Annotated in this window: 54 protein-coding genes (1 of these 54 running past the window's edge); 16 read left to right on the forward strand and 38 right to left on the reverse strand. The window is 46.3% G+C overall.

Translation table 11 applies throughout. The features are described from left to right. Positions 1–137 precede the first annotated feature (137 nt). The gene (locus tag KIV40_RS14025; RefSeq protein WP_285349779.1) at positions 138–527 is read left to right on the forward strand and encodes a RidA family protein; all 390 of its coding nucleotides are present in this window, start codon (positions 138–140) and stop codon (positions 525–527) included. An 86-nt stretch (positions 528–613) separates the two neighbouring features. Here KIV40_RS14025 and KIV40_RS14030 read toward each other — a convergent pair whose 3' ends face one another. From KIV40_RS14030 to mlaF, 8 genes are all read right to left on the reverse strand, one after another. Continuing rightward, positions 614–1,339 carry a 1-acylglycerol-3-phosphate O-acyltransferase gene (locus KIV40_RS14030; RefSeq protein WP_255957130.1) on the reverse strand — a complete coding sequence of 242 codons (726 nt, stop codon included), beginning with the start codon at positions 1,337–1,339 and terminating at the stop codon, positions 614–616. Positions 1,340–1,486: 147 nt separating this feature from the next. Beyond that, complete coding sequence (gene murA, locus KIV40_RS14035) at positions 1,487–2,752, reverse strand: UDP-N-acetylglucosamine 1-carboxyvinyltransferase (RefSeq protein WP_285349783.1); 1,266 nt, start codon at positions 2,750–2,752, stop codon at positions 1,487–1,489. A gap of 9 nt (positions 2,753–2,761) precedes the next feature. Further along, positions 2,762–3,016, reverse strand: a complete 255-nt coding sequence (gene ibaG / locus KIV40_RS14040; RefSeq protein WP_005432865.1) for a BolA family iron metabolism protein IbaG — start codon at positions 3,014–3,016, stop codon at positions 2,762–2,764. Positions 3,017–3,019: 3 nt separating this feature from the next. Continuing rightward, on the reverse strand, positions 3,020–3,340 hold the full coding sequence (locus KIV40_RS14045) for a lipid asymmetry maintenance protein MlaB (protein WP_005535405.1): 321 nt from the start codon (positions 3,338–3,340) through the stop codon (positions 3,020–3,022). Next, a complete protein-coding gene (mlaC, locus tag KIV40_RS14050; RefSeq protein WP_005535407.1) occupies positions 3,340–3,978 on the reverse strand; it encodes a phospholipid-binding protein MlaC in 639 nt (212 codons plus the stop codon). Before mlaC ends, KIV40_RS14045 begins: the two co-directional genes overlap by 1 nt. A gap of 3 nt (positions 3,979–3,981) precedes the next feature. Further along, entirely contained in the window at positions 3,982–4,479 is a 498-nt protein-coding gene (mlaD, locus tag KIV40_RS14055; protein WP_134977869.1) for an outer membrane lipid asymmetry maintenance protein MlaD, read from the reverse strand. Positions 4,480–4,481: 2 nt separating this feature from the next. Beyond that, complete coding sequence (gene mlaE, locus KIV40_RS14060) at positions 4,482–5,273, reverse strand: lipid asymmetry maintenance ABC transporter permease subunit MlaE (RefSeq protein WP_005535409.1); 792 nt, start codon at positions 5,271–5,273, stop codon at positions 4,482–4,484. Further along, positions 5,263–6,066, reverse strand: coding sequence for a phospholipid ABC transporter ATP-binding protein MlaF (mlaF, locus tag KIV40_RS14065; RefSeq protein ID WP_285349788.1), 804 nt, complete (start codon positions 6,064–6,066; stop codon positions 5,263–5,265). Before mlaF ends, mlaE begins: the two co-directional genes overlap by 11 nt. Before the next feature lie 399 nt (positions 6,067–6,465). On the opposite strand from mlaF, the gene KIV40_RS14070 reads away from it, so the two are divergent. From KIV40_RS14070 to mgtE, 11 genes are all read left to right on the forward strand, one after another. Then, positions 6,466–7,431 (forward strand): calcium/sodium antiporter, encoded by a 966-nt coding sequence (locus tag KIV40_RS14070; RefSeq protein ID WP_285349790.1) that lies wholly within the window; start codon positions 6,466–6,468, stop codon positions 7,429–7,431. 35 nt (positions 7,432–7,466) lie between these two features. Further along, a complete protein-coding gene (gene kdsD / locus KIV40_RS14075; protein WP_134977871.1) occupies positions 7,467–8,438 on the forward strand; it encodes an arabinose-5-phosphate isomerase KdsD in 972 nt (323 codons plus the stop codon). Positions 8,439–8,528: 90 nt separating this feature from the next. Further along, positions 8,529–9,092: an LPS export ABC transporter periplasmic protein LptC gene (lptC, locus tag KIV40_RS14080; RefSeq protein ID WP_134977872.1), complete on the forward strand. Its 564-nt coding sequence runs from the start codon at positions 8,529–8,531 to the stop codon at positions 9,090–9,092. Next, positions 9,073–9,567, forward strand: coding sequence for a lipopolysaccharide transport periplasmic protein LptA (gene lptA, locus KIV40_RS14085; protein ID WP_005535418.1), 495 nt, complete (start codon positions 9,073–9,075; stop codon positions 9,565–9,567). Before lptC ends, lptA begins: the two co-directional genes overlap by 20 nt. Before the next feature lies 1 nt (position 9,568). After that, a complete protein-coding gene (gene lptB / locus KIV40_RS14090) occupies positions 9,569–10,294 on the forward strand; it encodes an LPS export ABC transporter ATP-binding protein (RefSeq protein WP_005432855.1) in 726 nt (241 codons plus the stop codon). Between the two features lie 50 nt (positions 10,295–10,344). After that, a complete protein-coding gene (locus KIV40_RS14095; RefSeq protein WP_005432834.1) occupies positions 10,345–11,820 on the forward strand; it encodes an RNA polymerase factor sigma-54 in 1,476 nt (491 codons plus the stop codon). A 23-nt stretch (positions 11,821–11,843) separates the two neighbouring features. Beyond that, a complete protein-coding gene (hpf, locus tag KIV40_RS14100) occupies positions 11,844–12,131 on the forward strand; it encodes a ribosome hibernation promoting factor (RefSeq protein ID WP_005432838.1) in 288 nt (95 codons plus the stop codon). Positions 12,132–12,133: 2 nt separating this feature from the next. Continuing rightward, the gene (ptsN, locus tag KIV40_RS14105) at positions 12,134–12,580 is read left to right on the forward strand and encodes a PTS IIA-like nitrogen regulatory protein PtsN (RefSeq protein ID WP_005432846.1); all 447 of its coding nucleotides are present in this window, start codon (positions 12,134–12,136) and stop codon (positions 12,578–12,580) included. Positions 12,581–12,594: 14 nt separating this feature from the next. Beyond that, positions 12,595–13,458 carry an RNase adapter RapZ gene (gene rapZ / locus KIV40_RS14110; RefSeq protein ID WP_105067009.1) on the forward strand — a complete coding sequence of 288 codons (864 nt, stop codon included), beginning with the start codon at positions 12,595–12,597 and terminating at the stop codon, positions 13,456–13,458. 2 nt (positions 13,459–13,460) lie between these two features. Further along, positions 13,461–13,736, forward strand: a complete 276-nt coding sequence (locus KIV40_RS14115) for an HPr family phosphocarrier protein (RefSeq protein WP_005432843.1) — start codon at positions 13,461–13,463, stop codon at positions 13,734–13,736. Between the two features lie 166 nt (positions 13,737–13,902). Beyond that, the gene (mgtE, locus tag KIV40_RS14120) at positions 13,903–15,258 is read left to right on the forward strand and encodes a magnesium transporter (protein WP_005432861.1); all 1,356 of its coding nucleotides are present in this window, start codon (positions 13,903–13,905) and stop codon (positions 15,256–15,258) included. Positions 15,259–15,341: 83 nt separating this feature from the next. On the opposite strand, the gene pmbA is transcribed toward mgtE, so the two are convergent. After that, positions 15,342–16,685, reverse strand: a complete 1,344-nt coding sequence (gene pmbA / locus KIV40_RS14125; protein WP_285349796.1) for a metalloprotease PmbA — start codon at positions 16,683–16,685, stop codon at positions 15,342–15,344. A 110-nt stretch (positions 16,686–16,795) separates the two neighbouring features. Between pmbA and yjgA the strand changes: the two genes are divergently transcribed. Continuing rightward, complete coding sequence (gene yjgA / locus KIV40_RS14130) at positions 16,796–17,320, forward strand: ribosome biogenesis factor YjgA (protein ID WP_010450448.1); 525 nt, start codon at positions 16,796–16,798, stop codon at positions 17,318–17,320. A gap of 64 nt (positions 17,321–17,384) precedes the next feature. Here the strand turns inward: yjgA and KIV40_RS14135 are convergent, their stop codons facing one another. After that, a complete protein-coding gene (locus KIV40_RS14135; RefSeq protein ID WP_285349797.1) occupies positions 17,385–18,347 on the reverse strand; it encodes a D-2-hydroxyacid dehydrogenase in 963 nt (320 codons plus the stop codon). A gap of 32 nt (positions 18,348–18,379) precedes the next feature. Then, the gene (gene rluA, locus KIV40_RS14140) at positions 18,380–19,132 is read right to left on the reverse strand and encodes a bifunctional tRNA pseudouridine(32) synthase/23S rRNA pseudouridine(746) synthase RluA (protein WP_045403521.1); all 753 of its coding nucleotides are present in this window, start codon (positions 19,130–19,132) and stop codon (positions 18,380–18,382) included. Positions 19,133–19,370: 238 nt separating this feature from the next. On the opposite strand from rluA, the gene KIV40_RS14145 reads away from it, so the two are divergent. Continuing rightward, positions 19,371–20,636 carry an NRAMP family divalent metal transporter gene (locus KIV40_RS14145; RefSeq protein WP_005432869.1) on the forward strand — a complete coding sequence of 422 codons (1,266 nt, stop codon included), beginning with the start codon at positions 19,371–19,373 and terminating at the stop codon, positions 20,634–20,636. 99 nt (positions 20,637–20,735) lie between these two features. Here the strand turns inward: KIV40_RS14145 and rapA are convergent, their stop codons facing one another. Continuing rightward, positions 20,736–23,645: an RNA polymerase-associated protein RapA gene (rapA, locus tag KIV40_RS14150; protein WP_285349800.1), complete on the reverse strand. Its 2,910-nt coding sequence runs from the start codon at positions 23,643–23,645 to the stop codon at positions 20,736–20,738. A 537-nt stretch (positions 23,646–24,182) separates the two neighbouring features. On the opposite strand from rapA, the gene KIV40_RS14155 reads away from it, so the two are divergent. Then, on the forward strand, positions 24,183–25,559 hold the full coding sequence (locus tag KIV40_RS14155; protein WP_005536807.1) for a PhoH family protein: 1,377 nt from the start codon (positions 24,183–24,185) through the stop codon (positions 25,557–25,559). A gap of 172 nt (positions 25,560–25,731) precedes the next feature. On the opposite strand, the gene tldD is transcribed toward KIV40_RS14155, so the two are convergent. The 26 genes from tldD to KIV40_RS14285 all read right to left on the reverse strand — a co-directional run bounded on the left by tldD (position 25,732) and on the right by KIV40_RS14285 (position 56,993). After that, complete coding sequence (tldD, locus tag KIV40_RS14160; RefSeq protein ID WP_012128987.1) at positions 25,732–27,177, reverse strand: metalloprotease TldD; 1,446 nt, start codon at positions 27,175–27,177, stop codon at positions 25,732–25,734. A gap of 11 nt (positions 27,178–27,188) precedes the next feature. Then, positions 27,189–28,010, reverse strand: coding sequence for a carbon-nitrogen hydrolase family protein (locus tag KIV40_RS14165; RefSeq protein WP_012128988.1), 822 nt, complete (start codon positions 28,008–28,010; stop codon positions 27,189–27,191). Positions 28,011–28,049: 39 nt separating this feature from the next. Beyond that, on the reverse strand, positions 28,050–31,928 hold the full coding sequence (locus KIV40_RS14170; protein WP_285349802.1) for a YhdP family protein: 3,879 nt from the start codon (positions 31,926–31,928) through the stop codon (positions 28,050–28,052). An 11-nt stretch (positions 31,929–31,939) separates the two neighbouring features. Beyond that, positions 31,940–33,409: a ribonuclease G gene (gene rng, locus KIV40_RS14175; RefSeq protein WP_285349804.1), complete on the reverse strand. Its 1,470-nt coding sequence runs from the start codon at positions 33,407–33,409 to the stop codon at positions 31,940–31,942. Between the two features lie 18 nt (positions 33,410–33,427). After that, positions 33,428–33,997 (reverse strand): nucleoside triphosphate pyrophosphatase, encoded by a 570-nt coding sequence (locus tag KIV40_RS14180; protein WP_029388804.1) that lies wholly within the window; start codon positions 33,995–33,997, stop codon positions 33,428–33,430. A 4-nt stretch (positions 33,998–34,001) separates the two neighbouring features. Next, the gene (mreD, locus tag KIV40_RS14185) at positions 34,002–34,490 is read right to left on the reverse strand and encodes a rod shape-determining protein MreD (RefSeq protein ID WP_005432825.1); all 489 of its coding nucleotides are present in this window, start codon (positions 34,488–34,490) and stop codon (positions 34,002–34,004) included. Next, complete coding sequence (gene mreC / locus KIV40_RS14190) at positions 34,480–35,370, reverse strand: rod shape-determining protein MreC (protein ID WP_005432808.1); 891 nt, start codon at positions 35,368–35,370, stop codon at positions 34,480–34,482. The genes mreD and mreC overlap by 11 nt, the downstream gene beginning before the upstream one ends. A gap of 147 nt (positions 35,371–35,517) precedes the next feature. Further along, complete coding sequence (locus KIV40_RS14195; RefSeq protein WP_005381144.1) at positions 35,518–36,561, reverse strand: rod shape-determining protein; 1,044 nt, start codon at positions 36,559–36,561, stop codon at positions 35,518–35,520. A 152-nt stretch (positions 36,562–36,713) separates the two neighbouring features. After that, positions 36,714–41,348, reverse strand: coding sequence for a DUF6701 domain-containing protein (locus tag KIV40_RS14200; RefSeq protein ID WP_012128991.1), 4,635 nt, complete (start codon positions 41,346–41,348; stop codon positions 36,714–36,716). Positions 41,349–41,350: 2 nt separating this feature from the next. Beyond that, positions 41,351–41,785 carry an MSHA biogenesis protein MshP gene (locus tag KIV40_RS14205; RefSeq protein ID WP_285349808.1) on the reverse strand — a complete coding sequence of 145 codons (435 nt, stop codon included), beginning with the start codon at positions 41,783–41,785 and terminating at the stop codon, positions 41,351–41,353. Next, on the reverse strand, positions 41,775–42,488 hold the full coding sequence (locus KIV40_RS14210; protein ID WP_285349810.1) for a prepilin-type N-terminal cleavage/methylation domain-containing protein: 714 nt from the start codon (positions 42,486–42,488) through the stop codon (positions 41,775–41,777). Before KIV40_RS14210 ends, KIV40_RS14205 begins: the two co-directional genes overlap by 11 nt. Next, positions 42,488–43,057: a type II secretion system protein gene (locus tag KIV40_RS14215; RefSeq protein WP_285349812.1), complete on the reverse strand. Its 570-nt coding sequence runs from the start codon at positions 43,055–43,057 to the stop codon at positions 42,488–42,490. Before KIV40_RS14215 ends, KIV40_RS14210 begins: the two co-directional genes overlap by 1 nt. Then, a complete protein-coding gene (locus KIV40_RS14220) occupies positions 43,054–43,539 on the reverse strand; it encodes a type II secretion system protein (RefSeq protein WP_285349814.1) in 486 nt (161 codons plus the stop codon). The genes KIV40_RS14215 and KIV40_RS14220 overlap by 4 nt, the downstream gene beginning before the upstream one ends. 119 nt (positions 43,540–43,658) lie before the next feature. Further along, complete coding sequence (locus KIV40_RS14225; RefSeq protein WP_285349816.1) at positions 43,659–43,889, reverse strand: type II secretion system protein; 231 nt, start codon at positions 43,887–43,889, stop codon at positions 43,659–43,661. Positions 43,890–43,955: 66 nt separating this feature from the next. Beyond that, on the reverse strand, positions 43,956–44,426 hold the full coding sequence (locus KIV40_RS14230; protein WP_285349817.1) for a type II secretion system protein: 471 nt from the start codon (positions 44,424–44,426) through the stop codon (positions 43,956–43,958). Between the two features lie 290 nt (positions 44,427–44,716). Then, positions 44,717–45,178: an MSHA biogenesis protein MshF gene (locus KIV40_RS14235; protein ID WP_285349819.1), complete on the reverse strand. Its 462-nt coding sequence runs from the start codon at positions 45,176–45,178 to the stop codon at positions 44,717–44,719. Between the two features lie 4 nt (positions 45,179–45,182). Then, positions 45,183–46,406, reverse strand: a complete 1,224-nt coding sequence (locus KIV40_RS14240; RefSeq protein WP_045403559.1) for a type II secretion system F family protein — start codon at positions 46,404–46,406, stop codon at positions 45,183–45,185. Between the two features lie 8 nt (positions 46,407–46,414). Then, positions 46,415–48,139, reverse strand: coding sequence for a GspE/PulE family protein (locus KIV40_RS14245; protein ID WP_285349822.1), 1,725 nt, complete (start codon positions 48,137–48,139; stop codon positions 46,415–46,417). Beyond that, entirely contained in the window at positions 48,136–49,233 is a 1,098-nt protein-coding gene (locus KIV40_RS14250) for a lipopolysaccharide assembly protein LapB (protein ID WP_012129001.1), read from the reverse strand. Before KIV40_RS14250 ends, KIV40_RS14245 begins: the two co-directional genes overlap by 4 nt. Next, positions 49,218–50,063 (reverse strand): AAA family ATPase, encoded by an 846-nt coding sequence (locus KIV40_RS14255; protein WP_285349823.1) that lies wholly within the window; start codon positions 50,061–50,063, stop codon positions 49,218–49,220. The genes KIV40_RS14250 and KIV40_RS14255 overlap by 16 nt, the downstream gene beginning before the upstream one ends. A 42-nt stretch (positions 50,064–50,105) precedes the next feature. Beyond that, positions 50,106–51,740, reverse strand: a complete 1,635-nt coding sequence (gene mshL / locus KIV40_RS14260; protein WP_012129003.1) for a pilus (MSHA type) biogenesis protein MshL — start codon at positions 51,738–51,740, stop codon at positions 50,106–50,108. Positions 51,741–51,760: 20 nt separating this feature from the next. Next, positions 51,761–52,090: a hypothetical protein gene (locus tag KIV40_RS14265; RefSeq protein ID WP_012129004.1), complete on the reverse strand. Its 330-nt coding sequence runs from the start codon at positions 52,088–52,090 to the stop codon at positions 51,761–51,763. Beyond that, positions 52,083–52,733: a type II secretion system protein GspM gene (gspM, locus tag KIV40_RS14270; RefSeq protein ID WP_012129005.1), complete on the reverse strand. Its 651-nt coding sequence runs from the start codon at positions 52,731–52,733 to the stop codon at positions 52,083–52,085. The genes KIV40_RS14265 and gspM overlap by 8 nt, the downstream gene beginning before the upstream one ends. After that, positions 52,730–54,178, reverse strand: coding sequence for an MSHA biogenesis protein MshI (locus tag KIV40_RS14275; protein WP_285349827.1), 1,449 nt, complete (start codon positions 54,176–54,178; stop codon positions 52,730–52,732). Before KIV40_RS14275 ends, gspM begins: the two co-directional genes overlap by 4 nt. Then, on the reverse strand, positions 54,168–56,198 hold the full coding sequence (gene csrD, locus KIV40_RS14280; protein ID WP_285349829.1) for an RNase E specificity factor CsrD: 2,031 nt from the start codon (positions 56,196–56,198) through the stop codon (positions 54,168–54,170). The genes KIV40_RS14275 and csrD overlap by 11 nt, the downstream gene beginning before the upstream one ends. Before the next feature lie 255 nt (positions 56,199–56,453). Beyond that, positions 56,454–56,993 (reverse strand): single-stranded DNA-binding protein, encoded by a 540-nt coding sequence (locus KIV40_RS14285; protein WP_285349831.1) that lies wholly within the window; start codon positions 56,991–56,993, stop codon positions 56,454–56,456. Positions 56,994–57,286: 293 nt separating this feature from the next. Between KIV40_RS14285 and KIV40_RS14290 the strand changes: the two genes are divergently transcribed. Continuing rightward, positions 57,287–57,671 carry the 5' portion of a LuxR C-terminal-related transcriptional regulator gene (locus tag KIV40_RS14290; protein ID WP_012129010.1) on the forward strand. It continues 260 nt past the right edge of the window, so 385 of the gene's 645 nt are visible here — the first part of the coding sequence; the start codon lies at positions 57,287–57,289; its stop codon lies beyond the right edge, outside the window.

Raw genomic sequence — 57,671 nt, forward strand, 5'->3', positions numbered from 1 at the left:
TGTGTATAAGAGACAGGCTAATGCGGGGTATTTTGCTCTTTACGTGCTTCATGTTTAAAGGCAAACTGATTCTTCTTAAGAACGCTCAAGATGCTTGAGTAAACTCTTTATTCCCCTAAACAGATGGAACAATTCAAATGACGAAAGTACTTCACACTGAGTCTGCACCAGCAGCAATCGGTCCTTACGTTCAAGGCGTAGATCTAGGCAACATGGTTCTAACTTCTGGCCAAATCCCAGTAAACCCAGCGACAGGTGAAGTGTCTGCAGACATCGCAGAGCAAGCTCGTCAATCTCTAGAGAACGTAAAAGCTGTTGTTGAAGCATCAGGCCTTAAAGTGACTGACATCGTTAAAATGACAGTATTCGTGAAAGACCTAAACGACTTCGGCACAGTGAACGAAGTTTACGGTAAGTTCTTCGATGAGCACGAAGTAGCAAACTACCCTTCACGTTCTTGTGTAGAAGTCGCTCGTCTGCCTAAAGATGTTGGCATCGAGATTGAAGCAATCGCAGTTCGCAAATAATTGCGCAGGCTGACAAACATAAAAAAACGGGTAGCTCAGGCTACCCGTTTTTTTATTGTCTTTTGGCGATGATGTCGCTGTAAAACTTAAGCTGCGTTGCGCTGTTTTACTTCTTCATCCAACTCAGTCAACTTCTCTTTCATTTGCTCGCGGCAAATATTCGCTAGCTCACGTACGCCCTCTTTGCCGTAACCTTCAGTGCTAACTGGTGGCAGCATCTCAATGATCACATGACCGTTGTTCCAACGGTTGAATTTGATGTGATCGGTAGAGCTACACACGATTGGAATGATTGGCACTTGTGCACCGATAGCGGCATGGAATGCACCAGTCTTGAATGGCAGTAAGCCACGGCCACGTGAGCGCGTACCTTCTGGGAACATCCACACTGAAACATCGCTATTTTTGATGCTGTCCACAACTTGGTCGATAGTGCCTTTTGCTTTAGAGCGGTTTGCACGGTCAATCAAAATGTTACCTGTTAGCCAGTAAAGCTGACCAAACAACGGCATCCACGCTAGGCTCTTCTTACCGACTGTTACTACCTTAGGTGTAACAGCTGAAGAGACAGTGAAAAGATCCCAGTTGTTCTGGTGGTTAGCAATGTAAACATGCTGACCACGAGAGTACGCATCTTCCGGAATACGCAGCTCTAGCTTGATACCAAACACACGCGACATTTTGCCGAATAGACGACCGAAGGTGAAAACGTGCTTAGGGTTTCGAGGGCTTAGTAGGCAGTAACCGCAACCACCAATAAACATCACAATTGCGAAAATTGCGACAGCCAATACACGTAACAGTGCAATCATTGTTGTTCTCCAGGAACCGGCTTTGCGCCAGCTACAGCTATTATTGTCTCTTTGAACATAGTCATGGACTATGACAGAAAGCGCGATATAAAAAAGCCGAAACCTGAGTTTCGGCTCTCTTCATATCTAGGTCAACTGCGGTGCAGTTTAACCTGCCTCACTCACGCGCTCAATATTTGCGCCAAGTGCAGACAGTTTATTTTCGATTTTGTCGTAACCGCGGTCGATATGGTAGATACGGTCAACGATGGTTTCGCCTTTTGCGATACAACCTGCAATCACCAAACTTGCCGAAGCTCGTAGGTCGGTTGCCATCACTTGTGCGCCACTTAGAGAATCTACGTCACCACAGATAACCGTGTTACCTTCGATTTCCGCTTTCGCGCCCATGCGCATCAATTCTGGTACGTGCATGAAACGGTTTTCGAAGATCGTTTCCGTGATCACGCCGCCGCCTTTTGCTATCATGTTCAAGAGCGTGAATTGCGCCTGCATATCAGTAGGGAAGCCTGGGTGCGGAGCAGTGCGGATGCTTACCGCTTTCAGCTCACGGTCAGTCATATCAACAGAAATCCAGTCTTCACCAGTTTCTACTAATGCGCCTGCCTCTTCTAGCTTCGCCAATACCGCTTCTAGAAGGTGTGCATTGGTGTTGCGACATACTACTTTGCCGCCAGAAACCGCTGCAGCAACTAGGAAGGTACCTGTCTCAATACGGTCAGCCACAACGTTGTGCTTACCGCCACCTAGACGCTCAACACCCTCGATGGTGATGGTATCAGTACCTGCACCAGAGATTTTTGCGCCAAGTGTGTTTAGGAAGTCCGCCGTATCAACGATTTCAGGCTCGCGCGCTGCGTTGTCTAGCGTTGTCGTGCCTTCAGCAAGCGCTGCTGCACACATGATAGTGATCGTTGCACCAACACTCACTTTGTCCATCACAATGTGCGCGCCTTTTAGGCGACCATCAACTTCTGCTTTCACGTAACCATCTTCTAGTGTGATGGTTGCGCCAAGCTGTTCTAGACCAGTAATGTGTAGATCAACAGGACGAGCACCGATAGCACAGCCGCCAGGTAGAGAAACCTGACCTTGGCCAAAACGCGCTACAAGAGGACCAAGCGCCCAAATAGATGCACGCATGGTTTTTACTAAATCGTAAGGAGCACAGTATTCTTTGATACTGCTTGGATCGACATGAACGGAACCATTACGGCTTACCTTTGCGCCAAGACGCTTAAGCAGTTCCATGGTGGTGTCGATATCACGAAGGTGTGGCACATTCGCCACCTCTACAGGCTCTTCCGCCAAGATAGACGCAAATAAAATCGGTAGTGCTGCGTTTTTTGCACCTGAAATGGTCACTTCACCAACCAGTGGTTTATCTGACCCAATAACTCGAAACTTTTCCATCAATAAACCTTAAAGCGACATTAGCTTCTTATCACGAGCCCACTCTTCTGGAGTGAACGCTTTGATCGATAACGCGTGAATGTCGTTACGCTGGATGTAATCCATCAGAGGACCGTAAATTAACTGCTGCTTCTTAACGCGGCTCATTCCATCGAAACAAGCATCAACAGCAACCACCTCATAGTGGCTACCTTCACCTTTTACATGCACTTCTTGAAGGTTTAGTGCTTCTTCTAGTAACTGTTGTACTTTTGCGCTATCCACAATTTACCCCTGATAATTCTGTATATGTTTGGCCACTAAAGATTCAACATTGCTCAATTGAAACAAAGTGCGCAATTGCGCCGGCACGAAACTGAGCATTATATGACAGTTTTGTTTTTTTGCATGCTCTAATAAGTGGATTAACATCACCATTCCCGCAGAGTCAATGCGTTCAATCTCTTCTAACGAGCATTCTAGCTCGGTTTGAGAAGGTAGCCATTGCTGTGCCACCGCCCACAATGCTGGCACTGAATCACGATCCAGCGCCCCTGTAAGCTTAAGAATGTCTGCTTGTAATTGCCACTGAGAATGAGACTGCGCCATTACTTTGCCGCCTCGAAACGAATTGGCTGTGCTGCCAGTTTCTCTAAATCTTTCGCGACCGCTAGAATGCCTTCTTGGCGAATCTGAGTATTCCACTCTGATTGCTTGCTTGATAGTAGGCTGATGCCTTCTGCAACCATGTCGAATGCTAACCATTCACCTGTTTTCTTATCTTTACGCAGCTTAAACTCAAGTTTGATGTTTGGACGCGGTGCGTCGATGATATCAACCTTGATGCTGGTAATGCGTTTAGAAGGATCCAGCTTTGGCTCAGGGCCAAATTCAATTTGTTGATCCGAGTATTGCGTTAACACTTGCGCATATGAGGTCACCAAATAAGCACGGAATGCTGTGATGAACTCACCCACATCTTCACGCTTCGCACCTTTTAAGTTTGGACCAAGCAGTTTCAATGCCGCATAGCGATCGTTAACGTAAGGCATCAACTCTTCTTCAACGATGGTCTTAAGCAAATTTGGATCTTGCTTAATTTGTGGCTGTTCAGCTTTCAAACGATCAAATGTCACTTCCGCAACTTGTCTCATCATTTGATAAGGCTGAGTTTTATCCACTTCTGCAGCCACTGCACCAAAAGCAGTAAACGCTGCTACGAATGAAAGTAATAGTCTCGAAAGCATGGGTTATTCCTTACTTGTATCACCAGAATCGCCTGAACCACCAATGCTGTATAGTACTTGGCCGATAAGGTCTTCCAGAACTAATGCAGATTTGGTGTCTTCGATGGTGTCACCATCAGCAAGCATTTCTTCATCGTCAAAAACAAAGCCCGGTACCAAGCCAATGTACTGTTCACCAATCAATCCCGATGTCAAAATTTGCACACTAGAGGTTTCTGGGAACTGGTTGTATTGGCTGTTAATCGACAAGCTAACTACTGGTAACAGGCTATCAGGGTTAAGTGTAATGCTACTTACACGACCGATAACTACGCCGCCAACTTTCACTGGAGAGCGAACTTTCAAACTACCAATATTGTCGAACTCGGCTTTCAAGGTGTAAGTATTGCCAGAGCCAATGCTTTTTACGTCAGCAACCTGAAAAATCATCACAAGAATCGCGCAAATTCCTGCTAATACAAAGCTGCCAACCCATAATTCTGTTTTACGTGTTTGTTGCATGATTAATTCCCAAACATCAATGCGGTCAGTACAAAGTCTAGTCCCAGTACTGCTAAAGAAGAATGCACAACAGTGCGCGTCGTTGCTCGGCTGATCCCTTCCGAAGTAGGGATAGCGTCATAGCCATTAAATAGAGCGATCCAAGTAACGGTAATCGCAAACACGATACATTTGATCATGCTGTTACCGATGTCTTGGCCTAATTCAACCGAAGATTGCATTGCAGCCCAGAAGCTGCCGTGGTCTACGCCTTTCCAATCCACACCAACAAGCTGTGCGCCCCAAATACCCACAGCCATGAAGATCATCGCGAGTAGCGGCATTGAAATAGCACCCGCCCAAAAACGTGGTGCAATAACGCGTTTTAGCGGATCCACAGCCATCATTTCTAAGCTTGAAAGCTGCTCTGTGGCTTTCATCAATCCGATTTCTGCTGTCAGCGCAGAACCAGCACGACCAGCAAACAATAACGCAGTTACTACTGGTCCTAACTCACGTAGTAGTGAAAGAGCGACCATTTGACCAAGGCTGCCTTCTGCCCCGTAATCCACCAGCACAACATAACCTTGCAAGCTAAGCACCATGCCGATGAACAAACCAGAAACAACAATGATCGCTAGCGATTGAACGCCTACGGAATACAGCTGCTTAATCAGTAAAGGAAGGTTTTTGATTGGCTGTGGTCGAGTCACTAACGCACCAACAAGCATCAATGTTGCGCGACCGAACGCCTCACAAATAGCCAATGTGCGTCTGCCTAGTGAAGCGACAAATTGAATAAAGCTATCGACCATCAAATAAATCCTTTTCGATACTTTGAGCTGGGAAACGGAACGGTACTGGCCCATCCGCTTCGCCTTGTAAGAATTGATGAACGCGAGGATCTTGGTTGTCCCTCAGTTCTTGAGGGGTACCAAAGGCAATCACTTTGCCATCAGCCATCAAGTAAACCCAATCCGCAATACTCATCACTTCTGGCACATCATGAGAAACGACGATAGAAGTCACGCCTAATGCTCGGTTAAGGTTACTGATCAACTCAACCAACACACCCATGGTGATTGGGTCCTGCCCCACAAACGGCTCGTCGTACATGATGAGGTCTGGATCAAGCGCAATCGCTCGAGCCAGTGCAGCACGACGCGCCATACCACCTGACAATTCACTTGGCATCAGCTCTGCCGCACCACGAAGGCCTACCGCTTCAAGCTTTAGCAGCACCATGGTGCGGATCAGTTCTTCGGAAAGCTCGGTGTGTTCACGTAAAGGAAACGCCACATTATCGAACACATTCAGGTCGGTAAATAGCGCCCCTGACTGGAACAACATGCTCATTTTTTTACGTGCGTGATACAGTTTTTTGCGTGACAACGCAGGAATGTTGTCACCATCAAACCAAATCTCACCCTGTTCAGGGTATATCTGACCGCCAATCAGGCGCAGCAGTGTCGTTTTACCGATACCCGACGGTCCCATAATGGCCGTCACCTTCCCTTTTGGTACGTGCAAGTCAATACCATCAAAGATCTTGCGCTCGCCGCGTGAAAAGGTGAGATTGTTAACGGTAACTAAATCGTTGTTCGACATACTATCTCTTCTACTATTTGTGAGCGGTTCTCACAGAGTTGTAATCCAACTCAACCCCGACTGTTTTCAAGATATTACGTCGAGAATATCCTAAAGTGACTTCGGTACACTTATTAGGCTGCAATCATAAGCACATTGAACGTTAATTAAAAGCACTGTTCAATTAAATAGAGCCGACGAAATTCAAGCAAATCTTCATAAAATATGACGAAATGAAAGGAAGGTGTTTACATCTCACTCCAGATTAACCGCATTAAGAACGATGATTGAATGAGCAATAATTAAACACAATTTCGTTACTAACCTTTAATTTATTTGTTGTTTATCTTCCATTTTTGGCCGCAAAAGGTCAAAATTAGCGGTTACTCATTTCACTTATTTTATTACTTAGGAATCATCATGCTCGAAGCCGTAGCATTGCTTATCGTCGGTCTTGTCTTACTTGTTTGGAGTGCAGATAAACTTGTTTTTGGCTCTGCTGCTCTGGCCCGCAACGTCGGTATTTCGCCTCTAGTGATCGGTATGACCATTCTTGCAATGGGCTCATCTGCACCAGAGATGATGGTTTCAGCAACCGCTGCATGGGATGGCAAAACCGATACCGCGGTTGGCAACGTGCTCGGTTCCAACATTGCTAATATTGCTTTGATCCTAGGTATTACTGCGATCATCAAACCACTTTCTATCAGCTCTGCCGTGATTCGCCGCGAACTGCCTTTGATGGTAGCAGTTACTGTACTTGCTGGTATTTTACTGTGGGATAGCTACTTAGGCTTCTATGAAGGTATCTTGCTGTTTATTTTGTTCGGTGGATTCCTATTTGCCATGCTGCAAATTAGCCGTAAAGAACAGAAAACTGGTGATACGTTTGTTGATGAGCAAGAATCTGAAGTCCCAGAAGGCGTAACTAACCCGAAAGCAATCATGTGGGTTGTGATTGGCTTGATACTGCTTCCTTTGGCAGCAAGCATGCTGGTAGATAATGCCGTCATTATTGCGAAACACTTTGGCATGAGTGACCTAGTAATTGGCCTTACTATTATTGCTATCGGCACTAGCCTTCCAGAACTCGCTGCATCTCTTGCTGGCGTTCTAAAAGGCGAAGACGATATGGCCGTAGGTAACATCATCGGCTCAAACGTATTCAACATTCTCGCGGTTATGGGTCTACCTGGCATCATCAATCCATCGATGCTGAGCGAATACGCTATGGGTCGTGATTTCTGGGTGATGCTAGGGGTTTCTCTCCTTCTTGTGGCAATGTGTCTTGGTAAGTCACGCAGTATCAACCGCCTTGAAGGTGGTATCCTGTTTGTGTGTTTCTTAGGTTACCAAGTGTACCTATTCGCAAACATGGCCGCTTAATAACATAATAAGTAAAGACAAATTGGAGCACTGATATGTCCACTCAGTTTGATTTTCGCGCTGCAGCTAAACAAGTTCTTGATATTGAGGTCTCAGCTTTACAACAGCTAGGCCAATACTTTGATGATCAGTTTGAGCAAGCGTGCGAATTGATTCTTTCCAACAACGGCAAAGTTGTCGTGATGGGCATGGGCAAATCAGGCCATATTGGCAACAAGATTGCCGCAACGCTTGCCAGCACAGGTACCTCTGCGTTTTTTGTTCACCCAGGTGAAGCAGCACATGGTGACCTTGGCATGATCAGTGCGGGTGACATCGTTATCGCGATTTCAAACTCGGGTGAGTCTCATGAGATTCTGTCTCTATTCCCAGTTTTGAAACGCCTTAGCATCAAAATCATCAGCATGACTGGCAAGCCAGAGTCGAACATGGCGAAGTTGTCTGATCTGCATTTGCAAATCACTGTGCCAAAAGAAGCTTGCCCACTTGGTCTCGCGCCAACCAGCAGTACAACGGCGACTTTGGTTATGGGTGATGCTCTGGCTGTTGCGCTTCTGCAAGCTCGTGGCTTCTCAGCGGAAGACTTTGCGTTATCACACCCTGGTGGTGCGCTGGGAAGAAAATTGCTGCTTAAGCTGTCTGATATAATGCACTTCGGTAATGCACTACCAAAAGTATCACCTGATGCGCTTATTCGTGACGCCTTGCTCGAGATTTCTGAAAAAGGCTTGGGCATGACAGCCATCGTCGATGAGCACGATGCTATGCTTGGTATATTCACCGATGGCGATTTACGTCGTAATTTGGATAAGCGCATTGATATCCACACCACAGCAATTGGTGAAGTGATGACGCAAAGCCCAACTACAGCACATCCGGAGATGTTAGCGGTAGAGGGGTTGAATCTAATGCAAGACAAGAACATCAATGCTCTGATCTTGTGCGATAACAATAAGATTGTTGGCGCACTGAATATGCATGATTTATTGAAAGCTGGCGTGATGTAGTATTGCATCACCCAAAAGACTTAACGATTGATTTAACAGATTAAGGCAATGGTCAGGGAAGTACTGAGCTAAGATAAAGGCCTTTATTTTATGAGTTTTACTCGCCTTATTTATTTGCTCTTGATCTTTGTTGTCGCGTGGTGCGGTTATTACCTCATGACACCCAAAGGCAATGAAGATATTCAAGTAGCACCAAATTTAGAACTGCCTATGTTCAGTGGTACTGGACTAGAAAACATCACTTATGGTGAAGATGGTGTCCGCAGTTACATCATCCGTTCCACTAACTTGGATCACTATGCCAAGAGTGGAGACACGATTTTTAAGAGCCCAACACTGATGGTTTACCGTGAAGGTAGCGTCGTGGAGTGGAAAGTCACTGCGACAAAAGCAGTACTTGATGAAGACCATATTCTGACCTTGTACGATAAAGTACTGATGCAGAATCTATTGCCCGGCGCGAGTTTCGATACCATGGCGACAGATAAATTGGTCATCAATCTCACTAATCGTGATTTTAAAGCCGATCAACAAGTAATGTTGGTTGGACCGCAATTTGAAACTACCGGAGGCGCAATGCAGGGCAACTTGAAAGCCCACACTGCGACTCTGACAGATGAAGTTCAAGGTCGATATGAAACCGTTACACCTTAGCCTATTGGCATTGGTTTTAGCAGCGCCGCAAGCGTTAGCCCTTAAGTCGGATACTCAGCAGCCGGTTTACATCAATTCAGACACCCAACAGGTTGATATGCAGAGCAACCAGGTCACCTTCAAAGGTAATGTCTCCCTGAAGCAAGGCAGTATCAATATCGATGCTGATAGAGTTGTTGTGACTCGCGATCCTAAAACCGAGTCGATTAAACAGATCCAAGCATTTGGCAAGCCTGCTACGTTTTCTCAGTTGATGGACGATGGTAAAACGCTAAGCGGCCAAGCAAACGAACTAGACTACCGCATCTCTACTGATGAATTGACCATGAAGGGCCAAGCTCAGTTGAAGCAGGATGGCAATACTATCCAAAGCTCTTCTATACGTTACCAAATTGGCCAACAGAAGTTGGTAGCTGACAGCTCAGACAATGAGCGCGTAACCACCATTCTGCAACCGAATCAAATCGAGAACTAATATGGCAGTACTGAGTGCAAAGAACCTTGCGAAAAGCTACAAAAAGCGCAAGGTAGTTACCGATGTAAGTCTCGAAGTAGAATCTGGCCAAATCGTTGGTCTACTGGGCCCAAATGGTGCGGGTAAGACCACTTCGTTTTACATGATCGTAGGCTTGGTTCCGCGTGATGAAGGTACCATCACCATCGACAACCAAGACATCAGTATTTTACCGATGCACAGTCGTTCTCGCTTGGGTATCGGCTACCTGCCGCAAGAAGCGTCGATCTTCCGTAAGCTATCTGTTGAAGACAACATCATGGCCGTTCTCGAGACTCGCCAAGAACTGACTCGCGAAGAACGCCAAGACAAACTGGAAGATTTGTTGGAAGAATTCCACATACAGCACATACGCACCAGTGCGGGTATGGCACTATCAGGTGGTGAACGCCGCCGTGTAGAAATTGCTCGTGCATTGGCAGCAAACCCTCAGTTCATTTTGTTGGATGAACCGTTCGCGGGTGTTGACCCAATTTCGGTTAACGACATCAAAAAAATCATTGAACACTTGCGCGATCGCGGCCTTGGCGTGTTAATCACAGACCATAACGTACGCGAAACCTTGGACGTTTGTGAAAAAGCCTATATCGTAAGTCAAGGACACCTCATCGCATCGGGAACTCCGGATGAAGTTCTCAATAACGAGCAAGTGAAACAAGTTTATCTCGGCGAACAATTCCGTCTATGATTACATTAGGAACGGTAAGATTCTGAGCATTACAAGGTAAGTAACACTGAATGAAACCTTCATTACAACTCAAGCTAGGTCAACAGTTAGCCATGACGCCACAGCTGCAGCAAGCGATTCGTTTGTTGCAATTGTCGACGCTCGATCTTCAACAAGAAATCCAAGAAGCGTTGGACTCCAACCCGCTACTGGAAGTTGAAGAAGGCCACGATGAGCCTCAAGCAAACGGTGAAGACAAATCAGCGTCTGAATCTGCTGATAACAGTGCGAACGAAGCTAACGACGCCTCAGAACCCGACCTTCCAGACAGCTCAGACGTGATTGAAAAATCTGAAATCAGCTCTGAGCTAGAAATCGATACCACTTGGGATGACGTATACAGCGCAAACACGGGCAGCACAGGCCTAGCGCTAGATGATGACATGCCCGTCTACCAAGGTGAGACCACTGAATCGCTGCATGATTACCTTATGTGGCAGTTAGACTTAACGCCTTTCAGTGAAACCGACCGCACCATTGCCCTCGCGATCATCGATGCGATCGACGACTACGGCTACCTAACCCTATCCCCAGAAGAAATTCACGAGAGCTTCGACAACGAAGAAGTGGAATTGGATGAAGTAGAAGCGGTACGTAAGCGTATTCAGCAATTTGACCCGCTCGGTGTAGCCTCCCGCAATCTGCAAGAATGCCTACTGCTACAACTGGCAACTTTCCCTGAAGACACGCCGTGGCTTGCTGAGGCGAAAATGGTGTTAAGCGATCACATCGACCACCTTGGCAATCGTGACTACAAGCTGGTCATCAAAGAGACTAAGCTTAAAGAAGCGGACTTGCGTGAAGTATTGAAGTTGATTCAACAACTTGACCCTCGCCCAGGTAGTCGTATCACACCCGATGACACTGAATACGTCATTCCGGATGTGTCCGTATTTAAAGATCATGGTAAGTGGACCGTCTCCATAAACCCTGACAGCATTCCGAAACTAAAAGTAAATCAACAATATGCGCAACTAGGCAAAGGAAACAGTGCGGATAGCCAGTACATTCGCAGCAATTTGCAAGAGGCAAAATGGCTGATTAAGAGCCTAGAAAGCAGAAACGAGACGCTTCTCAAAGTTGCAAGATGTATTGTTGAACATCAACAAGATTTCTTCGAGTATGGTGAAGAAGCCATGAAACCAATGGTGCTAAACGACGTAGCATTGGATGTGGACATGCATGAATCGACAATTTCTCGTGTAACAACACAGAAGTTTATGCATACCCCACGTGGCATTTTTGAATTGAAGTACTTCTTCTCTAGCCATGTTAGTACAGACAATGGTGGAGAGTGTTCGTCCACAGCAATTCGCGCACTCATCAAAAAGTTGGTCGCAGCGGAGAATACCGCTAAGCCACTGAGTGATAGCAAAATTGCTGCTCTTCTGGCTGACCAGGGGATTCAAGTCGCGAGACGTACGATAGCGAAATATCGTGAATCCTTGGGTATCGCCCCTTCGAGTCAGCGCAAACGCCTACTTTAGGCACCAACTGAAAAGGAAAGTCTATGCAAATCAATATTCAAGGCCATCACGTTGATCTTACCGATTCAATGCAAGACTATGTTCAATCTAAGTTTCAGAAGCTCGAAAGGTTCTTCGACCACATTAACCAAGTCCAAGTCGTACTAAAAGTTGAAAAACTCAACCAAATAGCGGAAGCTACGCTCCACATCAATCAAGGCGAAATCCACGCGTCATCGAACGACGAAAGTATGTATGCAGCAATTGATTCGCTGGTGGATAAATTAGTTCGTCAACTTAATAAGCACAAAGAAAAACTAAACAGTCATTAATCATGCAACTGAGCGAAATACTGTCACTGGACTGCACCAAAAGTGCAGTCCATTGTACAAGTAAGAAACGTGCCCTAGAAATGATCAGCCAAATTGTCGCTGAAAACACGGGCCAAGATTCTACAGAACTGTTTGAGTGTATGCTCAGCAGAGAAAAAATGGGTAGTACTGGTATCGGCAACGGTATTGCTATCCCTCACGCAAGAATGCAATCAAGCGACAAAGCCATCGCGGTGTTACTTCAGTGTGACGAAGCGATTGAATTTGACGCCATCGACAACCGACCTGTCGACCTTCTTTTTGCTCTCCTTGTACCTGAAGAACAGTGCAAAGAGCACCTCAAAACACTATCCTCTATGGCAGAGCGTCTAAGTGACAAGCAAGTGCTTAAAAGCTTACGTAACGCTCAGAGCGATGAAGAGCTCTACGACATTATGATTCATAAGTAATCAGGACGATCACCATGCGATTAATCGTTGTTAGCGGGCACTCTGGTGCCGGGAAAAGTGTTGCCCTACGGGTACTTGAGGACTTAGGTTACTACTGCGTAGACAACCTACCGGTAAACTTACTTGACGCGTTTGTTCAGTCAGTCTCTGAGAGCAAACAAAACGTCGCAGTAAGCATCGATATTCGAAATATCCCTAAGAAGCTCAAAGAACTGAATACCACGCTAGAGAAGCTAAAGGCTGAACTGGATGTGACAGTACTGTTCTTAGACGCGAATAAAGAAACGCTTCTCACCCGCTACAGCGAAACCCGTCGGATTCATCCGCTATCACTTGGCAGACAGTCGTTATCACTTGATCAGGCGATTGAGCTTGAACAAGAGATCTTGATGCCTCTGAAAGCTCACGCAGATTTAGTTCTGAACAGTAGCGGTCAATCTCTGCATGATCTCAGTGAAACCGTACGTATGCGTGTGGAGGGCCGAGAACGCAAAGACTTAGTCATGGTGTTTGAGTCGTTTGGTTTCAAATACGGATTACCATCTGATGCCGATTACGTGTTTGATGTGCGTTTCTTGCCAAACCCACACTGGGAGCCAGCGCTGCGCCCTCTCACTGGTTTAGATGGCCCGATCGGCGCCTTCTTAGAGCAACACCAGTCGGTACTTGATCTGAAATACCAAATTGAAAGCTTTATAGAGACTTGGTTACCACTATTAGAGAAAAACAACCGTAGTTACCTGACCGTTGCGATCGGTTGTACTGGTGGTAAGCACCGCTCGGTTTACCTCACTCAAAAAATCGGTGAGTACTTTGCTGACAAAGGACACCAAGTACAAATTCGCCACACCTCATTGGAAAAGAACGTTAAGGAATAACGGTGGAATTAAGTCGTAAAGTACTGATCCAAAACCGCTTAGGGTTGCACGCTCGTGCGGCGGTTAAACTGGTAGAACTGGCACAAAGCTTCGACGCGGTAATCACCATCGACAACGAAGAAGACAAAACCGCGACCGCAGACAGCGTGATGGGATTGTTGATGCTGGAATCAGCCCAAGGACAATACGTGACCATTCACGCCACTGGCGATCAATCCGAGCAAGCCCTTGATGCGGTTTGCCATTTGATTGAAGATAAGTTTGACGAAGGCGAGTGATTCACTCGCTTTTTTATTATCTCTAGCCAGATATCCCACATAAGTTTCACCTCCTGCTTAAATTCCGATAAATAATTTTGTCGACTTTCATAAGTTGTTATTAAAAGGTGCCTAGAATTAAGTTATTATTCAAAGCATTGTAAATATCAGGAATTGGGAGGAATGAATGGCAGAGCAAATAGAATTCGACCAAGCTCACCAAGCCCTCCAAGAAGTCACTGAAGCGCTGGAAAACGGCCGCTTCGTCCATGTTCGTCGGCAACTTCAGGACATGGAGCCTGAGGATATTGCCCACCTTTTAGAAGCCTCCCCACGTAAAAGTCGTGAGGTTCTTTGGCAACTCACCGACCCAGAAGATTACGGTGAGATTCTTGACGAGCTAAACGAAGACGTTAAAGACAGTCTTGTGTCCAAAATGGCCCCTGAAGCGCTTGCAGAAGCGACGGAAGGCATGGACACCGATGACGTGGCTTACGTACTGCGTAGCTTGCCCGACGACGTCTCACGTGAAGTTCTGTCCCAGATGGATAGTGCAGATCGTCTGCGCGTGGAAACCGCCCTATCCTACCCTGAGGATACCGCCGGTGGACTGATGAACACCGACGTAATCACCATTCGTGGTGACGTTGATGTGGATGTAGTCCTGCGTTATTTGCGTATGAAAGGCGAACTGCCTGAAGCAACTGACGCACTATACGTGATTGATGATGACAGCAAACTGATCGGTGAACTACCGATCACGACGCTGATCACCACGCAACCTGATGTCAAAGTCAGTGAGGTGATGGAAGATGCGGATGATGCGATTACTGTTGATACTAGCGACTCTGACGTAGCAAGCCTGTTTGAACGTCGTAACTGGGTATCTGCTCCGGTTGTGGATGAAAATCAGCACCTCGTTGGTCGTATCACCATCGATGACGTGGTCGACGTTATCCGTGAAGATGCCGAACACTCAATGATGAGTATGGCGGGTATGGATGACGACGAAGATACCTTCGCGCCTGTGGTAAAGTCTGCTCGTAAACGTAGTATTTGGCTTGGTGCCAACGTACTTGCTGCACTGGCCGCTGCTTCTGTCTCCAACATGTTTGAAGCGACTCTAGACCAAATGGCTGCGATTGCTGTCCTAATGACGATTGTGCCTTCAATGGGTGGTGTAGCAGGTAACCAAACCGTTGCGCTTGTTATCCGTGGCTTAGCACTCGGTCATATCGGTGATTCGAACAAACGCGAGCTGTTGATGAAAGAAGCGGCTATCGGCTTGCTAAACGGCATCATGTGGGCGTTGATCATCGGTGGTATCGTAGTAGCTTGGAAAGGTAACTGGATGCTTGGCGGGATTATCTCGGCAGCCATGCTGACCAACCTACTTGTGGCAGGTGTTGCGGGTGTAACCATCCCAATACTACTGAAGAAGATGAACATCGACCCAGCACTCGCTGGTGGCATGGCGCTAACGACAGTGACCGATGTAATTGGTCTTTCAGTTTTCCTCGGTCTCGCAACCTTGATGATTTAGCCTCTGTCATGACCTGTCGATTACGAACAATAAAAAAGCCTGATGAACACATCAGGCTTTTTCGTATCTAGCGGTTAGTGAGTTTACTCACCAGCAACCTTCATGGTATCCAACAAGATAGAACCCGTTTGGATTTGTGAGCGTGTTTCTACATCGCTACCCACAGCCACAATCTGATTGAACATGTCTTTCAAGTTACCCGCGATAGTAATTTCAGATACTGGGTATTGGATTTCACCGTTTTCTACCCAGAAACCTGCAGCACCACGAGAGTAATCGCCAGTCACAACGTTCACGCCTTGGCCCATGGTCTCTGTTACCAGTAGACCTGTGCCCAGCTCTTTCAACATTTGCTCGAAGTTCTGACCGGTTGAGTTCACGTACCAGTTGTGGATACCACCAGCGTGACCTGTTGGGTCCATCTTCATCTTGCGAGCCGCATAGCTGGTTAACAAGTAAGTCGCCAATACACCATCGGTGATGATTTCGCGATCTTGTGTGTATACACCTTCGCTATCGAACGGGCTAGAAGCCAATCCGCGCAGTACGTGTGGACGCTCAGAAATGTTGAACCACTCAGGCAATACTTGCTTACCAAGATGATCCAATAGGAAAGAAGACTTACGGTATAGGTTGCCACCGCTGATTGCCATCACTAAGTGACCAATCAAGCCTGTTGCTACATCCGCAGCAAACATCACCGGGTATTTGCCTGTCTTAAGCTTTTGCGCATCAAGGCGGCTGATGGTTTTCTCTGCAGCGTTGCGACCAACAGTTTCTGGTGTCCAAAGATCATCACGATGACGCGCAACGGTGTAGCTGTAATCACGTTCCATCTCACCGTTTTGACCCACACCAATCACACAACAGCTGGTGCTATGACGGCTGGATGCATAGCTTGCTAGCAAGCCGTGGCTGTTACCGTAAACCTTAACGCCGTAGTGACTGTCGTAGCTCGCACCATCGCTTTGCTTAATCGCATCGCTGTAGTTTAGCGCTTCTTTTTCAGCTGCAATCGCAACTTGTGCAGCGTAATCTGGATCGGGTGCGTCTGGGTGGAAAAGGTCTAAGTCAGGCACCTCTTTCACCATGTATTCTTTTGGAGCTGGACCTGCGAATAGGTCTTCTGATGTGTATTGAGCAATGTCTAGCGCCGCTAATACCGTTTGCTCAATAGCTGCTTCGCTCAAGTCAGATGTGGAAGCGCTGCCTTTGCGTTGACCACGGTAGACAGTAATGCCCAGTGCGCCATCGCTGTTGAATTCAACGTTTTCCACGTCACCCATGCGAGTGGAAACACTCAAACCCGTGCTCTTGGTGATTGCGACTTCAGCGGCATCAGACTTCGCCGCAGCGATTTCTAGTGCACGTGAAACGGCTTGTTCTAGCTCGGTACGTTGCTCAGCAACCTGCTGTTTAATATCCATTGTCTTTCACATCATGTATTCGATGCACAATAGAATAACAAGAATTTCGCTTTCTCCCCACGATTCTTGTTAAAATAGTCATAATATTAATCAAAACACAGGCAACTGAAATGGCACGTAAGAATCAAAAAGCGCCATGGGAACCAGAAGAAGAGATCATCTGGGTAAGTAAATCCGAGATGAAGCGAGACATGGAAGAGCTGCAAAAGCTAGGTGAAGAGCTTGTAGGCTTAAAGCCAGCTGTTCTAGATAAGTTTCCATTGAGCGAAGACCTACGAGAAGCGGTTGCTGATGCACAACGCTTTAAGAACGAAGCGCGTCGTCGTCAGCTACAACGCATTGGTAAGCTAATGCGTTACGAAGATCCAGAACCAATCCAAGCGGCACTGGATAAAATCCGCAACAAGCACTCACAAGCGACTGCTGCTCTGCACAAGCTAGAAGCGCTGCGTGATCGCGTTGTGGAAGAAGGCGATAAAGCGATTGATGACGTAATGGAACTGTACCCAGAAGCGGATCGTCAACGTCTACGTCAACTTGCTCGCCAAGCAGCGAAAGAGAAGAAAGCCGGTAAACCAGCAAAATCTTACCGTGAAATCTTCCAAATTCTTAAAGCGTTTGAAGAAGAAATGTAATTCAACGCTTAGAACGTAAAAAGCAGACCTTTGTGTCTGCTTTTTTCATGCCTATTTTCTGCTATTACGCCAAGCGATTGAGACTTTCACCGCGCTCAAAGGCGTTAATATTTTCAATCAGGATCTCAGCCAAACGCTGAATCGATGAATCACTGCCCCAGGCAACGTGTGGCGTCAGCAATAGGTTCGGCAAGTGCATATTGGCAATCAGCGGATTACTCTCATTGGCGGGCTCTTGGGTAAAGACATCAACCCCAGCACCAGCAATCTCACCTTGCTTTAAGCCGTCCACTAAAGCTTGTTCATCCACCAAGCCACCACGTCCGGTATTAATCAAAACCGATGTAGGCTTCATCAACTTGAGTTCTGCCTCACCAATCAAATTACGTGTTTCATCATTCAGTGGACAATGCAGCGTGATGGCGTCCGCTTGCTCAAGAACCTCAGCAAAAGAAACATAACCTTCTCGGCACTCCGTTACGCCTTTGCGCTCCGAAAACACCACGTTCATCCCTAACGCTTGTGCCAGTTTTGCTGTTGCTTGACCTAATGCGCCGCTGCCAACCACACCCAAAGTGCTACCTGCAACGTCTCCAATCGGATGCGTAAAGAAACAGAACTGTTTATTGCGTTGCCACTCGCCCGCTGCGATATCTTGGTGATAACCAAACAAGTTACGGCGCAAAGCAAACAGCATCGCGATAACGTGTTCTGGCACAGAGCGAGTCGCATAGCCACGCACGTTCGCGACCGCAACATTGCGCTCAGCGCAATAGTTGATATCGACGTTATTGAACCCCGTGGCCGCCACAGCAATCATCTTGAGATTAGGAAGCTGAGATAGAACAGCTTGGTCGAGCACCACTTTGTTACTGATAACGATATCCGCATCAGTGAGACGCTCTATCACTTGCTCTGGAGAAGTCAGATCGTATTCCACCCAATCATGGGCAAAGCTTGGGCGGGGCACCTGAATTTGAACGGGGATGGTCGCGCGGTCGAGGAAGACCACTTTAGGCAGTGACATAACAACTCCTTGTTCACTGCCTAAAGATGAATTTATGGACGTGGCAGTGTTTTGTAATCTGGTAATTTACGCTCTGGGTCGAAATAGTCAAAGATCATCGCTTCCGCTTCCGGGTAAAAATCACAAGGAACAAAAATGCTGCGCAGCCAATGGCATTTCGGATGGTAAAAGCTCAACTCAGCGGCGTGCAGTTCTAGGCGCTCGGAGAAGGCTTTCGCTTCTTCAGTTGCGTAAAATTCATCGCCCACAATCGGGTGACCTAATGCTTGCATGTGGACACGCAATTGGTGTGAGCGACCAGTGATCGGCAACAAACGTACAATCGTCGTCTTTGAACCATCAGGATGCTCTTCTCGCTTCGCTACTTGGAAAAGCGTCTTAGAAGGTTTGCCATCTTCAAAACACACTTTCTGCAACGGACGATTAGGCCAATCACAAATCAGCGGCAGGTCAATCTCACCCTCTTCTTGCTCTATATGCCCCCAAACGCGCGCGTAGTAAATCTTATGCGTCAATCGGTATTGAAACTGTTTCTTTAACGCGCTTTCTGCACGTTTGTTCTTCGCCAGAACCATCAAACCGGAAGTGCACATATCTAAGCGATGCACGACTTGAATATCTGGATACTGCTCAGTGAGTCGACTCCACATACTGTCATAGTGCTCAGCGAGACGCCCCGGCACAGAGAGCAAACCAGATGGCTTGTTTACCGCCAAAATTTGCTCATCTTCAAAAACGACATCAATCCAAGGGTCGGTTGGTGGATTGTACTCAAGCATTGCCATGGGCAGGATCTCTACAGAATAAAAACGCGCTGATTATACCCAAGAGCCTTCAAGATGCATGCACAAAACACGTTTAATTTTCTCACCAACAACGGGCGATATAACTTTTTGAAATAACGAAAGCTAACAAGTCAAATTACCAATAAAAATAAAAACAAAACAAGTTGTAAAATTAAATTGACAACCATACTAGGCATGTTACTTATAGTTTATCGTTGATGAACAAGGACAATAACAAATGGAATCTGCAGTACCAGATCAACCCCAATCCAAAATATCCCAATTTGTACGCTCGTTGGGTCCCGGCATTCTCATGGCTTCAGCAGCAGTAGGTGGTTCTCACCTTGTAGCTTCAACAAAAGCTGGTGCCATTTATGGCTGGCAACTCGCCGTGCTTATCCTGCTGGTAAACCTTTTTAAATACCCATTTTTCCGAGCAGGCGTGCAGTACACCATGGGTACAGGCAAAACCTTGGTTGAAGGCTACGCTAAGCTAGGTCGCCCATACTTATGGCTGTTCTTGTTTCTCAGCTCCGTTTCTGCGGTGATCAATACAGCAGCCCTTCTAATGTTCAGTGCGAGCTTGTTGGGTTACTTCATTCCATTTTCATTGTCGATGGCGTCACTCAGCATCATTGTATTGGTCACGTGTTTGGTGATCCTATTTGCTGGTCATTACAAAGCGCTGGATACGCTCTCGAAAGTCATCATGACCGTACTGACCATTGCGACATTACTAGCAGTAGCGATTGCATTTGGTAACCCTGTAGAGCCTGTTGCGAACTTTGAATCCCCTTCTCCGTGGTCAATTGCAGCAATCGGCTTTATCGTTGTGACCATGGGCTGGATGCCTGCTCCAATCGAAATCTCTTGTTTAACGTCTGCGTGGTTAAAGCGCCAAACTAGCCAACAAGAAGTTACTGCAAAATCTGCCCTGTTTGATTTCAACGTCGGCTACATTGGCACAGCGGTACTGGCTTTGGTATTTGTATCGCTAGGTGCGTTGATGCTACACGGCTCAGGCATCGAGCTTAAAAGCTCTGGCGTGGGCTTCTCCCACCAGCTAGTCGGCTTGTACGCTGCGACTATTGGTGAGTGGTCACGCTACCTAATTGCGGTGATTGCGTTCTTCTGCATCTTCGGTAGTACGATTACGGTAATTGATGGCTACTCACGTGTCATTTCAGACTCTCAGCGCCTGCTGCGTTCACAACCAGAGACTAACCCGAAAGCCACGTCAGCGATCATGCTAACGGTATCGGTATTGGCATTAGGTATTGTGGTGTTCTGGGCTTCAGCACTACTACCAATGCTGAACTTTGCCATGGTACTGGCGTTTATGACGACACCGTTCTTCGCGCTACTGAACTACATTCTGGTGAGCAAAACCGACTTACCTAAGCCATTAGCGCTGGGTCGTAAATTGAAGTGGTTGTCGATTGCTGGCTTGATTTACTTATTCGGCTTCTTAGCGCTGTTTATTTGGTGGAAGTGGCTAATGTAATTAGCTACAAGCGATTAACCGAACCGCTGAGATAAACCAAGCTCAGGTAAAGAAAAAGGTCTTCAATTGAAGACCTTTTTTCGTGCGTTTGAACGCTGATTAGTTGTGGCTGACCACAATCAGACGTAGCGAATCTAGCTGGACCTGAGCTTGGTTGATGTAACCTGTTAGCTCTTTGATTTGCTCTTCAATCGATTCAATTTCTTCATCACGGATGTTCGGGTTAACCGCTTTCAGTGCTTGTAGACGCTCAAGCTCGGCATTCAAGCTTTGTTGCATGTCTTGATGCGCTTGCTTGCGAACTTCTTCCACTTTCTGCTCAACCAATGCGTCACCCGCTTCGATTAGGCTGTGAATGTCTTTCTGTACTGATGTCACTAGCTTGCTGCCTAGGTGACGGTTTACCGGGCTAAGCTGACGGTTGAAGCCTTCAAACTCAACCTGAGAAGACAGATCGTTACCACGAGCATCCATCATCATGCGAATTGGCGTCTTCGGTAGGAAACGAGTAATGCCACTGCGTTTTGGTGCTTGTGCATCCACCGCGTAAACCAACTCAAGTAGGATAGTACCCACTGGTAGCGCTTTGTTCTTCAGCAGAGAAACCGCAGAGGTACCCACACCTTCGCTCATCAGCAGATCAATACCGCCTTGAATCATTGGGTGTTCCCAACTGATGAAGTGCATGTCTTCACGAGATAGTGCTGTATCACGGTCAAATGTGATAGTCGCACCTTCGTATGGCAAGCCTGGGTAGCTTGGCACCATCATGTGCTCAGATGGCGTTACCACAAGTGCGTTTTCGCCTTTGTCGTCTTGGTTCAAGCCAATGGTGTCGAACAGAGACAATGCGAACGTCACTAGGTTTGTATCACCATCTGTCGATGAGATTTTCTCAACAATCTGCTGCGCTTTATCACCGCCGTTTGAGTGCATCTCTAACAGACGGTCACGACCTTGCTCAAGTTGTGATTTCAGCTCTTTGTTCATCTTCGCTGATTCTTCAATCACTTCATCAAGGTTTGAAACATCGCCAGACGCCAGCATTTCAATCAGAGCATCAGAGTACTTATCGTAAACAGCGCGACCTGTTGGACAGGTTTCAGCAAACGCATTTAGACCTTCATCAAACCAACGCGCAAGGATCGCTTGTGATGTGCCTTTTAGGTAAGGTACATGGATGTCGATATCACGCTTCTGACCGATACGGTCCAGACGACCAATACGTTGCTCTAGCAAGTCTGGGTTGAACGGCAAATCGAACATCACAAGTTGGTTAGCAAACTGGAAGTTACGACCTTCTGAGCCAATTTCACTACAAATAAGAACCTGCGCGCCACCCTCTTCTTGCGCGAAGTAAGCCGCTGCTTTGTCACGCTCAAGAATCGACATGCCTTCGTGGAATACAGTTGCACGAATACCTTCACGCTCACGCAGTGCCTGCTCAAGTTGCAGCGCAGTACTTGCACGAGAAGCGATAACCAGCACTTTGTCGCTGCGCTTCTCTTTTACTTTCTCAAGTAGCCAGTTAACACGTGAGTCGAACTGCCACCAGCTTGAATCTTCGCCTTCAAATTCTTGGAAGATTTCTTCTGGATAAAGGTTCTTCACCGCGCGTGCTTCTGGCGTCATCTTGCCACCGATCATGCCTGATACACGCATTGACGTGGTGTACTGCTGCGTGATGTCCATTGGCATTAGATGCACGTTACGCTTCGGGAAGCCTTTGATCGCTGCACGCGTGTTACGGAACAGAACGCGACCTGTACCGTGACGGTCCATCAGGTTGTCGATCAGTTCTTGGCGCGCTGACGCTTTCGCTTCTTCATCGCTGTCGCTTTCGATAATGCGGAATAGCGGCTCAACGTCTTGCTCAGAAAGCAGTTCCGTAATTTGATTTTTCGCTTCGTCAGGCAGTTTCTCACCAGAGAATACCGACGTGATAGCATCCGCTACAGGTGCGTATTGCTCTTCTTCTTCAACGAATGCGTCGTAATCGTAGAAGCGATCTGGGTCTAGCAGACGTAGACGAGCGAAGTGGCTCTCACGACCTAGCTGCTCTGGTGTTGCCGTTAGCAGTAGCACACCCGCAGTGCGTTCTGCCAAGCCTTCTACCACTTGGTATTCGCGGCTTGGTTTGTCTTGGCTCCATTCTAAGTGGTGCGCTTCATCGACAACCAATAGATCCCACTCGCCTTCTAGCGCTTGCTCGAAACGCTTGCGGCTCTTACGTAGGAAATCCAGTGAACACAGCACATATTGCTGCGTATCAAATGGGTTTTCAGCTTCTGCGAACGCTTCAATACAACGCTCTTCATCAAAGATAGAGAAGTGCAGGTTGAAACGACGCATCATCTCAACAAGCCACTGGTGTTGCAGTGTCTCGGGCACCACGATAAGGATACGTTCAGCACGACCTGACAGCACTTGCTGGTGGATGATCATGCCCGCTTCGATGGTTTTACCCAGACCAACTTCATCCGCTAGCAATACGCGAGGCGCGTGACGACGACCCACTTCATGTGCGATATAAAGCTGATGAGGGATCAAGCCTGCACGCATGCCACACAGACCACGCATTGGGCTCTTGTGTTGCTCAAATTGGTTTTGTAGTGCACGGTAGCGAAGTACAAAGTTGTCCATGCGGTCGATTTGACCTGCGTACAACTTGTCTTGCGGCTTGTTAAAACGAATGTGGTTGCTTAGGAAGATTTCACGCAACACTATCGCCGTTTCTTGCGTGTCTTCACGAGTACCGAAATAGGTGTATAGACCTTCATCTTCCAGTACTTCTTCAACTTTTAATGACCAACCTTCTTGGCAATCGATGACATCACCGACGTTGAACGTTACTCGGGTAACTGGTGCATCGTTACGTGCGTAAACTCGGTTTTCCTCTGATGCTGCAAACATCAATGTCACAGTACGAGCATCCATTGCTACTACGGTACCTAAACCTAAATCGCTTTCCGTATCGCTAATCCAGCGCTGCCCCAAAGCAAATGTCATGAATTGACTACCTCGTTGTTGTTTCTTGTTGGTCTCTACCCATCCCGATGGGCATGGATAATAAGTTTAGATCTGATTCTGGCTTCTGCTATGCCAATCGTGCTTGTCATGCCACTTTGCGCAGTGCATTTTTAAGCCAACTGAACATGATAAATCGGGCGTAGCCTATACGCAGAAAAAGGTCGCTAATCTTACTTGAAGCTGTGATTTAGGTCACGCCGAAACCGCCCAGAGGGGCAACTTTTTTTCCTAAATTAGGAATGCAATCAAATTGTAAAAAACTCATGACAATTATTAAGTTGTAAGAAGTAAATTTTACGTATACTTCTATTGAGGGGCGCTTAGAGTCATCAAACATGATATGAGCGCATTTAGTACACGATTAGGATCAACACGGGTTTGCAGTAAGTTGTCTTGCTACTCGGTTGCGCACTAACCGACATTGCCCGACAACCTCTATTGCAAGCAATCAGAGTTAGGAAGACTGTTCCTTCTTAGCTACTAGCCAGCAAAGCCGCGCTGCGGCAAGGAGACGCTATGGGCGATACCGATCGGAAACTGTTTGTACTTGATACCAACATTCTTCTTCATGAACCCTTCGCCATCTTCTCTTTCCAAGAACACGATGTCGTCATCCCAATGACTGTGTTGGAAGAACTCGACCGAATCAAAGACAGTAAACGTGATGTAGCAAGGGATGCACGCGTTGCGATTCGCGCTTTGGAAGATCTGTTTAGAGACGCAACACCGGATGAAATCTCAGAAGGTATTCCGGTTTCTAAAGATAACCCAAGCCAAGGCACCATCTCTATTTTGGCGGACTTCGAGTTGCAGGAAACCGTCAAAGCTTTCGCCGACAAAGCCGGTGACAACCGCATACTCAATGCGGTGCTTTATCTGCAAAACAAACGTGCACCACGAGAAGTTGTGCTCGTAACCAAAGACATCAACATGCGTTTAAGAGCCAAAGGTGCTGGTGTACGCTTCGTTGAAGACTATCGTACGGATCAACTGATTGATGATGTCCAATACCTCACCAAAGGCTTCCAACAACGTGAAGGCGACTTTTGGAGTGGTGTGGACGAAGTTGATAGTTACGCGCTGGGTGGAAAAACGTTCCATAAACTCAGCCGCGAACCGTTCGAGCCGACCTTTATCAACCAATACGTGATTGATGAAGAGAGTGATTTTGTAGGACGAGTAGAAACCATCAATGAGGATAAGGTTACGCTGCTCGATCTGAGTCGTGAGCGCATGATGCATCGTCGCGCTTGGGACATTACACCGAAAAATATCTACCAAGGCATGGCGATGGATGCCCTACTCGACCCTGATATTGATTTGGTGATTCTGACTGGTGCCGCAGGTAGTGGTAAAACGCTCCTTGCCATGGCTGCGGCATTGGAACAAACCATTGAAAAAGGCATGTTCGATAAGATCATCGTAACGCGTAACACGCCAGACATTGGTGAGTCGATTGGTTTCTTGCCGGGGTCGGAAGAAGAGAAAATGATGCCTTGGTTAGCAGCGGTGACCGATACCTTGGAAGCGCTGCACAAGAACGACCATTGCACCGAAGGTTCGATGAAGTACATCTGCGATAAAGCCAACATTCAGTTTAAATCGATCAACTTTATGCGTGGCCGCTCGATCCAGAATGCATTTGTCCTACTCGATGAGTGTCAGAACTTAACCGCTTCACAAATCAAAACCATCATCACCCGTTGTGGTGAAGGCACCAAGATTGTGTGTTCGGGTAACTTGGCACAGATTGACTCTCATTACCTCACGCCAGTGACGTCTGGTTTGACGTATATGGTTGAACGCTTCAAGAACTTTGAAGGCAGCGCCAATATTCACCTCAATGGTGTGGTGCGAAGTCGCTTGGCTGAATTTGCGGAAGAGAACCTATAGTAGCGATTTACCTCCCCTTAAAAACAAAAAGAGCGCTCAGTGAGCGCTCTTTTATTCTTTAATCGCTTAACGTTTGATGCTCTAGGCTAAAAGTCGAGATTCCCTATCATAGCTCCTTCGTCGCGGTAGGGAATGACGATCTTTAACGTCATAGCTAATTGGTAGTTAATGCTTACTCAGTACCGCCCACGGTGATGGAATCGAGCTTCAATGTAGGCTGACCAACGCCAACCGGCACACTTTGACCCGCCTTACCACACACGCCAACGCCTCTGTCGATGCTTAGGTCGTTACCCACCATAGAAACTTGCTGCATCGCTTCAATACCAGAGCCAATCAGCGTTGCGCCTTTCACTGGGCGAGTGATTTTACCATCTTCAATCAAGTACGCTTCTGATGCTGAGAACACGAACTTACCAGAAGTGATGTCCACCTGACCGCCACCGAAGTTTGGTGCGTACAGACCTTTCTTCACCGTAGAGATAAGCTCTTCTGGTGTGTGCTCGCCCGGTAGCATGTAAGTATTGGTCATACGTGGCATTGGCAAATGCGCGTAAGATTCACGGCGGCCATTACCTGTTGGGTTTACACCCATTAGGCGTGCGTTTAGCTTGTCTTGCATGTAACCCTTAAGCACACCATTTTCGATAAGCGTGTTGTATTGACCGTTCACACCTTCATCATCGACGTTCAATGATCCGCGTAGGTCTTTCAGCGTGCCATCATCCACGATAGTACAAAGCGGAGACGTCACTTGCTCACCCATCTTGCCAGAGAATACTGACGACTCTTTACGGTTGAAGTCACCCTCTAAACCGTGACCTACCGCTTCGTGCAGCAATACGCCCGGCCAGCCAGAGCCAAGTACCACAGGCATCATGCCTGCAGGTGCAGCTTCTGCTTCTAGGTTCACTAGCGCCATACGAATCGCTTCATCAGCGAATTGGAAGGCTTGTTTCACGCCGTTCGTTTCAGACAGGAAGAAGTCGTAACCGAAACGACCACCGCCACCAGCGCTACCGCGTTCACGGCGATCGCCTTTTTCAGCAAGAACACTGATTGATAGACGGACAAGCGGACGAATGTCACCAGCGTAAGTACCGTCGGTTGCAGCAACCAACATTTGCTCATGCACACCGCTGATGCTGATAGATACTTCTTTGATGAGTGGCTCTTTGGTACGGATATACGCGTCCAGAGACAACAACAGTTCGGTTTTTTGTTGCTTTTCCCAGCTTGCTAATGGGTTTACCGCATCGTAGTAAGCTTGGTTATCAGAACGTTTGAATGCATGCACTTTGCCATTTTGGCCTTGCTGCGCAATACCACGCGCGGCAATAGCACTTTGCTTCAAACCGTCTAGTTGAATTTGGTCTGAATAGGCGAAACCGGTTTTTTCGCCTGTGACTGCTCGTACACCGACACCACAGTCAATATTGAAAGAGCCATCTTTAATGATGCTGTCTTCTAGAACCAGAGACTCGTGCCAGCTGGACTGAAAGTAAATGTCCGCATAATCGATCTGGCGCGTCGCAATGCTCGCTAGTGTGTCAGCGATGTCTTGCTCTGTCAGACCGTTTGGGGCAAGGAGTGCCTGTTCTATTTGGTTTATGCTCATAGTTAGCTCTTTTATTTCCGTTTCAATTCATTTTGAAAGCGACTGTGTTGAGTCAGCGGCATATTCTGCCTTACTTGCTGGTTGTGTGACAAATCTATCTCAGCCACCAGCAAGCCTACTTGGTCATTCAATTGTTGGTGAACGCCTCCCCAAGGGTCAATCACCATGGAATGCCCCCAAGTTTGACGGCCACATGGGTGCGTTCCCGTTTGCCCGCAGGCAAGAATCCAGCATTGGGTTTCAATGGCACGCGCTCGAAGTAACACTTCCCAATGTGCTTCTCCCGTTACCGCGGTAAAGGCAGCGGGTACAACTATAATTTGAGCCCCTGCTAAGCGTAACGCTTTAAACAATTCAGGAAAGCGTACGTCGTAGCAAATACTTAAGCCTACCGTACCAATATTGGTCTCTGCCGTCACGATGCGATTGCCCGCGGCAAAGGTATCCGATTCACGATAACTGCCATGCCCATCGGCGACATCCACGTCAAACATATGCAGCTTATCGTAATGAGCAATACGCTCGCCTTGCGGTGAGAAGACCAATGTCGTCGTGGTAACACCTTGCTCAGCGCAAATCGGCATGCTGCCCACAATTAAAGTCAGTTGGTGGTGCTGTGCGATATCAGATAAACGCTGCTGAATTGGACCATCACCTAAGGCTTCTGCATTCTGGTGATAAACCTCTCGGTTGGCAAATTGTGTGGTGTTTTCTGGTGTCACAACCAGCTTCACACCTTGCTCAGCAGCCAAGGCACATTGCTTAGCAATGAAGTCCAGATTCTGCTCGATATCTGGACCCGATGTCATTTGAATGATGCCAACACGTTCCATGTTTTCTATTCCTTGTTCGTCAGAAGATCAACTGCGCAATTACTTCGCTTGCTCACGCAGTTTTTCTGGCAACTTGTATTCGCCCTTGCTTCGCGAAACCTCTTTTACAGTCGGTGAATCAAGCGGACCTTTCACTTCGTAATTTACTTGTGTGAAAACTTCCACCACAGGAGAGATAACCGTCGAAATCGCCAGCACATACAATGCCGTTTGAGGCGCTACCGCAAAGGCGGTCAGCATTGGGATACCTGAAGTAATGTCTGGGGTGAAGTTCACTTCCGCATCCACCAAACGGGTATTCATATCAGCAATACCGCGGATTTTCATCTCACCAGCAAGGGCATCCATCTCGATATCGTTAGTGATAAACACACCATCTTGGATTTTGCCTGTCCCCGTAATCGAGTTAAAGGCCATGCCCTTGTCGAATACGTCGGTAAAGTCGAGCTGCATCTTACGAATGATAGAGTCGAGGCTGAATAGGCCAAGCAATCGAGCGGCGCCGCTGACTTCAGTGATCACGCCTTTTCCGAATTCGGTAGACACGTCACCTTGTAAACTTTGCGTCTTCATCGACCAAGGTGCACCATCCCAATCCAACTTGGCATTGATTTCAAACGGTGCCTGCTGAATGCCTGAGGTAATACCAAAACGCTCCATCAAATCACTGTTGTTCTCACCTTTCACCTTCATGGTTAGATTTGAATGACTACGATCTTTCGTCAGTTCCCACCATCCGCTCATATCCACACGGTTTTGGCCACTGCTAAAGTTTACATTCTTCCATTCAAGGCGGTTGTTAGCGCGTGCCACATCCACATTCACTTTGCCGACTTTATAGCCCTGCAACCAAAAGTCATCGATGCTCAAGGTTAAGTTTGGCATCTCTGCATGGAACTTGCGGTCAAAGTTTGAGATAAGCGGTGCCGCTTGATCTTCGCTGGCAAACAAGGAACCTCGCTCTTTGGTCATCTCATCGAAGCCCGGAATATACAAATGTAGATGATCCAGTGAAACAGACAGCTCAGACGGCTTGAGGTAGTTCGCTTTACCTTTTACTTCCTGACTATCTACATCAAGCTGCCAGCTTAAGTTCTTCTTACGCGCATTTAAGTTCACGTCATGGAACTCAATCCCACCAAGTTCTAAGTTTTGTACGTCCATACTCACGCGCGTAGGTACAGGAATCGTCGGCGTTTTCATACTCGAAAGTACTGACTGCGTCGTGCTTTGAGGAACGTGCATTAAGTCTGAACACTTATCAAGACTCAAATCATCTAGACGAATCGAGGCATCGTGCCCGACGACTGGGCTGATCTTGAAGCCACCATTGCCAACCACAAGATTAGTCGCCGTTAACTGAGGTACGTCGCCAGAAATATCGATTTCAGTCTGGTACTTCGCATTCGGAATTTGTAATCGCGCAGAAATGCTTTCTTGGTTACCAGAAGCTTGCAGCTTCGCTTGCCCTTTCTCGCCACGTTTTTTCGCCAGCGGATAAGGATATTCACTGGTTAACTGGCTAAGTTGAGCAAGCACATCCACTTGGTAGGTAAAGCCAACATCGTTGAGTTGTAGGTCGATATCCATTTGCCAAGGAGCGTGACCAGACACCAGACTCAACCAACGCTCACCAAGGTAAGGTTTAAGCGGGTTTACCTCCCAATCACCAAGGGTATTAATGGTTACGTTATAGCCTTGTTCCGCATTCTCACCGCGGAAGTCCAGTGAGATTGGCTGCTTCAATAGTTCAGCAGAGAGACCCGAAGTGGTCACAACGTCATTGTCGAACTTGATGCGACCGGTTGCGTTTTCTAACGTCATCGGCGGCGCATCGATATCTACGCGGTTATTCTTAAGATCCGCATAGCCCCAAGCGCGAGCGTCTTTCTCGGTATCAAATGGGATATTAAGTTGGAACTCAGAATAGACCGGACCACTGACTTGCAGTGCGGTCAATGCAGCTCCCACGGAGTCAACCAGTGGCGTCGCCATCATGTAGTCACGAACTTCATTACCCGGTGCGCTTGCTTTGGCTTCAATCTCAATGTGGCCACCTTCTGCAAGCTCAGGAATACGACCTGTGATTCGCTTCGCTTTCACGCCATTTAACGTGGCAGACTTCGAATCCAAATACATGGCGTCATTTTCAAACAATAAATCGAGCTGTAAATCTGTGATGGTCGGCCAAGCAGTATCAAAGCTGAACTTCGCGTTCTTCAAACCAACCCATGCTTGGAACATACCGTTATGCGCTTTATACGGGAAGTCACCTAGCTCGCCATACCAAAGCAGCTTAGCAGTATTGACCTTGCCACCTTGAATCGCAGTAGAGAGATAGTCTGTCAGATCTTGCCCAAGCGCTAACGTCGGCAGATAACGCCAAGTTTCACCCGCGTTGTAGAGGTCGGCTTCGGCATAAAACGACAGGAATGGGCTTTGTTGTTTCGGGAAGTCGAGACGGAACGCACCCAGCACTTGCAGATCCGGTGTAGCCGCCGTCACTTTATCGGACCATAAACGCCATCCTGCTTCATCTTGCTGCCAGATGATGTCGACCTCACCTTGCTTAATGTTCAACGGCGCTTGAAATACATCTCCATACGGAAACACATCATCAATAACGGTCACTTTCGCTTTTGCTTGATCTAAGTTACCCGACACCTTGCCTTGCACATGACTAAAGCCAGGAAGCAGTTCCCATTGCGTTAAGCCTAGCTCTTCCAGTTCGGCAGAATAACGCAACGTATCTAAGCTGCCATTCATCGACAGACGGATGTCTTCTACACGCCCTTTTGGCGCAAGCTTGTCGAGTAAATCCGTGGTGGATTCTGACTTCGGTGCTAATTTAATTAACGGGGTTAGCGCTTCAATATCCAATTGAGAAAGGTTGAGTAACCAGCCTTCTGGTTGCCAATCAAAAGCAACATCTAGCTTTGGCCATGGTCTGTCATCCGTGCGGATTTGAAGTGAGTGACCATTTACTTTCCACCCCTCTTTATCGGGCAGTAGCTTGAAAATACCAGATTCGATCAGAAGATCATGATGGCCATTCTCATTCCAAACCAGTTCAGAAGGTTGTAAGTCGACGTAAGCATAACTCGGTTGGCTATGTCTCAATGTCAGCCAAGTATTGAGGCTCACTTTCCCTGACTCAACACCCGATTGTTCTTGCATGTAAGTGGTTAGCCAAGGCGTCACAGACACGTCTTTGGCACTTATATAAAATTCGCCCGATACATCACGCAACGAGCCGTAATCTTTAAAGTTGGCACGCACCAATAACGAGTTAAGACTGGCGTCAGCAATACTTACCGTACCCTCTGCTAGGTGGTGTTTACCTTGGTTACTCCAGCGTAACTGTTCGATATCCAAGCGGCGTGTTTCACCTGACACAGATTTATACCAGATGCGAGAATCAGTGATAGTGAAGTCTTTAAACTGGCGTAACAATAGAGAGTCGAGTTGATCAATCAGCTTGGTTTCATTTTGGCTGACATTCGCTTGCGGTTCTTTGCCTTCTGATTTCGACAACAGGTCGACAGTGCGAATATCTAACGCTAAATCATCAATCGTTAAGTCCGCAACCACGGGCTTAAACTGCAAAAGAGATTGAATAAGATCGAATTCAATATGGATTTCATCCACTGCAAAACGAGCATCTTGGTTGTTCGGCAGATTCGCTTCTAAACCTTGCAGTGCGATAGAGGGATGGCTGTTACGCCAAGAACCAGCAACGCTGGTGATAGAAAAGTCAAAACCAGTGCCTTGCTTGACCCAGGTTTTGATCTCATCTTGGAAGTGGTTAAGTTGTGGCAATGCTACGCGCAGTGTGGTCACTAAAATGGCCAGAAGCACCAACAGAGTGACCAACGTCCACGCGCAGAAACGCCCGAAACGGTTAAAACCAGAATTCACAAATTTTCCAATTACATCATGACGACGTCAAACTGCTCCTGAATGTACAGGGGTTCAGCTTGAATACGAACTTGCTTACCAATAAATACTTCGAGTTCAGCTAGTGCATGGGATTCATCACCCAGTAGTGTTTCGGCTACGTATGGCGATGCGTACACAACGAAGTTGTCTGCATCATACGCTCGATTCACTCGAGTGATTTCACGTAGGATCTCGTAACACACGGTCTCAACAGTCTTCACGCTGCCGCGACCTTCACAAGTAGGACAGCTAGAACATAAGATATGTTCAATACTTTCGCGCGTACGCTTACGAGTCATCTCAACTAAGCCTAGCTGAGTAAAGCCGTTAATGTTGGTTTTTACACGGTCCTTTGACAAGGCAGTCTCAAGCGAAGCTAGTACACGCTTACGATGTTCGTCCGATAACATATCGATGAAGTCGATAATAATGATACCGCCTAAGTTACGCAGGCGCAGTTGACGGGCAATCGCTTGGGTTGCTTCGACGTTGGTGTTGAAGATGGTTTCTTCAAGGTTACGACGACCAACAAACGCACCGGTATTGATGTCGACCGTTGTCATCGCTTCAGTTTGATCGATGATTAGGTAGCCACCAGATTTAAGCTCAACCTTACGCTCCAAAGAACGTTGGATTTCGTTCTCTGTGTCGTACATGTCGAAGATCGGCTTGTCACCTTCGTATAGCTCAAGCTTGTCTGTTAGCTCAGGCACGTACTCAGAGGTAAACTCTTTTAGGTTCTCATACTCTAGGCGAGAGTCGACCATGATTTTGTCCAATTCAGTGCCAACAAAATCACGTAGAATGCGCTGGGCTAAGCCTAGCTCACCGTACAAGGTCGAGCGAGTTTTATACTTCGCACGACGCTCCATCACCTTCTGCCATAAACGCTTCAAAAATGCCGCATCTTGAGAAAGCTCTTTTTCGTCTGCACCTTCTGCAGCGGTACGAATGATAAAGCCACCGTGCTCATCACAGTAGTGATTGACGACTTTCTTCAGACGCTCACGCTCACTTTCGCTTTCAATACGCTGAGAAACACCAACATGGCTCGCTCCCGGCATAAAAACAAGATAACGCGAAGGAAGGGTGATATCAGTCGTCAGACGAGCGCCCTTGGTACCTAGCGGGTCTTTAACCACCTGTACAACAATATCCTGTCCTTGGCGAACCAGCTCAGAAATATCACGCACTTGGAACTGTTGCTTTTCGTTCTCTGCCACACATTCGGTGTGCGGAACGATGTCTGACGCGTGCAAGAATGCCGCTTTATCTAGACCAATATCGACAAACGCCGCTTGCATGCCCGGCAATACTCGGCTCACTTTGCCTTTGTAAATATTGCCAACAATGCCGCGGCGCGATTCTCGTTCTATATGAACTTCTTGTAGCACTCCACCTTCAATCATGGCCACACGAGTTTCACTCGGGGTCACGTTAAGCAGCAATTCTGCACTCATGTGCACACCTCAAAACAATTATAAAAATTCTTGAATTAGCTGATCGGTTTCGAACAAAGGTAAGCCTACTACGGCGTGATAACTGCCTTCGATTCGGGTGACGAAGCGCCCACCGAGTCCTTGAATACCATAACTTCCAGCTTTATCGCATGGTTCGCCTGACTGCCAGTATCGTTCTATTTCTTCTTCAGTCAGTGTTTTGAACCACACGTCAGTGATAACGACCACTGAGTGTTGTTGTTCTTTTGATACGACGCTCACCGCCGTCATTACTTGATGCTGACGGCCGGATAAATTACTGAGCATGCGTTTTGAATCTTCGAAACTTTTTGGCTTTTCTAGCACGTGGTTATCGCATACCACTACAGTATCGGAGCCCAATACAACGGAATCAGGCTTAGCCATCGCTAAGCCTGCTTGAGCTTTTTCCAAAGAAAGACGCAACACATAGTCTTTTGCTTGCTCGTGGTCTTGTTTGGCTTCCTCTATATCAGGAAGCACAATATCAAAGTCATAATCTAACTGAGCAAGCAGCTCTTTTCTTCTCGGAGAACCCGATGCGAGTACGAGGGATAAGCCCTTTTTCACAACGCTACCTTACGTGCCATGCGCGACGGACGCGTCGCATTAATAAAAACATCCATGGCCAAAGTATACAGTTTATTGCTGCAGTCCACAGGGATAATGGATTAAATACTACGTCCTGGTTCAAATATTCCCCACAGAATATGAGAAGCTCTAGTAGCACGGTAAAAAAGGCAATCAAAATAGATTGTTGCCATAATGCCATGTTACGGATCACCAAGAAGTTTAATGCCACCAAATAGATAATGATCGACATCATCATCCCTCGGATCCCGAGCGTCGAGCCAATCAAAATGTCCCACAACAAACCTAAGATCAGAGCGGTACCAACATTGACACGGTGCGGCAATGCCAACACCCAGTAACAGGTCACTAGGAACAGCCATGATGGGCGCAACAAATCGAGTACGCCCGGCCATGGAATGGTTTGTAGAACTAGCGCAACGAAGAAGCTGACGCCGATGACCATTCGACTTCTTAATACACTATTGGCCATCGGTTACCTCTTGTTCTGAACCTTCTTCTACATTGGATTGCAGTACTTTATGTTGACGGTCTTCATTCGGCCAAATCAACAACAAGTAGCGCAGACGATCAAACTCAACCACTGGCTCCGCTTTGATCGATGCAAACTCTTGGCGAGTGTCATGATCGACATTCGTGACTGTCGCAACCGGGTAGCCTTCTGGGTAGATACCACCAAGACCCGATGTCACCAGCAAATCACCTACTTGGATATCAGTACTGGTTGGGATGTGTTCCAACTGGATTTCATCCACTTCACCATTACCGGAAGCGATCACGCGAATATCATTACGAATTACCTGAACTGGAATTGCGTTTTTCGCATCTGTTAGCAGCAATACGCGTGCGTTATGCGCCGCAACAAACGTCACCTGACCAACGATACCTTTCTCGTTGATAACAGGTTGGCCAACGTACACACCATCAATACGGCCTTTATCAATCACCACTTGGTGACGATATGGTGATGTATCAACGGCCATCACTTCTGTCACGACTTTCTTCTCGTCACGGACGAAGGAAGAGCCGAGCAGTTTGCGCAGGCGTTGGTTTTCTTCTTTATATTGGTCGAGCAAGATCAGCTCGCTCTTCAGGCGAAGCACTTCGCGCTTCAAATTGCGATTGCCTTCAATCAATGCCTGACGAGTGTTTAAACGCTCGAACATTCCATCAAACATGCTACGAGGCATATTGGCTGCATACTGAATAGGAGCAACCATACTGTTCAATAGGTATCGGACGTTGGAAAACGTATCTAGACGGTTATCAGCCAGCATTAAGCTCGCCGACACGATGACAGCAAAAAACAGACGCAATTGCAGAGATGGGCCTCTGCCAAAAATCGGTTTCATCTTGTTTTTAACCTGATTGCTACCATGATTATTGAGCCTTACTTGGCAACCTAAGAATACGACATAGTGTGATTCTAGGTATGGAGCAGATTGAAATTACAGAGTGAGGAAATGAAGGTGAAGCCCGAGTGGACTTCACCTAACACTTTATTCTTCAGAGAATAGATCGCCACCGTGCATGTCGATCATTTCTAGTGCCTTACCACCACCACGAGCCACACATGTAAGTGGGTCTTCAGCGATAACCACAGGAATACCTGTTTCTTCCATTAGTAGACGGTCTAGGTCTTTCAGTAGTGCACCACCACCTGTTAGTACCATACCGTTTTCAGAGATATCAGACGCTAGCTCTGGTGGACATTGCTCAAGCGCAACCATCACTGCAGATACGATGCCTGATAGCGGCTCTTGCAGCGCTTCTAGGATTTCGTTTGAGTTCAGGCTAAAGCTACGTGGCACACCTTCTGCAAGGTTACGACCGCGAACTTCGATCTCTTGAACTTCATCACCAGGGTAAGCAGAACCGATTTCGTGTTTGATCTTTTCAGCGGTTGCTTCACCGATCAAGCTGCCGTAGTTACGACGCACGTAGTTGATCACGGCTTCATCAAAGCGGTCACCACCGATACGTACAGAAGAAGAGTAAACCACACCGTTTAGTGAGATAACCGCAACTTCGGTTGTACCACCACCGATATCGACCACCATTGAACCTGTTGGCTCAGATACGCGCAGACCAGCACCGATTGCCGCCGCCATTGGCTCGTCAATTAGGTAAACTTCACGTGCGCCAGCACCTAGTGCTGATTCACGAATCGCACGGCGCTCAACTTGAGTAGAACCACAAGGAACACAAACCAGTACACGAGGGCTTGGTTTAAGGATGCTGTTATCGTGCACTTGCTTAATGAAGTGCTGAAGCATTTTTTCTGTTACGTAGAAGTCAGCAATAACGCCGTCTTTCATTGGGCGGATTGCTGAGATGTTGCCCGGAGTACGACCAAGCATCTGTTTTGCCGCATGGCCTACAGCAGCAACGCTTTTTGCAGAACCTACACGATCTTGACGAATAGCAACTACAGAAGGTTCATCAAGGACGATGCCCTGTCCTTTTACGTAAATTAGAGTGTTGGCAGTACCTAAATCGATAGATAGGTCGTTAGAAAACATGCCACGAAGTTTTTTAAACATATTCTTCGCTCATCCTGCAAAAATTTAGAAGACAAAAATTGTCCTAAATGTACCAATGCCTCGCTGTCACAGCAAGGCATTGGTACACAAACATGAGCAGAAAACCTCAATTTCTTGCAGTTTCCTTACTTAACGCAAAAAACCGAAGTTTGTTACTGTCCGGTTAACCCCGGTTCACCACGATAAATCACTCGGTCATTGCCACGATGAATACCAAACGTGACAACCGATGATGGGTTTTCTTCACCAGTTTGGCTGTTGTCCCAATTATATTTGAGCCAAGGGAGCACGTTCGACGACTCCAGATCGAGCCAAACACGTGTTTGCTGACGATGGCCGGTGATTTCTGTTGCCGTCAAAGATCGAGAGAAACCATCGACAACTTGACCTTCACTGCCAAGATTGACAGCAACAGCACTACCGTCGGTTGGCCAGATATGTGATTGCTTAAACGTAATCCCTCGAACATAAGTTTGATCATCATCTGGGTTCGACATAAAACGAGTACCTGTCCAATATTCAGCCCTTAAAGGAACTCGAAGGACTGCACCTTGATTACCGCCTACATCATCAAGATCAATACGACCAAAGCGAATGTCCGGTTGAGAGAGCAATCGCGAAGCGTTGCCATCTTCTGAGTTAAGGTACTCAACAGGATCCGCATTATTGGTATAATCGATCCCAATTTGAGACGCTTTTCCGCCGCCCATATTGAAGGGTCCGTCCGGATAATTACCGCCCAAATCTTTAATCCAGCACACACTCCCAGTACATAGATTGTTACTTCCCGTCAGGAAAGTACCCACACTGTTGTCTGATGCATTCTTCCACTCACCCGCACCAAAACTAGGAGAAAGCAGACGAGTAGAGTAACTACCTAACTCTTTAATATTGAAAGCAGCCTTAGTTGTAAACTTAACGTAGTTTGTAACCGCAGACTTACTCGCATTTAACGCTTCAACATCAAATGCTAAACCATCGAATGGCTGGTTCATGTACGCAAAATCTTGTGAACCAGGGTAATCCCATTCGTCACCGATAACATTAAAGAACTTAGGATAGAAGCGTCCAATCACCTTACTATCTTCATCAAGAGACATGCCTAAATAAGAAGCATTGGTCGTTAAGTCCAGCGAACCTACTTCATTCCAAACGTATTCCCCTTCTTTACCTGATAAGGCTTCAGCCTTAGTAAAAGTCGAAGAACCAATAAAACCATTCTCTTCAGACAAGTTCGCTAGCTCACCACCTGCTGGGTAAGCAACACTAAACTCAATTTCTAAAGGCGCATTGGTGTTATCGCTCGAGAAGTAGTTCTGAGTCAGCGGGTAGTCACAGATATCCGTTGCGCTATCACGTGATTCGCTATGAACAACAGGCTTGTATGTCACATTAAAACTTGTAGCGGAAGGAATAAAGCCATTCCCTGTAGCTTGCGTGCCCGGGTTGATCACATCGCCCTCTTTAGACTTAACGTCACAGATAGCAATTTTCCAAGGGCGAGATTTAACATTAAACGAGCCATTTAACATGACAGTTTCTTGTTGAGATTCATCGTCTTCTTCAGGCGCGATTGGGCAATCATCGGCATATTGTGGGTCACAAACAAAGTTCTGATCTGTAAGCGTAACTGTATATTCACCTGACTCCATCAACTTGAAGTATTCCGTCGAACTGCTATTCTCATTCTTTACGAACTTAGGTTCGTAACTCAATAAACTAGCATCATCACGACCACCATTTGGTGTTTCCAGCTTGAGAGAAACATCTGGTGTACCAACATAACTTTTGACTATAGTTTGCTCGCCACCACTACATGCCAAGACTTGCGCAGTAACAGGTTTAACCTGCCCAGCAATAACACTCTGGTCATCGACGTGGAATTTGAATGGGACATACTTAAATGTTGCCGCTTGAGATTGGTTCCCATCCTCCTCTAACGTGACCTTTAATGAGTATGTTTGGTCAAGATCGACTTTCGCAGTATTTTTAACAGCGATAGATAATTCAAGTTGACCTTTACTCCCTTCATTCATGCTGGTACGAAAACGAGGGTAAGTACCAGAACCAATATTATTTGCTACAGAGACCGTAAAGCTATTCGCGCTGTCCGCGGGAAGTACTTCAACATTGACCCATGTACTTTCAAGCTCACCTTGGTTTTTGGTTTCGATAGTAAAAGTAGGCTTTTCAACACCACACATCAATGCATATTGTGCTTTTGGTGATACTGTCAGCTCATAATCATCTAACGGCGGCAAACACGATGTCGCAGCATGTACTTCGGCGCTCTCATTCATGTCAATATCAATGGCTGTTACCGCACCATATATCACGCTATGGTTACTCAAATAAACTTTGTCTTCGCTATAAATCAAACCGACAACTTCTGAGTAGTTAGCGATATCAACCCTATCATGAAGTTTACTTCCTGCCGCAGGAGTCAAACCATAAACATTCACACGCATGTTTCCGTTGAAGACAGGGTTATTCTTAGCATCAACATCCACCCCCATATAAGAATGGTTGGCTAAAGCCAAAGCCTTCGTGTTTATAATGACTTCAGTCCCTTCTTTTACAAGAAGCTTACCTCCAGTATTGATTTTAACTGAATCAAACCAGTATTTTCCGGCCTCTAGCGTTAGCTCACCATCGACATTGAGGTGCTTAACGTTAGTACCTTCGTAAAAGGTCACTTTATCATCTGCACCGATAGTACGGTTGTTCCAACTTGAGGTTACAGGAAAGTTTTCCAACGCCTCTTTACCAATTAATAGCCCTTCATCACCATGACATTCATATCCATCACATGCATTTGATTTATTCTGCCCAGAAACAGTACCTGGCATGAAGCCAACGACACGTTTGCGTTCACCACCAACCGTAAGCACGGGTGTTCCTATGATCTTTGACTGGTTTGATAGAACTAACGTGCCATCAACCCCATCATTGGCAAGCTCTCTGCGCCATGTCTGAACTGGCGCATTAAAGGCATCACACATTGGGTTCTGGTTGGCTTTTTCAAACATAAACCAGCCCACATCTTCATCCATGTGACCGCGTTCTTTGTCCTTTTTCATGTCTTCTTCAACAATGAATGCAACAGAATCTTTTGTCACATCACATCGACGCAACCAACCACCATTGTTACCGCGACGAGAGTTTTTGTTAGCGACAAGAATGGGTGGCTCTTTGAAGCCAGCGCTATCAGGGAAAGGAGTATAAACCTTACAACCTTCGTAGATTGGATCAATAACTGGGTCCTGTTGATTTAGCGTGTATTCTGTCACACCTTGCCCTAACCAAAAGCGCTTACCATTAACGTAACCAAAACCCTCACCAGCAACAAAGGCAACCGTCTCTTCATCATCAATTATGTTGAAGGTTTCTTGCCCTCGGTTGTTCTTGCCGTATACCTCAGACTTCTCCAGAGCTAGCTTAAATGAAGTTTTAGTCCCGTCACGGGCCATACCCGTAAACCAGTTATTAGTGCCATTGTTTCGTTTCGTTTGAGGCTGGACAAGCACACCAGGTTTACCATCAAATGAGCTCAAGCCAAAATCACTGAAGTCGACTTTTACACCGTTGTTTTGTTCGTTGATCTGCTTGTTATCGTTCTTGTATTGTGAAGCAGCAACTTTAGTATCAATCGTACCTGCAACAATCTTCGCACCATTATTCAGTTCAAGTACACCCGGTTCGATAACAAAGTAATCCACTTTAGCCATCTCTTTGCGGACTCCGGGATCGTTTTTATTCAAGAACTGAACGTTGCGATCTGCAGCATTGTGAGGAGGAAACTCTTGAACAATCGTTGCGGTATTTCTATCAACACTGATAACCGAGACACTAGAAGGGTATTCCGTGACTCTAGGCTTCTTAGAAGAAAGTGTTTTATCAATGGTAGGCATAACGAAAACCAAAGGAATTGGTTTGTCTTCGTCGTAATCGTTCTCGAAACTGATTCGACATGTATATGTATTACCACTGCCGCTACAAGTGGCCCCATCTACGGTACCAAATTCAAATTGTGGAGAACGGTTAATTGGTCCCTCAGGATCGATAGGTGAACAGCTTTCAGGAACCATAGCTTTCAACTGGGCGTGGTCTTTAATCTCTAGCTCCGGTGCGGTAATCGTTCCGATTAGTGTGACATGCTCCGAAAGCTCTACCTCTTCTTGAGCAAAAATATGAGCGGCAAATTCGTTATAACCTTTCAGAATAACTTCGGAATCATTTTCTCCATCACGCGAGATAATAATAAAATCATCAGGGTGACCTGAAGAAACTTCAATTTTGGCATTCGCCAATACTTCCATTTTTTCTACGTAAAGTGTTACCGCACCATTGATTCTTAATGTAGAGTTATCATCTAATTTGAGCAGTTTCTTAACGCGATAAGTACCACTACTTAAAGTCATACTTTGGCTGCCACTCAATTGCGTCTCATTATATGTATGATCAAAGTGCACACCGCTTAGAGAAAAATTTGGTGATGTAGGTAGCCGACGATCAATACCATTAGATTTAGAGGCCTTACACTTACCACCGCTACCACAAGATTTACTGCGGTTTTCATCAATCTTGGTGTAACCAATAATGCGATCACTTGGACCATCTATTATCGCATTTGATTTTGCAAGTTTAACTTCTTGTTCACTGCTCCCTTTCCACGTTTGTGCTGACGTTTCAACACAAACACCATCGGGAAGTGGGAAGATAGCTTCAGCTTGCACAGTAAAGGCAGCAAATAGAAACAAGCTTGAAAATAGTGTTTTTTTATTCATTATCAATCTCTCACCCAAATCTCTTGTTGCCGCTGTACTTGTGCAACCCCGGAACCACAAATTGCTGTGGCTTGTACTCTAAATAGAGATTCAGCTTCAGAGGTACCCGCATTAAAGGTACCAATGTTTGAACATGTAATAGCACTTAATTGGCAACCAGTGCCTTGTGTAACATTTGGTGCAGCGCCACTTACCGTATTGGCACAAAAATCGGCCACATCTGGAGTAGTGTCGTTTAAAGGATAAAGCTGAGTTAGTGCCCACTCATTGGCAGATTGCGCAATAAACCAAGCTTTCGTTCCTAAGAATTCCCTGGTTAACGTACTTTGGTTTGACCAGCTCACCTTCATTAAAGATGCGGCTAGATAGCCCATCACAATGATGACGAACAATACGACGATCAGGACATTACCTTGCTGAGCTTTTTTACGGAACATTGAGCACCTGCACGTCTTGTTGGTAAACACTACGCTCCCCGTTTTGAGTGAACTCTAAGTTGATATGCACAATACCGCCACGTTGAAGTGTTGGCTCGAGGTAATGCATATCGCTAACAGAAGTATCTACACTGTCCGCAACCGTAATGTCATTACGCGTTATCTGACCATTGTCGAAGCAGTAACGTACTTCAGAGTTATCTTGATAGATGTAATGACGGCTAGAAATGGAAGTACCACCAATCGTACTGGCTGTACCACTGACCACAAAAACATCGCCGGTTTTGACTAAACCGCCGACCGCTAAACTCTGTGGAGAGGTAGATTGTAAGTCTTCATAGCGACTTGGATTGATCACCATCCAACGATTTGCTGGAATAGGATTCAATGTAGAGTCATTGCCCAACAGAAACTCTAAGTTGTTGTTCGTCAGCGTGTAAAAACCAGAATATTCAATCGGCATAAACTCCAAGCAATTGGTAGTTCCGGTAGGGACATGAAAGCTGTTTGGGACTGCGTGACGAATTTCTCGCGACATTTTCTCTAGCACAAACTGCGCTTGCGTTTGCATTCGTTGGCGAGCAATCGTGTCTGCGTATCCCTTCATACCTAGCTGTACGTAACCCGCAATACCAAGCATGATGAAGCTGCCGATTACAATGGTTACGATCATTTCCATTAAGGTGAAACCACGAATTTTCATCAGTAGTTACCTCTTATTGCCGTTAGTGTCAGAGGTTGAGCGTTACTAGCAAAAATCGTAATCGTGACTTTTTTATATTCAGTGATTCCTGTCGGTGGTGTGTTAGTCAGATTGTCATATGCCCCCCCAACTTCAACTCGGAAGTTTCGGTACTTATCTTCACTACTTGTGCCCAAAATATCTGAGATATTGCCACGGCTGGTTCCTTGGCATTGAGCAACCGTCGTTGGCGTACTCCAACAACCGATGTAATCATCGACATCGTTAAAGTTTTCAGGAATGGACTCACCAGAGTCTGGCCCAAGGTTGCTCGAACAATTTGGTGCTCCAAGCGTACTTTCTCCACAACGCAATAAACCACCGTCAAAGTCGCTGTTCTCATCAAAACCGCGTGCCAAAATTTGCGACATAAAGCTTTGTCCAAGTGCAGTTGCTCGGGTTTGATAGTGTGGCATCGCAGAGTCACGAATTTGAGGTACAAGGAAGGAGGTAAACGCAACCATCGCAATGCCTATTAGGACAATAGCAATGATCATTTCAGCTAAGGTCATACCGAGTTGCTTTCTCATGAGCATGAACCCTCAGAGACATAGCCTTGGGAATTAATCAGTACTCGACATTGACTTTGACCATTTACATCGCGGATAAGAATAGACACGCCACCAGAAGCAACACTCAACGGATTCCCCAGTAAATCGAAGTTAATCGGGCTTGTCGCTCCAGTTAAACTAAACGTTGCAGAGTCATCCTCAACGATATCACTACGAGCGTCCTTCGCGCTTGCAGTTAACGAGCAGGCGGCAACCGAACCGATACAACTAGAGGAAACTTGCAATTGAAAGTTGGTATCAGTGGTTGAGGTATTTGACTGCATGCGATTCACCTGTACTTGGCGAATCACTGAAATAGCCTGCTCTTGAAGCGCAAACGCGGAGACACTACCTTTGCCCATAAAGCGGCTAGCAGCGTAGAGAGAAAGAATGGAAAGGAGGACGATCACTAGGATCAGCTCCATTAATGTAAACCCTAATGTAGAGCTGCGAATTTTCATAACCCAACCTTAGGCTTAGGACAAGCGAAGTAAGTATACGATGAAATTATGAGAATAATGATAGGTTTATAAGTTTTAAATTCGAACTGTAAGCAAACGTACAAATAACCACCCATAGATTATTTATCCCCTTTTGAGCGCTCCAATTCTTCTTCAATTCGATCGTAAGTTTCTTTGTTGCTTAGCGTCTCAGAAACGTGCTCAGCGGTTTGCTTGGTTTGCTCCCACTTTGCTTCATAAGTTTCTGGTTCAAAGCTGATAAATCTTGGTAATACCACATAACCGATCACCCCCAAGATAATCAGCACAACAACAAACTCTATTACACTAAGACCTGATGATTTACGCATATGAACTATTCCGAGATTAATCAAAATAAAGAGATAAAGGCCAGACTAGCTGGCCTTAAACGCTGATTAAGCTTTACAGTTAGCTTCACCAGAAACACGCTCTGCTTTTGCTTCAGTAGTTTCTGTTGCTTGCGTGTACTTAACACATTCTTTTGTATAATTTTCAATACCAAAGGTCACAGCATCTTCACCTGAAATTTCTTTGATGAAACGGAAATCTTCGTCATCACCAACACCTTGAACGATTTCAGAAATAGCTGAACTTGTAGCTTCTGGATAACCAAAAATTGTGTTGATTGAACCAGTGCCCACACCTGAACTGACCTCACCACTTGTTGACTCCAGTCCAGCGATAGCCGCCTTACCATAAACGATACCAGAAGCACCTTGGATAGCACCCGCAAGGCCATCAAGTGTCGCGTTACGAGCATCATCTTGCAGGTTAAGGAAACGTGGCGCTGCAGTTACCGCTAGAATACCTAGGATTACAATTACCACTACCAATTCGATAAGGGTGAAACCACCTTGTCTTTTCATTGTTTACTCTCTCTATGTAAGCATGCAGAGTGACTGCAAAGTTTATCGGTCACACGACCATTTTGGATATTGTCAAAACGGTTTTGCGTCTCAACACACTAAGCGAAATTAGTTAGGTGAGTACTTTCTCTACCGCTTGAGCAGAATGACGATTCGCCATTGTTAAGTTAAAGCCGTGCAAAAAAGATATCCCATGTTTGGTTTACTTTTTATTACAACCTTTTGCTTATGGTAATGTTTGCATTATACCGACTTTCATTCCTATTTATAGTACTTAAGTGTCAAAAAATTCACTCCGTCGACATTTCGACGTCTATTTTCAGGTAATTAGCGTCTGATATAACAACAACTCTCTGTCCATTTTCATAAGTATAATGACATGTATAACTATTACTTTTAATTGCCCCACGAATTTCTAACAACTCGCTCGCCATAATTTTACGTTGCGGGTAATGAACCGCTAGCCAATAGTCACAATCGAGTACACCGCTTGCTCTGAAAGGTGACACCAAGCCCCCATCCGTCATGTTAAGCTTAAAACCGTCCATAAACAGTTGCTTAGGCTGTCCATGCACGAGCCATGCTTGGCGGTATCTTTGCACGCTATCTTGCATCCAAACCTTGGCTAGTTTCGCGCCTGTTTCCTGCGCTTCTTGCTCTATCGGTTTCAACTTTTGCATAAATACTGCCAGCACAATAATACCGACGACACCCGCTAGAATCAGTGTCGCTCGACTTTGATTTTCGACCACGCCGTTAGCCGCCTTTGATGATGTCCAGCATCCCCCACATTGGTAGGAAGATACCGAGAGCCAACACCATAACCATGCCTGCAACAATGACCAAAAGTAACGGTTCTATTCGCGCGGTTAGGGTTTTTAAGTCGTAATCCACTTCACGGTCATAGAAGTCTGAGACCTCCAATAGCAGTTCATCAATACGACCAGTTTCTTCACCGACCGCAATCATCTGAATAACCAGAGGCGTAAAGATCTTACTGTTGATTGCGGTAACTGAAATGGTACTGCCCGCTTCAATGGCCGCTTTCATTTCTAAAATTCTGTTTTCTAGGAACTTATTACCCAGAGCTTCACCAGCCAGAGCCAATGATTGGTTTAGCGGTACACCGGACTTCAGCATCAACGAAAACGTTCGTGCGAACCGCGATAGCTGCGCACGGTTAACTATGTCGCCCACAATAGGCAGTCTTAAACGCAGCTTGTCGAACTTTTCTCGACCATCCGCGGTTGCGACCCAAGATCTGAAAATAACAAACGCACCAATGATGGCGGCAATCAGTAAGCCCCAATAATTCACAAAGAAGTTCGACGTTGCGATCAAAATTCTGGTCGGCAGCGGTAACTCAACACCAAAGCGCGTAAACATGGAAGCGAACTCTGGGATCACTAAAATGTTCAAAATAAACATCGCGATGGTGATAAATACAATCACAAAAGTTGGGTAGCGCATTGCGGCTTTGATGCGCTTGCGGGTCTCTAACTCTTGTTCGTAGTAGTTTGCTAGCTGTAGCAAGGCCTGGTCTAGACGACCCGTGTTTTCACCCACGTTAATCATCGAAACGAATAACGGACTGAACACTTTGGTATGCGGTTGCATCGCGGAAGAAAGGCCGCGACCGTTACTCAATTCCGCTACCACATCTTCTAAGGCTTCTTTGAGCTGTTTGTTCTCACAGTTTTGCAGCAAACCACGCATGGAGCGCAACAATGGCACGCCTGCTTTGGTCAAGCTAAAAAGCTGACGTGAAAATAGAATAATCACTTCAAGCGGAATCGCAGGCACAAGTAACTTGGATAAGCTGACTTTGCTTTTGACTGCTTCTTTTTCTAAACGCAGGTTTAGAGGAATAATCCCCTTATTCATCAATGCTTCCGCTGCCGCCTCGGAATTCACCGCGTCGACTTTGCCACTGGTTGATGAGCCGTCTAAGGTGCGGCCTTGATAACGAAAAGTTGGCATTCACTTACCTACATGAAAATTGGGTCGGTTTTACCAGAAGCATCGCACTCACCTAGAGCCATGACTTCATCCAAACTCACGGTACCTTGCAGTGCAAGCTCCATAGCAGAAGCCAACAGAGGCTTATAGTTTTCTGAGCGGCGCGCCACTTGAGCAAAGCCTACAGCATCATTGGCTCGTAGCTTGTCCATCATTTCATTTTCTAGCTCAAGCATTTCAAACACACCAACTCGGCCGCGATAACCGGTCAGGTTACAGTTTTGACAACCTGCACCTTTGTGGAAAGTAGTGCCGATTTGATTTGGGAAGCGCCCCGCAAGCCACTGCTGACGAGACTCATCAAGCACATCCGTTGTTTTACAGTCAGGGCAGACACGACGAACAAGTCGTTGAGCCACAACAGCGCGAACAGCACTTGCTACCAAATAACCAGGAGCGCCCATATCAATTATACGCAGCGCACTGTCCACCGCATCGTTAGTGTGCAAGGTACTTAGTACTAAGTGACCAGTTAGTGCAGCACGGAGGCCAATCTCAACCGTTTCTTGGTCACGCATCTCACCGATAAGGATGATATCTGGGTCTTGACGTAGGAAGGTTCGCAGCACTCGCGAGAAAGTCAGATCAATTTTACTGTTTATCTGCACCTGAGTAATGCGCGGTAAGCGGTATTCCACCGGATCTTCTGCGGTGATGATCTTTTTACCCGGTTCGTTTAACTCACTCAACGCACCGTAAAGCGTGGTGGTTTTACCGGAGCCTGTTGGACCAGTAACTAAGATCATTCCGTGTGGGCGAGAAAGCTGACGACGAAGACGTGCTAACAATTCAGGTGGTAAACCGGAATCTTCAAGCTTACGCAAACCAGAAGATTGGTTTAGCAAACGCATTACCACTGATTCACCGTATTGCGTTGGCAAAGTCGACATACGAATATCGATCGATTGACCACGAACTTTGATATTGAATCGACCATCTTGAGGTAAGCGCTTTTCAGAGATATCGAGATGCGCCATTAATTTCAGGCGTAGTACCAATGCAGAAGCAATATTCACTTCGTTTAGAAGGGTTTCATGCAACACACCATCGACACGCTGACGTAAACGCAGCACCTTGTCGTCTGGCTCAATATGAATATCCGATGCACCAACTTGAACAGCATCTTCAAACATCGAGTTAACCAGTTTTACAACGGTAACTTCTTCGCTGTCGCCTTCATCAATGCCGTAATCAAAGCCTTCAACATCTTGGTGCTCAGCTTGCAGCTGTTCAGCAAACGACGCGATTTCTTTGGTTCGGCGATAATAGCGGTCAAAGCTTTCTACTAACTGGCGTTCAGGTGCAATGATAAATTCTAAATCGTACTCACCGAGCAAGTTCATCAATGATTCTTGCGTAAATAGGTCAGCAGGATCGCTCATAGCAACGCGCAGCGTGTCACCATTGCGAGCAACAACCATGGCACGTAAGCGGCGAGCATGCACCTCTGGCAAGATCTGCACAGCATCAGCATCAACAGGCGCACGGCTTAAATCGATCAATGGCAAGCCAAGTTGCTGAGACAAAAACTCCAGCATCTGTTTTTCACTGATAAAGCCAAGATCGATAAGAGCGTCACCTAACTTTTGTCCGGTGCTATACTGAGCACTCAGGGCTTGCTGGACCTGATCTTCAGAGACAATACCCTCTTCAACCAATAGGTCGCCTAAGCGTTTTCTCAACTGAATTTTCATTGTGCGTTCTCCAGTTGCTTTAAAATATTCAAGCGGTCACGAATAAATGCCTGAGACTGATTCGAAATACCGACTTTGCCCAACGCCTTTTGGTAAGACGTAATAGCCGGAGTAAAGGCAAGTGCTCGCTCTTGTTGAATGGCTAAACCAAGCCACCAGCGGGCGTTTTCTGGCTCACGCTGAGTCAATAGTTGATAGCTTTCTAGGGCAATGTCATTTTGTTTCTGCTTTTGAGCAAGTGCGGCTCGCATCGCTAAATAGTCGCGGCTTGGTGTTGGCGGCAAATGCACTAATGGGCTCAATGCGGCTTCTGGCTGATCTGCTTTTACCAGTAGTTTTGATAGCGCTAGACGTAAAGGCTGATTGTTCGGATCCAGAGAAATGCCTGTTTGCAGAATCTCATAGGCTTTTCGTGTATCGCCTTTGCCGAAATACAATGCCGCAAGCTTTTGGCGAGCTTCAAGGTTAGTCGGTTGGTAGCGAAGCGCTTCACCAAATGCAGATAATGCGGTTTTCATGTCATTGGCATCCATCGCTTTATCTGCACGAGCCAATGCCTTTTCGGCGAGCTGTTGATGCGTGAGTTCAACTTGCTCAATACGCATTGAGCTTTCATGAGAAACGTTCGCGGTTCGGCTAACGCCGTTATTTAGACTCGCCAGTAAAATAGGCTGCTCTGGAGCAGTACTGAGTTCTCTTCGCGGAGCAAAATCATCCACTTCTGGTGCGGATTCCACGACAGGTAATTGCACTGTGACTTTAGGCTTCTCTATTCTTTGCGTGTAAACCACATTATCTAATTGAGGCGTCACCTTATTCGTCGGAGAGTGACTTACTGCGACCACTGGTGATGCTTCTGCAGCAATGTGATTTACCGAAGCGTCTGAAGTTAAAGGTACTTCTTCTATCGACGTAGGGCCTTGAGAAACCGCCCAACCTCCGACAGCTAAGCTTAAAGAAAAGCCTCCCACCAGCCACAGCCATGGCTTTCTTCGAGTAATACTTGGAATTTCTGCCCGAGTTAACTCTGAAGGCGACTCTTTTTCAGCAAGTTCTGATAATGCTTTATTGATGGCACTCAAGGTTGGCTCCATCCCCAAAATCTGGGAGTTTTAAACTTGGGTTTACGCGCATCGAAGGTGTCATGCATTGCAACGTAAACGTGTTGATTCTTTAATAACGTGCAACGGTCATTGAACGCAGTGAGCAGGGCTTTGTGGCTGATTTGGTTAATCAACCTTGGGATGCCCATCGCCGAACGCCAAATCGCTTTCTTCTGCTCAATCGAAAAAATATGCGCGCCGTTGCCAGCTTTGTCTAAACGATTGTTGATATAGGCGACACCCTCTTCAATCGAGAGAGGCCGAAGCTGACAACTAAACGTAATTCGCTGACGGAACTGACGTAGCTCGTGGGTTTCAAGTCGCTCATCCAGTTCCGGCTGACCAAACAACACCAGTTGAATCAACTTGTCTTGCTCGGTCTCCAAATTGCCAAATAGGCGCAGCGTTTCTAAAGCTTCGGATGACAAAGCTTGTGCCTCATCGACAATCAGTACCGTCTTTTTTCCCAAACTATGAATTTGGATCAAACGCTCCTGAATCAGTGAGACGACTTTGAGTGGGTCGGTATCTTCAATACCTAACTCGCGCGCAACCGCAAACTGTAACTGCTCGCCATTTAGTGCAGGGTTAGGTAAGTAAACGAGTTCAACTTCAGATTCGACTTGCTCAATCAGCTTACGACAAACCATGGTTTTGCCCGTGCCGACCTCTCCAGTCACTTTAATCACCCCCTCACCCATTTTGACCGCAGCCATTATGGTTTGAATAGCCTCGTAGTGAGGTACTAACCCAAGAAACATTTCTGTATTTGGGGTCAGTGAGAAAGGTTGAACTCGAAATCCAAAATGCGACAAGTACATAGTCGAATCACAGAACCACGTTTACGACACTCCCAACGCTGATTACTCAGCGTCAGGGAACCACTCTTGTAGCAAATCACGTGAACGCTCTAGCTCTTTCTGCCATGTGTTCACGCCAACAACGGTTGGTTTAAGCAAAATAACCAGCTCTGTTTTTTGCGTCACATTATTGATGTTACGGAACAAATTACCCAGCGCAGGTACATCACCTAGGAAAGGCACTTTCGATACTTGCTCTAGGTTTTGCTGCTTCATCAAACCACCAATCACAACCACATCACCATCTTTGGCACGGATCACCGAGTCAGACTCACGAATGGAGCTTTTCGCCAGTGGTAACTGAATGTTTTGGAAATCACCACCAAGGTTTAGCTGTTTAATCTCTTCTTCTACTTCAATAACCGCAGGGTGAACATGTAGGAACACGTTGCCTTTGTTATCGATTTGCGGCGTTACATCCAGAGAAATACCAGAGAAGAAAGGCGTCAGTTCGACTTCAGGAACAGCATTCGAGTTCTCACCGTTACCAGCGTTACTAGAAAGCTCAGTTACGAAGTACTCATCAGTACCCACCTTGATGACGGACTTCTGGTTGTTCGCGGCGGTAATACGAGGGCTAGAAAGTACGTTTAGGTCACCTTGTGTCGCCATAAAGCTCATCACAGCTTCAAAGTTACCGTCGGAGAAGGTTACATTCGTTTGTCCACCTAGAAGAGTGCCGATAGCATCTAGAGGCAGCTTAGCTGGATTACGATCAACCAAAATACTGCCCGAGTTACCGATGGAGGCAGACATATTTGACCAATTGATACCTTGTTGATAGCCGTCGCTCAATGTTACTTCTAAGATCTTCGCTTCGAGTATTACTTGACGCTGCATGCGCTCTTGCGACACACCCAAGAACTCACGAACTTCGCGAATCTCATCAGGGAAGGCACGTACAGTAATCACACCAGCTTGCGGTGTAACAACAACGCTTTGACCTTTGCCTGAACCAATCAGGTTAGCAACCGCCTGCTGCAGCATTGGCCAGAAATCACTTTCAGTAATGGTCTCAATACGAGTACCGCCGGTTGATGTCGTAGAGCCATCACCATTATTGTTGTTTGAGTCTGATGAGTCAGAGTCATCAGAGCCACCACCAGAATTAGAGGTACCAGCCGACGTTACAGAGCCAGTGACGATACTTGTCAATGAACGACCAGAACGCTTGAACTGAAGGTAATCCACAGGAATCGTCACGGTACGCATACCAGCAGGGTAAACTTGAATCACCTTACCTGACTTCACTACGTCATAGCCGTACATGTTCTGCACAACATTCAGTACTTCGTCCAATGTGACATCAGAAAGGTCAACGGTGATGTTACCTTGCACCGCAGGATGGATTGCCACACTGTATTCTGTACCTTTCACTAAAGAAGCAAAGAAGCTACGCGCCTCAACCGCGTTAGCTTGAACTCGAAAACGCTTCAAAGTCCCTTCTTTTGAAGACACGTTTGAGTCTAGATTCGGCATAAGATCGGCTTGCACAGAAGACGGGATATCTTCTAGTGCACGACTGTTTGCTTCATTGATAGATTCATTAAGTACTTGCTTCACTTCTACCGGGTCACGGTGACCCATAGAACAACCCATTAAGGAAGCAATCACGATTCCTACAACTAATTTGCGCATATCTGATCAGGCTCTGGTTATTATTTTTTTACGTTTAAACCAAAAAGCTCTAGTTTCCACTGACGGTCACCACGCTTTAAAGTTACAAATTCACTGTTGATGCTCGCTACTCGGTAGCCATTGAGTTTTGCCCCAGGCTCAACAATTCGGTTATTTAAAATTGCCACACATGATGGGCTTGGTTTGCACACGATGCTGTTTAATGTTGGCAAGCGATGCTGTTTCGCTTTTGGCTTCGCTTGCTCCGCCGCGGGCTTAGTCCACCCCAAAGGTGCCGTTGGGTCTTGGCTCGCCAAACTGCTACTCGCAACCGCCGCAAAAGCTAAAGAGATAATGAGTTTCTTAACCACCAATAAACTCCTCTCGTGAACCTAGGGTATACACTTCCAGTACAAGTTTTGCTTTAGGGTAATCTTCTACGTTGTAACTGAAGCTACGCCAGTAGTAACTTGCTGGTAAGTCTTCTAATTTCGTCAGGTAGTTCGCAATCGAAAAGTAATCGCCCGTCAGCTCCATGCGCACAGGGTGAACGTAATAGCCCGAGTATTGCGATGCTTCTTTGTCTTCTGTTATCGGCTCAGCTGGCAAAGTCTGTAGCGATACCAAGTGAATCCCGCTTTGCTGCTCTAACACACTTTCGAGCAAGCTCGCCATTTGTGAAGGTGTAATCAAGTGCTCAATGATTTCAGAAAGCTGCATTGATAGTTGCTGGCTTTCGGTCAGCAGTTGAGAGATGGCTTGATCAATTTCGGCATTCGGATCTTTCTTAAGCTGAGCTTGAATACGCAATATCTCAATTTCCGTCTGCTGATTAGTCAGTTTCGAATTACGTAACTGTTTATCGTTGCTATTTACTTCATTCAGTTTTGGCTCTAGCACCAAGGTAAACAGCAGCATGACGACCGTGACAAGACCACACAAGGCAATCAATACCTTTTCGCGTGCGCTCATCTCATCAAAACGCTCTTCTAAAGAGGACCAAAATTCGTTCATTTCTCTTTGTCTCCACGCGTCTTCAATTCAAAGGTCACAATGTTGTCTTCGTTACGACCAATCTTCACATCATCAAAAGTACGTCCAACAAGACTAATTTCATTCTTAAATTGGCTCACCCAGTTAGGCACCGCACTTGGCGATCTTGCCAAGCCTTTGAGATCTAAAGTGGTATCGTCGATACGAATGGTAGAAAGAGAGATGTTGTTGCTGCCCAACTTAGCAAGAGACTGCATCACACCAGAGTATCCTGTGCGCTGCGAGTCATCGTATTTGCCGACAGCTTTGAGTGAGTCACGCTTCGCTTTCACTTCGCGTTCCAAACGTGCTTTCGCCGCCAGTTTGTTGGTATCTGGTTGGTGCTTGCGAAGCTTAGCCTGTTGATGTTGCAACTCAGACTTCATAATGTCACCACGGCTTTTCACGATCTTAATTTCATCTTCGACGCCTCGGCTTTGCCAAGTAACATAGCCATAAGAGATAAAGATAAATGAAGCAGCCCCCCCCCAAGATATAGCAACATTTTTAAGTGTTAACAGGTTCTTCTTCGGTTTAAGGAAGTCTGGATAAAGGTTGACGCGTCGAGCACTCGCTGTAGCCGCCGCGGTGTCCGCCAATACATGACCTGATAGCTCATGCTCTTCTGCAAGCAGAGGAGACACCTTGGTGCTTAGACGGTAATTAAGTGATTCAACCAGCTCTTTCTCGTCTTCGTCATCACAACACACTTTCAATTGATGTAACTGGACATGACGCAGTTGAGAAGAGAGGTAATCTATCGATCGTTGCAGTTCCAGTGACAAACTGTCCATTTGTAAGTCACTTGAAGGCACGCCTGTTAATGGTGGCGTCACACTGCGAATGGAGCGATGAAATGCAATGGTGTGTTCAACGAATGCGCTAATACGGAAGTGACCGCGCGCACTGCGTTGTAGAAGTAGGAAGTTGCCTAATTCACCCGAAGTGTCACCCCAGATGTCATCTTCAGGAATGATAGACTCAAGTGTAAGTTGCACTCGGTTGGCAAGCAGCAAAATCTTGTCGAGGATTTTGCGCGACAACACATATGCTTGAACTTTATTTGAGTTAGGCAGTTCTACAGCATCAGCAATAATGTCGATAGCACGCTCAGAAATAAGCTCTTTTAACAAGAACGGCAACGCCGAAGGCCACTCATTTCGTGGCATTGCTGGCTTGTCGATTTGGTACATCTGGTAATAGTTGTGAGAAAGCACAACCGCCAACGAGTCGTAAGAGCTGGCAGCAACACTTAGCGCTTGCTCACAAGCGCGCTCCCAATTTGATTCTGTGATTTCAAATTTGGACGGTCGACTGCTTTTCGTTGGTGATGATAAATAAACTGCGTCTGGCTGAATGACCAAAAAGCACGTACGACCACCAACCGATGACCGCTTGAGCTTATCGAGTACTGCTTTAAAATCCATGATTATTATCTTTATTTTTTCGCCAGCGATTTCGTCGTCCCAATTTCACTTGAGAGTCCGCTCGAGAAATAATGGTTGGCTTGGATCTAGGTAGATACTGCTCTTCTGGAGAGAAATAACGTCCCTGCCCGCCATGAACCCCTAATTCGTTCAGGGTGTTCAATTCGTGCTTATTCTCAATTCCCACTGCTATTATTTTTGTTTTGCTGTTTGCGGCCGCACCCAACATACTGCGGACAAACAACTGGTTCTCATGTCTCTGATCGATTTTAGTTACCAAGCTGCGATGGAGCTTAAGGTAACGAATGTCAACTTCTTTGAGATAATGGGTACTGACGATCGTGCGTCCAGCTTGCCCAATCATGACGTGACACTCTAAACCGGCCAGCATTTTAGCGACTGGTCGCATAAAGTCTAAGTGTCTTACAAATTGTGCTTCGACAAACTCAAAAGTGAGACACTTTCTTTGCTCTCGTGACAACTGTAAGAGTTCATCACGGAACCATTTGAAATATTCTCGTTGCCCAAAAGGCACAACATGTAAGTTAAGTACATAGCATTTAGAGCTATCAAAACTATGTTTAAAGTCTTTTAAGAATTTATTAACCACTGCGCGGTCCATCTGCGCTTCATAACCGACTTGTCGAACAGCAGAAATAAAGCGAGAAGCTTTAACAATGCCATTTTCCGGATCACGAATCCGACATGTTAACTCTTCGTGCAAGGGTTTTTTATGTGCCACATCACTTATTAGATAGGCGGATTGTGCGTAGAGTATCACATTTTCAGCTGTGAGTGCTGAATCAAATAGCGTACGCCATCTCACACTTCCTCGTGCTTCCTCGTCGTGATTCCACTTCTTAAAGCGGCTCCAGTTGTTGTTATTTTGCAACTGGGCACTGCGTAATGCAGTCTCTGCTTCATCAATGATTTGACTATGACGCTCCCCCTCTTTGTACATAGTGATACCGATATGGCACCAATTGTCAGCATCCAACGGATAAGGAGGGTGGAGTTTTTCTAGCTGGCGAATACATTGAGAAGCTAAATTCGCCACGTCCTTGCCCGATTGATGAGGCAAAAACAATGCAAAGTCTGCATTGTAGTAACGTGAGAACACGACATCGGGATAACGCTGAACTAAGTTTGAAAGCAAACTACCAACTTCAACAATAAACTCGTCGCAAGTTTGCTTATCTTGCTCTTCTTCAACGGATTTCCAATCTTGAATGCGGATCAGCATCACTGAGCCACGTGCACCACTTTCCAACAAAGCAGATTCAAGCTTGCTGTCAAACAACACTCGGTTGGCCGTGCCAGTCAATTTATCGAGGAAAGTTTGCGTACGGATAAAGGTATCGAAGCGACTGCGTTCTTGGCGAGCATCTTGAAGTTCTTCGATCAATACATCTAATGCCTCACTGGCCGTATAAGGCCATTCTCGCTCATCACCTTTTGCGTATTGCTCGACTCGACCCGCTAAAATCATTCGTCCACGCTCTTCGAGCATTTCCGATCCTGCAAGCTGTTCTTTGAGCCACTTAACACCGCGCATCAAACAGAAAATGATCAGAACGACGGCAAGCGTGATTGACCACAATGCCTGCATCGAGTAGCCGTAGCCTAAATAAGGAGGGATCGCTTTAAAATAGATGACGTAGTCTTGGTTGTGAGTGAGTTGGTACTCATGCTCAAACAACACCGAGCTATCCATCTTATGAGAAGTATCTTTGAAACGGTAAACAACGGCGTTATTCGTCGACAACGTCATTTCGACAATGTTACTCGCCTGCAGCATCTTCGGCATCCAGCGCTGCATCGAATAGGCTGCGTCTGGGTCTTCCATCTCTTTATCAACTACTTCAACGATCCCTTCCAAATAATGGTTGAGATACTCTTGTCCTAGTCGTTTGAAAGAGAGGGTGCCACCGACAAACAAGATAAACATTGCGCATATAACGATCATAGTGACAAAGGCCACCAGCCGCGTGCTTAGCTTAAGAGTTGGGGTATACCTCATGAATACCAAATTCCTTTTCTATTCATCATATACCTTATTGAAATATTTATACTTGATAAGCCTTCACTAGACAATAGCATTCGCGTGAATGTGAGAAGCTGAGGCGGAAAGAAACAAGACATCATTCGTGATTTGAGAGTTACTGTCTTTTAATTACAATTTGAAATGATTGAGCCAGTGATACAAGCACGAAGATAATAAAAAAGCCGCGAAATTCGCGGCCTTTTAAATTCAATACTCAGTCTCAGGTAATCCTCAGAACGGAATATCGTCGTCGAAATCCATTGGTGGCTCGTTGTATTGCTGCTGAGGTTGCTGCGGAGCCTGTTGCTGTTGCTGAGGAGCATCATTGTATTGCTGCTGAGCTGGTTGTTGAGGTTGACCCCAACCACCTTGTTGCTGCTGTTGAGGCTGACCACCACCCATTGGTGCGCCACCTTGAGCACGGCCACCAAGCATTTGCATTACGCCATTGAAGCCTTGAACAACCACTTCTGTTGAGTAGCGGTCTTGGCCACTTTGGTCTTGCCATTTACGAGTTTGAAGTTGACCTTCAACGTAAACTTGAGAACCTTTGCGTAGGTACTCGCCTGCTACTTCAGCAAGTTTGCCAAACAGCACAACACGGTGCCATTCTGTTTTTTCGCGCTGTTCGCCAGTCGCTTTATCACGCCATGACTCAGAAGTTGCAATCGTGATGTTTGCTACTGCACCGCCATTAGGCATGTAACGAATTTCAGGGTCGTTACCTAGATTCCCCACCAAAATAACTTTGTTAATTCCACGGCTGGCCATGATGTGCTCCGTTTCACTCTGGATCTATTTAGAATTTTAGCGCATAAGAATACACGCTTTGATGTTTTGATTAAAGCCTAATCCCCATTGTGTTCTGAGGCAACGTATTGTGGAATCGAAATCTCACTTCAAGCTCAAGGCGTAGCATTTTTGATTCGTTTTGCAGACATCGTTTCGTGAATCTTTGAATCTCAACGCATTTCTCCTCCCTTCCTATAGCTCTGAGTGATGATTGATGCCAACGTATCCACGCTTTCGAACCCAAGAAACTTTACTCAAGGAGATTAAGGCGCGTGAAAAAATCGGCTTATGCGAGAAAACTTTTTCTAATCAGCATGGAAGAGGATGCAGGGAAAAAGGTCGAAGCTCTGGAGAAGTATACAGATATCGACATCCCCGTCATTTCGACCCAAGCACTGATGGAAGCAAACCCGAAGCACCGCAATAAAATCTTGCTTATCGACTTCAGTGAGCACAAAGAGTTAGTTCTATCGATAAAAAACCTTCCCCTGATTTGGAAGAATTTCGAAACAGTCGTGTTCAACGTTCCTAAACGTTTGACGACAGATGAGCTATTGGCGTTTGGTCAATTGAAAGGCATCTTCTATGAAGAGAGTTCTTTTGAGCAGATTGGCGAAGGGTTAAAGGAAATCATTAATGGTCAAAACTGGCTGCCTC

Source organism: Vibrio sp. D173a (assembly GCF_030248475.1).

What these genes read in the sequence shown, in the direction of transcription:
- KIV40_RS14025 (WP_285349779.1), top strand. Translation starts at nt 138, where the DNA reads ATGACGAAAGTACTTCACACTGAGTCTGCACCAGCAGCAATCGGTCCT.
- KIV40_RS14030 (WP_255957130.1), bottom strand. Translation starts at nt 1,339, where the DNA reads ATGATTGCACTGTTACGTGTATTGGCTGTCGCAATTTTCGCAATTGTG.
- murA (WP_285349783.1), bottom strand. Translation starts at nt 2,752, where the DNA reads ATGGAAAAGTTTCGAGTTATTGGGTCAGATAAACCACTGGTTGGTGAA.
- KIV40_RS14045 (WP_005535405.1), bottom strand. Translation starts at nt 3,340, where the DNA reads ATGGCGCAGTCTCATTCTCAGTGGCAATTACAAGCAGACATTCTTAAG.
- mlaC (WP_005535407.1), bottom strand. Translation starts at nt 3,978, where the DNA reads ATGCTTTCGAGACTATTACTTTCATTCGTAGCAGCGTTTACTGCTTTT.
- mlaD (WP_134977869.1), bottom strand. Translation starts at nt 4,479, where the DNA reads ATGCAACAAACACGTAAAACAGAATTATGGGTTGGCAGCTTTGTATTA.
- mlaE (WP_005535409.1), bottom strand. Translation starts at nt 5,273, where the DNA reads ATGGTCGATAGCTTTATTCAATTTGTCGCTTCACTAGGCAGACGCACA.
- mlaF (WP_285349788.1), bottom strand. Translation starts at nt 6,066, where the DNA reads ATGTCGAACAACGATTTAGTTACCGTTAACAATCTCACCTTTTCACGC.
- KIV40_RS14070 (WP_285349790.1), top strand. Translation starts at nt 6,466, where the DNA reads ATGCTCGAAGCCGTAGCATTGCTTATCGTCGGTCTTGTCTTACTTGTT.
- kdsD (WP_134977871.1), top strand. Translation starts at nt 7,467, where the DNA reads ATGTCCACTCAGTTTGATTTTCGCGCTGCAGCTAAACAAGTTCTTGAT.
- lptC (WP_134977872.1), top strand. Translation starts at nt 8,529, where the DNA reads ATGAGTTTTACTCGCCTTATTTATTTGCTCTTGATCTTTGTTGTCGCG.
- lptA (WP_005535418.1), top strand. Translation starts at nt 9,073, where the DNA reads ATGAAACCGTTACACCTTAGCCTATTGGCATTGGTTTTAGCAGCGCCG.
- lptB (WP_005432855.1), top strand. Translation starts at nt 9,569, where the DNA reads ATGGCAGTACTGAGTGCAAAGAACCTTGCGAAAAGCTACAAAAAGCGC.
- KIV40_RS14095 (WP_005432834.1), top strand. Translation starts at nt 10,345, where the DNA reads ATGAAACCTTCATTACAACTCAAGCTAGGTCAACAGTTAGCCATGACG.
- hpf (WP_005432838.1), top strand. Translation starts at nt 11,844, where the DNA reads ATGCAAATCAATATTCAAGGCCATCACGTTGATCTTACCGATTCAATG.
- ptsN (WP_005432846.1), top strand. Translation starts at nt 12,134, where the DNA reads ATGCAACTGAGCGAAATACTGTCACTGGACTGCACCAAAAGTGCAGTC.
- rapZ (WP_105067009.1), top strand. Translation starts at nt 12,595, where the DNA reads ATGCGATTAATCGTTGTTAGCGGGCACTCTGGTGCCGGGAAAAGTGTT.
- mgtE (WP_005432861.1), top strand. Translation starts at nt 13,903, where the DNA reads ATGGCAGAGCAAATAGAATTCGACCAAGCTCACCAAGCCCTCCAAGAA.
- pmbA (WP_285349796.1), bottom strand. Translation starts at nt 16,685, where the DNA reads ATGGATATTAAACAGCAGGTTGCTGAGCAACGTACCGAGCTAGAACAA.
- yjgA (WP_010450448.1), top strand. Translation starts at nt 16,796, where the DNA reads ATGGCACGTAAGAATCAAAAAGCGCCATGGGAACCAGAAGAAGAGATC.
- KIV40_RS14135 (WP_285349797.1), bottom strand. Translation starts at nt 18,347, where the DNA reads ATGTCACTGCCTAAAGTGGTCTTCCTCGACCGCGCGACCATCCCCGTT.
- rluA (WP_045403521.1), bottom strand. Translation starts at nt 19,132, where the DNA reads ATGGCAATGCTTGAGTACAATCCACCAACCGACCCTTGGATTGATGTC.
- KIV40_RS14145 (WP_005432869.1), top strand. Translation starts at nt 19,371, where the DNA reads ATGGAATCTGCAGTACCAGATCAACCCCAATCCAAAATATCCCAATTT.
- rapA (WP_285349800.1), bottom strand. Translation starts at nt 23,645, where the DNA reads ATGACATTTGCTTTGGGGCAGCGCTGGATTAGCGATACGGAAAGCGAT.
- KIV40_RS14155 (WP_005536807.1), top strand. Translation starts at nt 24,183, where the DNA reads ATGGGCGATACCGATCGGAAACTGTTTGTACTTGATACCAACATTCTT.
- tldD (WP_012128987.1), bottom strand. Translation starts at nt 27,177, where the DNA reads ATGAGCATAAACCAAATAGAACAGGCACTCCTTGCCCCAAACGGTCTG.
- KIV40_RS14165 (WP_012128988.1), bottom strand. Translation starts at nt 28,010, where the DNA reads ATGGAACGTGTTGGCATCATTCAAATGACATCGGGTCCAGATATCGAG.
- rng (WP_285349804.1), bottom strand. Translation starts at nt 33,409, where the DNA reads ATGAGTGCAGAATTGCTGCTTAACGTGACCCCGAGTGAAACTCGTGTG.
- mreD (WP_005432825.1), bottom strand. Translation starts at nt 34,490, where the DNA reads ATGGCCAATAGTGTATTAAGAAGTCGAATGGTCATCGGCGTCAGCTTC.
- mreC (WP_005432808.1), bottom strand. Translation starts at nt 35,370, where the DNA reads ATGAAACCGATTTTTGGCAGAGGCCCATCTCTGCAATTGCGTCTGTTT.
- KIV40_RS14195 (WP_005381144.1), bottom strand. Translation starts at nt 36,561, where the DNA reads ATGTTTAAAAAACTTCGTGGCATGTTTTCTAACGACCTATCTATCGAT.
- KIV40_RS14200 (WP_012128991.1), bottom strand. Translation starts at nt 41,348, where the DNA reads ATGAATAAAAAAACACTATTTTCAAGCTTGTTTCTATTTGCTGCCTTT.
- KIV40_RS14205 (WP_285349808.1), bottom strand. Translation starts at nt 41,785, where the DNA reads ATGTTCCGTAAAAAAGCTCAGCAAGGTAATGTCCTGATCGTCGTATTG.
- KIV40_RS14210 (WP_285349810.1), bottom strand. Translation starts at nt 42,488, where the DNA reads ATGAAAATTCGTGGTTTCACCTTAATGGAAATGATCGTAACCATTGTA.
- KIV40_RS14215 (WP_285349812.1), bottom strand. Translation starts at nt 43,057, where the DNA reads ATGAGAAAGCAACTCGGTATGACCTTAGCTGAAATGATCATTGCTATT.
- KIV40_RS14220 (WP_285349814.1), bottom strand. Translation starts at nt 43,539, where the DNA reads ATGAAAATTCGCAGCTCTACATTAGGGTTTACATTAATGGAGCTGATC.
- KIV40_RS14225 (WP_285349816.1), bottom strand. Translation starts at nt 43,889, where the DNA reads ATGCGTAAATCATCAGGTCTTAGTGTAATAGAGTTTGTTGTTGTGCTG.
- KIV40_RS14230 (WP_285349817.1), bottom strand. Translation starts at nt 44,426, where the DNA reads ATGAAAAGACAAGGTGGTTTCACCCTTATCGAATTGGTAGTGGTAATT.
- KIV40_RS14240 (WP_045403559.1), bottom strand. Translation starts at nt 46,406, where the DNA reads ATGCCAACTTTTCGTTATCAAGGCCGCACCTTAGACGGCTCATCAACC.
- KIV40_RS14245 (WP_285349822.1), bottom strand. Translation starts at nt 48,139, where the DNA reads ATGAAAATTCAGTTGAGAAAACGCTTAGGCGACCTATTGGTTGAAGAG.
- KIV40_RS14250 (WP_012129001.1), bottom strand. Translation starts at nt 49,233, where the DNA reads ATGGAGCCAACCTTGAGTGCCATCAATAAAGCATTATCAGAACTTGCT.
- KIV40_RS14255 (WP_285349823.1), bottom strand. Translation starts at nt 50,063, where the DNA reads ATGTACTTGTCGCATTTTGGATTTCGAGTTCAACCTTTCTCACTGACC.
- mshL (WP_012129003.1), bottom strand. Translation starts at nt 51,740, where the DNA reads ATGCGCAAATTAGTTGTAGGAATCGTGATTGCTTCCTTAATGGGTTGT.
- gspM (WP_012129005.1), bottom strand. Translation starts at nt 52,733, where the DNA reads ATGAACGAATTTTGGTCCTCTTTAGAAGAGCGTTTTGATGAGATGAGC.
- KIV40_RS14275 (WP_285349827.1), bottom strand. Translation starts at nt 54,178, where the DNA reads ATGGATTTTAAAGCAGTACTCGATAAGCTCAAGCGGTCATCGGTTGGT.
- csrD (WP_285349829.1), bottom strand. Translation starts at nt 56,198, where the DNA reads ATGAGGTATACCCCAACTCTTAAGCTAAGCACGCGGCTGGTGGCCTTT.
- KIV40_RS14285 (WP_285349831.1), bottom strand. Translation starts at nt 56,993, where the DNA reads ATGGCCAGCCGTGGAATTAACAAAGTTATTTTGGTGGGGAATCTAGGT.